This window comes from Leifsonia xyli subsp. cynodontis DSM 46306 (genome assembly GCF_000470775.1).
In the GTDB taxonomy this organism is placed as follows: domain Bacteria; phylum Actinomycetota; class Actinomycetes; order Actinomycetales; family Microbacteriaceae; genus Leifsonia; species Leifsonia cynodontis.
Window position 1 is genome coordinate 2277836 of sequence record NC_022438.1, and the last position, 57671, is coordinate 2335506.

A 57671-nucleotide genomic window follows, 5' to 3' on the forward strand; every position below is an offset into this window, starting at 1 on the left:
TGTAGTGCCGGGCGTATGCCCAGCCGTCGGCGAGGGTGCGGTGGAAGCGTTCGATCTTGCCGTTCGTCTGCGGATGGTAGGGCCGGGTGCGTTTCGGTTGGATGCTGAGCTCGGCGCAAGCGTCGCGCCAGGCGTATGAGCGGTATGCGGAGCCGTTGTCGGAGAGCACCTGTTCGACGGTGACGCCACGGCTGGCGAACCAGCCGACCGCTCGACGCAGAACAGCGATTGCAGTGGCGGCGGTTTCGTCGTCGTGGATCTCGGCGTAAGCGACACGGGAGTGATCGTCGATGACGGTATGAACGAACGCTGTGCCGGTGATCATGTCGCCGGTGATCCCGTGTTTCCCGGTCCGCTTCGCGGTGATGGCCTTGTTCCGCTCTCCCTGGAGACGTCCGACGTAGCGCCAGCCGCCACCGTCGGGGATGTTGCCGAGTTTCTTGATGTCGACGTGGATCATCGATCCGGGATGCTCGTGCTCGTAGCGGCGGGCGGGTTCGCCGGTGCGGACGTCGACGTGGCTGGGCCGATTGATCCGGCACCGGGAGAGGACCGTGTGAACGGTCGAGGCGGGCATGCCGAGCTGGGCGCCGATACCGACTGGTCCCAGCCGCTTCTTCCACCGCAGATGCACGACCTTGCGGACCAGTCTTCGCGGGGTCTTGTTCGGGCTGTGATGCGGCCGTGACGAACGGTCCAGCATTCCCGCCTCGCCCATCTCCACGTAACGACGAGCCCATCGGTCCGCGGTGCGTCAGGACACTCGGAAGTAGGTCGCCGCCGCAGCAACGGACCAGCCGTCGTCGACGACTTGGCGGGCCAGGCGGAGGCATTCGCGAGGAGTCAAAGCAGCATTAGCGTGGGTCACGAGGACCTCCTAAGTCATCGAGTGCAGGGAAACTAGACAGCCCCACTCTCGACCGGGAGGTCCTCACCCATCTATCGCGTCACACCTCAACCAACGTCCCTGAGCAGCACAACCTAGCCCGCACCGACGATCGTCGCCAGCGCGGTCGAGATGAACAGAGCGTTCCCCAGGCCCCAGCCGGAACGGAAACCGATGATCGACTCCACATTCTGCGAGAGACCGGCAGCGAGCGTGAACGCGACGATCAGAGCGAGGCCGATCAGCAGCGTGCGTTTGGCGCCGATGCGGCTGGAGATCCAGCTCGTGAAGAACATGGCGAGGCCCGTGATGAGCAGGTAGCTCGTGAAGAGCATCTCGGTCTCGGTCGGTGTGGCCTTCAGGCTCGCCGCGATGGCGGGGAGGATCGGGTCGACCAGGCCGATGCCCATGAAGGCGATGACCGACGCGAACGCGACGGCCCAGACGGCTGTGGGCTGTTTGAGGATGGTGTCGGGCTTCTCGTGGGACATGAAGGGCAGTGGCTCCTGAGGATTCGGAAAAAAGGGGACGGGGATGCGGCGCCGGGCCGTTAGCGCCCCGAGACGGCCGCGCCGGCCGCCGTCGAGAGCTCGACCCGCGAAACGATGACCTCGACTGTGCGGCGCAGGGCGGCCAGCTCGTCGACGCTGAGGTCGGCGAACATCGGGACCAGCGCGGCGGAGAGGGCGTCCCGCCAGTCCTGCAGCGCATCGGCGCCCTTCGACGTGATCGCGATCTGCCAGGCGCGGGCGTCGTCGGTGTCGGCGATGCGCTTGACCCATTCCGCCTCGACGAGGTTGCGGACGAGTTTGGTCATCGTCGGCTGCGAGACCCGGCTCTGGGCGGCCAGCTCGCCGAGCCGCAGCGGGCCGGTGGTCTGGAGGACGCTGAGCGTGCGCCAGGTCGCGGGGGACTCGGCGCTGCCTGTGGCACGGGCCGCGAGGCGGGTGAGCCGGTGGCTCGCGACGACGAGGTCGCCCAGGGTCTGCCGCAGGGCGGCGTTGTCGGTCTCGGTGATGATCGTCTCGGCCACGACATCCACTATATATAGCTAGTCTATATAAATCAAGCGCTCGGACCGGCGCTGAGCCGCCAGCAAAGCCCGAAGCGCCGGCGACAGTGCGATGCGCGCCCACACACCGAGCACGCGGCAGGCGCGACCGGGCGCTCGGTGGACGAGCGTTCCGCGCTACCCGGGTTAAACACGCGAGGGCGTCGCCCCCGTGACGGGAGCGACGCCCTCTATACCGTGGAACGCCCTCTGGGTGTGAGGAGTCCGCGTCGTGTGGCCATCAGCCTGCGGTAGAAGAGCCCCGGATGGGGCGCCGACTACTTGAGGACGATGGTGGCGCCAGCCTCTTCGAGCTTGGCCTTCGCATTGTCGGCGGTCTCCTTGTTGGCGCCTTCGAGCACGACGGTGCCCGCGCCGCCGTCGACAAGGGCCTTCGCCTCACCGAGGCCGAGGTTGGTGAGAGCGCGGACCTCTTTGATGATCTGGATCTTCTTACCGAGATCGATGGCCTCGAAGACGATGTCGAACGAGTCCTTCTCCTCCGCCTCCTCGGCAGCGGCGCCGGCGCCACCGGCGGCGGGGGCCGCGGCGACGGCGACGGGGGCCGCGGCGGTGACCTCGAAGGTCTCCTCGAACTTCTTCACGAATTCGCTGAGCTCGATCAGGGTGAGGTCCTTGAACGCCTCGAGCAGCTCGTCAGTCGACAGCTTTGCCATGATTTTCTCCTTAGTGTGTGTGGTTACTCACCGCGTGCGGGACCCGAGGGCCCTGATCCTCGAAGGATCTACGCAGCGGACTCCTGCTTCTCGCGCAGCGCGTCGACCGTGCGAACGGCCTGCGACAGCGGCGCGTTGAACAGATATGCGGCTCCGAACAGCGAGGCCTTGAAGGCGCCGGCCAGCTTGGCCAGCAGAACCTCACGGGACTCGAGATCGGCGAGCTTGCCTACCTCTTCGGCAGTCAGCGGGTTACCGTCGAAGTAACCGCTCTTGACCACCAGCAGAGGGTTTGCCTTGGCGAAGTCACGCAGCGACTTCGCGACGGCGACCGGGTCGCCATGCACGAAGGCGATCGCGGACGGACCGACGAGATCCTCGTCGAACGACGAGATGCCCTTCTTGTTGGCCGCGATCTTGGTCAGCGTGTTCTTCACCACGGCGTACGTTGCGTGCTCACTGATGGACGTGCGCAGCGTCTTGAGCTGAGCGACAGTGAGACCGCGGTACTCGGTCAGCAGAACGGCGGTCGAGCTGTCGAACAGGTTCTCCAGCTCGGCGACCGTAGCTTCCTTGTTCGCCATGGCCTACTCCTCTAATCTTCTTCGTCGCACACCGCGGGAGCGATGTGCGCCTCGACCGCGGGCAAAAGAAAAAGCTCCGGCGCAGGGCACGGAGCTGGCGACGCAGAGAACTGCGAGACTTGCTTCTTTACCTGCGCAGGCCCCCACCGAAATGGGTCTTCGGTCGTGCAAGCACGACAACCAGCGGTCTTTGGCTCCGACCAGGGTACGGGATGGGCGGGCGGATGCGCAAATCACCCCGCCTGCTGCGTCCGCCGCAGGAACGCGGCGATGTCGTCGGCGAACCTCGGATGCAGCGGGACGCCGCCGTGCGTCCGGTCCCGGTAGACGATGTGCGTGGCGCGTGGCATCCTCACCGCCGTCTCGCGACCGAGGTCGGCCGGGTAGAACACATCCCGCCCGCCGGAGAGGATGAGCGTCGGGGCACCGACCCGACCCAAACGGTCCCGGACATCGAACCCGTCTTCTGCGCGCAGGATCGTCAAGAGGCTCTCGATGTCATCGGGCGCGGGAAGAAGCCTCGTCGCCGCTCGCACCAGCGGGTCCAGGCGCCGAGACGACATCGTCGCGCTCGCCAGCTCCGCCGCAGCCCGGTGGCCCCCCGCCGCCAGCATCGCCGCGTACCGGCGCTGCACGGCCCGGCCCCGCGGACTGAGGCATCCGGCGCCCGCGGCGACGACCAGGCTGTCCACGAGCTCGGGATGGTCGGCCGCGAGCTGTAGGGCGACGCTCGCGCCCGTCGACATCCCCATCAGGGAGACCGGCCCGTCGAAACGCCTCCGCACGACGTTGGCGTACACCTCGGCGAGCCGCGACATGTCCGCATCCAGCGGCAGCGACATCGGGCGTCCGACCGCGTAGACGGAGCGTTCGCGCGTCGGCCCGCGCAGCACCCACCGCTCGAGCGCCCGTCCGAAACCGCGCGGCTGGCGGCTCTCAGCGGGAAGAGCGCGGATATAGAGGAGAGGTGGAGCGGAGGACGAACCATACTCCGTCGCGACCACGAGCGTCGGTGTCATGGCGCGTCCCCCGCCCCCGGCTCGGTCTCCGGAGCCATCTGGTTTGCGGCTGCGTCTTCTGTTGCGGCTCCGGCATCGGCTCCGTCCGCCGTCGCCTGCTCGGCGGCGCGCGCCAGCGGCAACCGCACCGTGAACACGGTGTCACCCGGCCGGCTCTGCACAGACACCGTCCCGTCGTGCGCCACCACGACGGCCTGGACGATCGCCAGCCCCAGGCCCGTCGAGCCCGTCGTCCGGGCCCGCGAGCTATCGCCGCGTGCGAACCGCTCGAACAGCGTGGATTGCAGCCCCTCCGGGATGCCGGGACCGTCGTCCGCGATGGTCACAACGGCCTGCCCGGCCTCCGCATCCACCGTCAGCGACGCCACGACCTTCGTCCCCTCCGGTGTGTGCAGGCGCGCGTTCGCCAACAGGTTCGCCACGACCTCATGCAGCCGCTGCGCGTCGCCCGGCGCGTCGACGGGCTCCTCCGGCAGGAGGATGCTCCAGGCGTGGCCGGGCCCGGCGGCGTGGGCGTCGCTCAGCGCGTCCACGAGCAGCAGTGAGAGATCGACGGGGTCCCGGTCGAGCTCGCGGCCCTCGTCCAGGCGGGCGAGGAGGAGGAGGTCCTCGACGAGCGAGGTCATCCGGGTTGCCTCCGACTCGATGCGGCCGAGCGAATGGGTGACATCGCGCGGCAGCTCGTGCGGGGAGCGGCGGGTCAGCTCGGCGTACCCGCGGATGGACGCCAGCGGCGTGCGCAGCTCGTGACTCGCGTCGGCGACGAACTGGCGCACCTTCAGCTCGCTCGCCTGCCGGGCGGTCAGGGCCGACGCGACGTGCCCCAGCATCCGGTTGAGGGCCGCGCCGACTTTGCCCACCTCGGTGTGCGCGTCGGTGTCCTCCTCGGGGACACGGACGGAGAGCGCCACATCGCCGCGGTCGAGCGGCATGTGCGCCACCTGCTCGGCCGTCCCCGCGACACGCTCCAGCGGGCGCATGGCCAGGCGGATCACGAAGCTCGCGAGGAGAAAGGCGAAGACGATCCCGGAGAGGGCGACCAGGACGATGACGAACGTCAGCCGGCCCACGGTCGCCTGCACATCGCTGAGCGGCAGGCCGATGATCACGGAGTCGCCGTTCTCGAGCGGGTACGCGGCGACGCGGTAGTCGCCGTAGGCGGAGCCGAAGTCGATCGTGCGCGGATTGGCGTCCGCGGGCAGAGAGCGGAGCTGATCGCCCGGGATGAGCCCGACGACCCGCGGCTCCGCCGGGTGGTTGTCGGAGCTGCCGGCCGGACGGTCGGTGAGGATGACCGGGAAGAGGAACTGGTTCCCGCTGCGAATGGTGCCGAACGTCCCCGTCGGCTGGCCGGGGACGGCGACGATGCGGATGCCCTCGGGCCCGGTCGGCGACACGCCGAACAGGCTGTCGGCGGTGTGCGCACCCCGGGAGAGCGCGCTCGTGAGCTGCCCGTCGAGGCGCTGCATCAGGTAGGTCTTCAGCGCGAGGACGCTGACCGTCCCGATCACCGCGCCGAGAACCGCGAGCATCGCGACGACGACGAGAACCACCCGGCTGCGGAGGGTCCACGAACGGAATGGACGGATGTTCGCGAACCAGCCGCGCACACGGCCGGCTCTCGGGGCGCCTGCCGAGCGGGCAGCGGTCATTGCACGGCCTTCACCATATAACCGGCTCCGCGGACGGTGTGGATCATCGGGGTGCGCCCCGCGTCGATCTTCTTGCGCAGGTACGAGATGTACAGCTCGACCACACTGGAGGACCCCCCGAAGTCGTAGCTCCACACCCGGTCGAGGATCTGCGCCTTGCTGAGCACGCGCCGCGGATTCCGCATGAGGAAGCGCAGCAGTTCGAACTCGGTGGCCGTCAGCTGGATCGGCTCGCCGTCGCGATGCACCTCGTAGCTGTCCTCATCCAGCACGAGGTCGCCCACGACGAGAACAGGGTCGTCCTGATCGGCGACCGCGGCGCGTGACCGGCGCAGCAGGCCGCGGAGGCGGGCGACCAGCTCCTCCAGGCTGAACGGTTTCGTGACGTAGTCGTCTCCTCCGGCGGTGAGACCGGCGATGCGGTCGTCCAGCGAGTCTTTCGCGGTGAGGAAGAGGACGGGAGCCTCATTGCCGTCGGCGCGCATCCGGGAAAGCACCTGCAAGCCGTCGATGTCGGGGAGCATGATGTCCAGAACCACGACATCCGGCCTGAACTCGCGGGAGAGCTGGAGAGCCTGCTGACCGTTCGAGGCGGTCTTCACCTCCCAGTCCTCATAGTGGAGGGCCATGGCGAGCAGATCCGTCAGCGTGGACTCATCATCGACGACCAGGACGCGGATGGAACTGCCGTCCGCGCGGCGCAGAAGGGTTCGGGGCTGAGTGGAGGGGCCGGAGGCGGCTCGGGTATTGGTGGTCACCTTTCTCATTATCAAGAGAGGCCTTGACGGTGTCTCTGAGGAAACCATGGACATCCTGAGAAGCCTCCGCTCGGCAGAACCATAGGTTCGCCACAGCGTTCCGAAAACGCCCCGGCCTACTTTCCCTCCGTAGTCATTCGACCCGAGAGAAGCGGAAACCAATGTTCGGGACCTATCTGCGGCGTGAGCTGCTCAACCGCCGCAAGCAGACAGCCATCATCGCCATCGGCATGGCCCTCGCGATCGCGCTCGTCATCATCGTCAACGCCGTCTTCGCCGGGGTCAAGGAAGCCCAGGCGAGCGTCCTGCAATCCGTCTACGGTGTCGGCACCGACATCACGGTCAGCCAGCCGGCCACCGCGCAGACCGCGAACGCGCAGCGGGGCCCCGGGGGCGGACCGCGCTTCGACTTCGGCGCCGAGGCGGGCACCGACACCGGGAGCGGCCGCCAGGTCGACACCTCCCGTCTAGAGCCCACCCGCGGCGCGACCGTGATGGACGCCAGCACGCTGGCGACCGTGAAGAAAGTCGAGAACGTCTCCGCCGCCGCGTCGGTGCTGTCGCTCACGAACACCAGTTTCAGCGGCACCCTCCCCGACTTCCAGCAGATGCGCGAACAACGGCAGGCCGGAGGGAGCGGGAGCGGCCAGACCGAGACCACGCCGCCGCCGACAGGCGGCGCGGACGGCGCCGGCGGCAGTTCGTTCACCGTGGACTCCTTCTCGGTCATCGGTCTCGACCCGGCCGGCGAATCGGTCGGACCGCTCGCCTCGGTGTCGCTGTCGAGCGGCCGCACCTTCACCGCCGCCGACAAGGGCGCGGATGTGACGATCCTGGACGCCGCATACGCCAAGACCGCGAACAAGGCCGTCGGCGACACGATCGCCATCGGCGGCACCGATGTCAAGGTGATCGGGATCGTCTCCGCCACCGGCGCCGACTCGACGACCGCGGCCAACGCTTATCTCCCCCTGGATGTCGCACAGACCCTCTCGGGCCAGTCCGGCAAGATTTCGTCGGTCTTTGTCACGGCCGCCTCCTCCAGCGACATCGATCAGATCAAAGCCGATCTGACCAAAGCGCTCCCCGACGCGACGGTCAGCACCCAGGCCGACCTGGCGTCCACGGTCTCCGGCTCGCTCGGCAGCGCCGGGCAGCTGATCGCGAACCTCGGCACTTGGCTCTCGGTCATCGTGCTCGCGGCGGCTTTCCTCATCGCCATCCTGTTCACCATCTCCGGCGTCACCCGGCGCACCCGCGAGTTCGGCACCCTGAAGGCGATCGGCTGGTCCAACCGCCGCATCGTCGGGCAGGTCGCGGGAGAGTCGGTCGTGCAGGGGCTCATCGGCAGCGTCATCGGTGTGGCGGTCGGCCTCCTCGGCGTGCTCGTGGTGAACGTGATCTCCCCGACTCTGACCGGCAGCATCGGTGCCGGCTCAGCCGAGGCTGCCGGCCGGGGAGCGGGCGCCACACCCGGCGGCCCCGGCACGGGCACCAGCGCCGAGGGCGGCTTCGGCGGCGGGGGCTTCGAGGGTCTCCGGGCCGCCTCGCGGAGCACCGCCGACATCTCCCTCCACGCCCCGGTGACCGTCTGGATCGTCATCGGTGCCGTCGGCCTCGCCCTCCTCGGCGGTCTGATCGCCGGAGCCATCGGCGGGTGGCGCGCCTCCCGTCTCCGTCCCGCGGCCGCCCTGCGGTCGGTCGCCTGAACCTCTGGAGCATCCCGTGTACACCCTGACGAACGTCACCAAGAAATACACCCGGTCCAAGCGGGAGGTCATCGCCCTCAAGGATGTGACCCTCGACATCCCCGACGGTCAGCTCGTCGCCATCCAGGGCCCGACCGGCGGCGGCAAGTCGACGCTGTTGCAGATGCTGGGAGCGCTCGACCGCCCCAGCTCGGGCGATGTCTCGCTCGGCAAGTCGAGCCTGTCGACGCTCGGGGACCACAAACTGACCGCCCTCCGCGCGAGCGAGATCGGCTTCGTCTTCCAGGGCTTCAACCTCATTCCGACGCTGAGCGCCCAGGAGAATGTCGAGACCGCTCTCGCCCCGCTCCGCATCAGCGCGGGGGAGCGCAAACGCCGCGCGGCCGAGGCACTCGCGTCAGTCGGCCTCGCGGATCGCGGCAACCACCTCCCGTCCGAGCTCTCCGGCGGCCAGCAGCAGCGCGTCGCCATCGCCCGGGCACTGGCGAAGAACCCGGGTGTCCTCCTCGCGGACGAGCCGACCGGAAATCTGGACGAGGAGACCCGGGACGAGATCATGGACCTCCTGGAGGGCCTGTGGCGCGACCGCGGACTGACTGTGGTGATCGTGACCCACGACACCGCCGTCGCCAAACGTGCCCAGCGGCGGCTGAACATCAAGCACGGTGAGGTGAAAGAGATCGCCTAAGCGGGCGGGCACGCGGGCGGCGCGGGTGTGCGAGAACACACCCGCGGCGCTCCCACCCGGATGGCCGTCGCGCGCAGAAGCCGGTCAGCCAGCTCCGGCGCACGGCTCAGTCCTGATTGCTGAACGCCGCGTCGAAGGATGCCGTCGGCAGCTTCCAGAGGAGCGAGCGGATGTAACCCACCGCTTCCCTCGCTCCGTGCAGACGGTCCATCCCGGCGTCCTCCCACTCGATCGAGATCGGGCCGGTGTAACCGATCGACTCGAGGGCACGGAATGATTCCTCCCAGGGCACGTCGCCGTGCCCGGTGGAGACGAAGTCCCAGCCGCGACGGGGGTCCCCCACGGGAGGTGCGAACCGAGCACACCGGCGCGGCCGTTCTTCGGACGGAGGCGAGTGTCTTTGCAATCGACGTGGTAGATCCGGTCCTGGAAGTCGACGATGAAATCGACCGGGTCGATGTCCTGCCACATCATGTGCGACGGGTCCCAGTTGAATCCGAACGTTGGTTGAGGTGTGACGCGATAGATGGGTGAGGACCTCCCGGTCGAGAGTGGGGCTGTCTAGTTTCCCTGCACTCGATGACTTAGGAGGTCCTCGTGACCCACGCTAATGCTGCTTTGACTCCTCGCGAATGCCTCCGCCTGGCCCGCCAAGTCGTCGACGACGGCTGGTCCGTTGCTGCGGCGGCGACCTACTTCCGAGTGTCCTGACGCACCGCGGACCGATGGGCTCGTCGTTACGTGGAGATGGGCGAGGCGGGAATGCTGGACCGTTCGTCACGGCCGCATCACAGCCCGAACAAGACCCCGCGAAGACTGGTCCGCAAGGTCGTGCATCTGCGGTGGAAGAAGCGGCTGGGACCAGTCGGTATCGGCGCCCAGCTCGGCATGCCCGCCTCGACCGTTCACACGGTCCTCTCCCGGTGCCGGATCAATCGGCCCAGCCACGTCGACGTCCGCACCGGCGAACCCGCCCGCCGCTACGAGCACGAGCATCCCGGATCGATGATCCACGTCGACATCAAGAAACTCGGCAACATCCCCGACGGTGGCGGCTGGCGCTACGTCGGACGTCTCCAGGGAGAGCGGAACAAGGCCATCACCGCGAAGCGGACCGGGAAACACGGGATCACCGGCGACATGATCACCGGCACAGCGTTCGTTCATACCGTCATCGACGATCACTCCCGTGTCGCTTACGCCGAGATCCACGACGACGAAACCGCCGCCACTGCAATCGCTGTTCTGCGTCGAGCGGTCGGCTGGTTCGCCAGCCGTGGCGTCACCGTCGAACAGGTGCTCTCCGACAACGGCTCCGCATACCGCTCATACGCCTGGCGCGACGCTTGCGCCGAGCTCAGCATCCAACCGAAACGCACCCGGCCCTACCATCCGCAGACGAACGGCAAGATCGAACGCTTCCACCGCACCCTCGCCGACGGCTGGGCATACGCCCGGCACTACAACTCCGAATCAGCCCGCCGCAACGCACTCCCGGCCTGGCTGCACTCCTACAATCACCACAGGCCCCACACCGCCATCGGCAGCCAGCCACCCATCAGCAGATTGACCAACGTCCCTGAGAAACACACCTAGAGCGCGCCACCGAGCGTGGACCGGTAAAGAATCTCTGGTCTTCCGGGCGTTCCATATCTTTGCTCCCGCACAGCGAGGCTTGCTCCCGCACAGCGAGGCCGTCGTCGCACAGGTGTTCCAGGTAGCGCCTCGCCGTGACCCTCGACAGTCCCAGCAGCTCCGCCGCTTCGGAGGCGGAAAGCGGGCTGGGCGTTCGACGCAGGAGGCCCGTCACCGACTCCAACGTGCTCGACGTAAGACCTTTCGGCAGTCCAGGACGGCCCGACGGGCGAAGGCTCGAGAACACCGCGTCCACTTCCTGCTGGGTGGAATGACCGTGGTCGCCGGCGAGAAGAGCGCGATAGCGCAGATAGCCGCCGAGCTTCTCGCGAAACAACGCGAAGCCGAAGGGTTTGATCAGGTATTGCACAACACCAACGCCAAGAGCTGCCTGCACGGTGTCCATCTGGCGTATCGCGGTGATGGCGATGAAGTCGATCGGCATTCGGGCTGCGCAGAGGGCCCGGGCCAGTTCGAGCCCGCTCGCGTCCGGCAGAGTGATGTCGAGCAGGATCAGATCGACGGGTTCCGATCGGGCTTGGGCACGAGCGATCTGAGCCTGGGCTTGCCGAGCGGAATGCGCGATCCCCGCCAGTTCGAAACCGTCGAGGCGCGTGAGGTAATCGGCGTGGGCTTCGGCGGCGATCGGCTCGTCGTCGACCACAAGAACGCGGATCACGATGCCCCGGCCGGCAGGGTGACGACCACGGTGGTCGGCTTACGGCGAAAATGAATGGTGCCGCCGTGCTTCTCAACCGTCTGTCGCACGAGGGCCAGTCCGATGCCGTGGGCCGTCGCTGTGTCGGTCTTCGTGGTGGCGCCCATCTCGAAGACGTCGAACTGGTCCGGAACTCCCGCGCCCGTGTCCGTGATCTCGAGCAGCGTGGTTCCGGTGGACCGGGAGAGTGTGAGACCGACCGCTCGCGGGTGCTCTTTCGCCATGACGGCGTCGAAAGCGTTGTCGAGGAGATTGCCCAGGACGGTGACCAGTTCCTTGCCGGAGAGAGGAAGCCGCGCCTTGTCTTCGAGGTCTACGCGAAAAATGATCCCGCGCTCGCTGGCCGTGGCGGATTTCCCCAGGAGCAACGCAGTGAGCACCGGATCGCCGACGCGGTTGCGGAGCGAATCCGTCAGATCCTGACTCGTGTGCGACATCCCGGCGATCAGCGCCTTCGCTTCGCCCGCTCGATTGAGTTCGAGCAGGGAAGCGATGGTGTGGAGGACATTGGCGTGCTCATGAGAGTGCGACCGCAGGGCGTCGGCCAGGGTGCGCACCGACTCAAGCTCGCCCAAAAGGACCTGAAGGGCACTCTTGGTCGCGAATCGTCATCACGGCCCCCTGTCCGGCCTTCGCTATCCGGCCCACGGGCGCCGCGGACTCCTGGTTGACGAGCAGCATGCGCCCCTGGGCGATGTGGGTCTCTTCGACCACGCGACGGCCGGAGTCCAGCAGGACGGCGACATCCTCATCGATGCCCAGCTCCGCCGCGGCACGGGCCGGGGCGTTCTCCGATGCGGGAGGAAGACCCAGGAGGTCCGCCGCTTCGTCGTTGTAGAGGACGACTCTGCGCCGCCCATCGGTGAGGACCACTCCCTCGCGAACAGAGTGGAGCACAGACTGAACTGAACCATCCGAGCCATCTGCTCGGGCAGCATCCGGCCGATCATCCGGCTCAGGGAGCGCCGGGTGACAGCAGCCGCAGCTCCCGGCAACGCCACGACAGCCAAGACGCCGATGAGGAACGGGACCCGGGGCAGCACTTCGCTCCCGAGGCTCGCCGTCCTCACACCCGCGGAGACGATGCCAACGAGCTGCCCGTCTCGAAGGATGGGCACGACGGCGCGCACCGACGGGCCGAGCGTGCCTGTGTAGGTCTCGGTGATGGTCCTGCCGGCTTGAGCCTCGCTGATCGTGCCGAGGAAACGCCGGCCGATCTGATTGGGATGGGGGTGGGTGAAACGGATCCCTTTCGGGCTCATGATCGTGACGAAGTCGACGCTGGCCGAGCCGATCACAGCCAGCGCATACGGCTGCAAAGCCGCAGTGGGATCGTGAGCGAGCAAAGCGTCTCTCACAGACGGATCGGAGGCGATGGTCTGGCTGACGGCGAGGCTCTTCTGGGCCGCGTCTTCGGTGACGGCGTTCTGGGCGTCGAGAACGACGACGACCGTCAGGACCGAGCCGGTGACGAGCAGGGCGATGACCTGCACGCCGAAAACCCGCCCGGCCACGCTCCACGCACGCCTGCGCATCCTCGCACCTCCGGCTCCAAGTATGGGCTGCCGGAGCGGGAAGGGTCGCGAACAGTATGAACACAACAGGGGCTTTCCTCCCGGAGGTCAGCAGGCTGGGGAGATCACACGCGGAGGGTCGCGACGCGGACGTCACGACCAGATCGGAAAGACCTCATGGCAATGGCGCACAAAGCTCCACACAGGATGGATCGGAACCACTACCTCTACCTCGCCGTCATCGTGGCGGTTGTCGCTGGCGCTGTCTTCGGCCTCACTGTCCCCGATCTCGCCAAGAGGCTCGCCCCGATCGGCACAGGGTTCATCGCCCTCATCCGCATGATGATCGCCCCGGTGATCTTCTGCACGATCGTCATCGGGGTCGGGTCCATTGCGAAGGCCGCCACCGTCGGAAAAATCGGAGGGCTGGCGCTCGGGTACTTCCTGGTGATGTCGACGCTCGCGCTCGGCATCGGCGTGCTGGTCGGCAATATCATCCATCCCGGTGAGGGACTCGACATCGCGGGTGCGACGTACACGGCGACCGCAAAGCCCGTCAGCACTCAGGATTTCGTGCTCGGAATCGTGCCGACCAGCCTGTTGTCACCGCTCGCATCCGGCAACGTGCTCCAGGTTCTGCTTGTCGCGCTCCTGACCAGCTTCGCGCTTCAGTCGCTCGGCGAGAGGGGCGCGCCCCTCCTCGCCGGTCTCAAGAACCTGCAAGCGCTCGTGTTCCGCATCCTGTCGATGATCCTCTGGCTGGCCCCGATCGGCGCGTTCGGCGCCATCGCGGGCGTGGTCGGATCGACCGGCTGGGCGGCCATCGTCAGCCTCGCGACCCTCATGGTCGCCTTCTACACAACCTGTGCGGTGTTCATCGTCGTCGTCCTCGGGCTGCTCCTCAAGCTCGTCACGGGAGTGAGCATCTTCAGACTCATGGGCTACCTCGGCCGCGAGTACCTCCTGATCGTCGGCATGTCTTCGTCAGAGGCCGCCCTGCCCCGCCTCATCGCCAAGATGGAGCACGTCGGAGTCTCCAAACCCGTTGTGGGCATCACAGTGCCGGCCGGCTACTCGTTCAACCTCGACGGCACGGCGATCTACCTGACCATGGCGTCGCTCTTCATCGCCAATGGGCTGGGAACGCCGATGTCGATCCCCGAGCAGTTCGGGCTCCTCGCGTTCATGATCATCGCCTCGAAGGGGGCAGCCGGAGTCACCGGCGCCGGCATCGCCACGCTCGCCGCGGGCTTACAGACCTACCGGCCCGATCTGGTGAACGGCGTCGGCATCATCGTCGGCATCGACCGCTTCATGTCAGAGGCCCGCGCCGTGACGAACTTCACAGGCAACGCGGTGGCCCTCTGCTCATCGGCACCTGGACACGACAGGTGGACCATCAGCGCGTCGCTGAGGTGCTCGCGGGCCGCCTGCCCTTCGACGAGGCTCGTTTCACCGGTCGTCAAGAAACCGAGCCGCCCCAGCGACCGGTGAGCAGCGCGATGAACCAGTCGACGCGAACTGACGCCGGGGAAGCCCGCCAGATTCGCTGTTGCGGAATCTCATCTGTGGCCAGTCCAGTGGCGGTGACGGACAGCGATGATTCCTGAGGCGAGGAGCAGGAGCGCGGCGAGAGGGCCGAGGAGTCCGATCGTCGAGCCTGTCGCTGCAAGGTCTCCTGTGGCGACGGCCAGCGGGGCCGGGGACGAGATCGAGGGTGCTGGTGTCGGTGGGGTCGGGGGCGGTGGCGTCGGCGTCGCGATCGTGATGGTGGCCGGTGTCGTTGTCGCGGTGCCGAGGGCGTTGGCGAACACTGCCCGATACGTCTGGCTCGTCCGGATCGGGTTTGTCTTGTACTGGGGCGCTGTCGCGTCCGGGATGTCCGCCCAGTTTCCGTCGGGTGTTCGGCTCTGCCAGCGAACGGTGGGGGTTTCGTCGCCGTCGGCGGCTGCTGTCAGTGTGAGCGAGTCTCCGGGACTCACGGTCTGGGAAGCCGGGTTCTCCGTGACGACCGGGGCCTTGCCGAAGGTGAAGCTCCCAGCGGTGAGGCTCTTCCGCTCTCCGAACTGCGTGTAGGAGACGGAGAGGGAGACGGTGCCGCTCCGATGCGCGGGAGATGTGACCGTCCACGTCTTCCCACCCTGACTGCTCACAGCAGTGCCGGGAAGCGAACCGAAAAGGACGCCGGTCACCTCCACTCCGGCGGCGACCTCGACGGGGGTGCGAGCGTTGGCGGTGTCGCCCCTGCCGAGCTGACCGTAATCGTTGTCGCCCCAGGCATAGGTATCGCCATCCTGACCACGGGCGTAGGCCGACCCGCTTCCTCCAGCGACAGAGGCGAACCTCACCCCGGCCGGGACCGCGACGGTTACCGGGGCGTGAGCGTTGGCGGTGCCACCCGTCCCGAGCTGACCATAGTCGTTGTCGCCCCAGGCATACGTCTTGCCGTCATCCCCCAGCGCATAGGCAGAGAGGCTCCCCGCAGAGACGGTGGTGAACCTCACGCCAGCAGGAAGGGCGACGGCGACCGGAGCATGAGCATCGAGAGTCGTGCCCGTGCCGAGCTGACCGTAGCCGTTGAATCCCCAAGCGTACGTCTTACCGTCATCGCCCACGGCGTAGGCCGACGGGCCGGCGGCGGAGACAGCGGTGAAGCTCACCCCGGCCGGAGCCGTGACTTTGACCGGAGCATGAGCATCGACGGTCGTGCCGGTCCCGAGCTGACCGTATTCGTTGTCGCCCCAGGCGTACACAGCGCCATCGTCGCCCAGCGCATAGACGGACGAGGTTCCCGCGGAGACAGCGGTGAACGTCACCCCCACGGGGCCGATCCGAAGACGGGTGCCGCCAGCGGTCGGACCGGCATCGGGGGTGGGTGTCGCGGCCGCGACGGGGTTCGCGCCGAGGGAGAGAGCAACGGAGACGCCGACAGCGGCGAACAGAGAGATCAGGGTCTTTTTCATAGAGAGAGCTCCGGGGTCACAGCACGCAGATCCGTATCGCGAGTCGAGCGCGATTCGAGGCGGCTCAGTGCAGCTGAACAGTGCCAGCGGAACACCGAAAATCCGAAACGGGTTGGGAGAGAGGGACACAAGCAATCGAAACACTAGAGGACGAACCGCCGGAATGAGTGGTGCGGGACGCATTTAGGTGGCGCCGAAGTTCCCCTAGGCATCGGGGGACATCCGTGCCGGCAGGTCAGGCCGCACCGATGAGCGACGACAGTCCCGGCCCTCTCGAGCGGCTCACGAAGCTCCGACGGGACGGCAGGAGCCCGTCGACCGCTCGAGGAAGTGCTGCGAGGGATTCTCGGCATGACCAAGACGGCCCTCCCCTCCCTGCGCAGCGCAGTCAGGGAGAGGCGCTGTGTCCGCCAGAGCCGGAGCCGACCAGATCGAGGAGGCCGTCGAAACGGTCGTCGTCCATTTGGTGTGCCCAGCTTTCGTGAGTGGTTTCTTCCCCGGGTTCGTCGTCGACAGGAATCCAGTCGTAAGCGTGATCGAGGCGGGTTCCCGCGATGAGGACGATCGCGGCGATAGCGAGGAGCGCGAAGAAGAGGTAATTGTGCTCGGTGAAGGCTTTCACCGGGATGCCGATCCCGGAGACACGGAGCACTCCGACGCCGTGGACCGTGTTCGCGGTGACCTGTGAGGAGTCGGAGCGGGCGTTCGCGTCGCCTTTGGTGGTCAGGGTGTCGCCCTGGATCTTCACCAGCCGATGCAACCGCAACCGGCCGGCATGGTCGGGGTCGTCGAACTGGACCACCTGCCCCGCCCGGAGCTGATCGGCCGACACCGGACGCACGACGGCGAGATCCCCCGCCGCGATCCCCGGCGACATGGAGTCCGACATCACCGTGGTGGCGTGCCAGCCGATCGCGAACGGAGCGATCACCCACACCAGCAAGCCGACCAGGTACCACACGGTTACGTCTGCAGACGTTCGCTGTGATCACACGGGCGACCACCTCACCCCGAGAGACGCGTCTCGCGCCGGGGAGTGCTGAGCGTGGATGTCCTGGGGAGGGCTCGAGCGATACCTGGTGGATCATCTCAGCTCGCCGCCGAAGGCTGGATCTCCCAGGTGAGATCCGCAGAGAGCGTCTTGCCCTGAACAGGGTTGGGAGCGCTCGCACTGAACGTCCAGGTGATCTGGTAAGTCTTCGTCGTCGCGCTGGTCGGCTTCCAGTTTCCGACGCCGGTCGAGTAGGAGGTGTCCTGCGTCAGGAACTTCCCGAGGCTGTCGTTGTAGACGGTCCCGTTCTGATCGGGAGTGAACGTGCCGCCCGTCAGCGACCCCTCCACGATGGTGACCGTGAAGTACTGAGCGATCGACGAGAGATCCGACGCGTTCGTCGCGTAGGCCTTGACCCCTCCGGTGATACCGGCGCCATTGGTGATCGTGATCGTGTTGCTGGCGGATTGACCGGGAACGATGTTGGTCGGCGTGAACAGTGGGGTGGTCACGTTGGACGTGAGGCTCAAACTCGCCGTCTTCCACGAGTTTCCGGTGTTCGAGACCGAAGAGCTGAACGCCGAGTACGACGCCTGGGACACCGAGAAGCCGCTCACCGCGAGCGCGGCCACGACGGCAGCGGCGCGAAAGATGCGTGCGCGCCGCGACAGGCGAACCTTCTTCTGCAGGAGACGACCGTCACGGCGGGTTTTGAAAGCTTTCATTTGTGAATTCCTTAACTATTTGGATGGATGGTTGTTGACGTCGATGGGTCAGAGCTTGTGTTTCGTTCAGGTGGTGTATGCGAATCCTCCGGAATAAGTGAGAGTGGGTCCGGGAGCGCCGGACTTGGTCTGTGTGGTCACGGTGATATCGGTCGCACCGGCGGCATGGGCGGGCGTGGTGAAGATCACAGTGAGTTCGGGGCAATCCGCCATGACGATATCGGCGGCGGCGCTGCCTCCCACGGCGACCCCGGTGGCTTTGCCCACGGTCCTGTCGGCTGCTTTCACCTGCACCGGGGCGAGGGAGTTCACGGTGGTGCCCTCGCCCAGCTGCCCGTAGAGGTTGTATCCCCACGCCCAGACAGCGCCGCGGGAGGCGAGGGCGAGGGTGTGGTCGAAACCGTCGGCGAGAGCGGCGATGGTCTTGCCCTCGAGCCCCTGCACCGGAGTGCCGGAGTCCGCGGCGACGCCATTGCCCAGCTGACCTTGTTTGCCGTACCCCCAGTCCCAGACCGTCCCATCGGAGGCCAACACCGTGCTGCGATTGCCGCCCGCAGCGATCGCCGCGATGGTCTTCCCCTCGAGACCCTTCACCTGCACCGGGACATGGGATTCGGTAGTGGTGCCATCGCCCAGCTGACCGTAAAGGTTGTATCCCCACGCCCAGACCGTGCCCTCCGAGGCCAAGGCGAGGCTGTGGCTATTGCCGCCGTCGACAGCGCTGAAGGCGAGAGGGGCGGTAGCGGGGAGGGTGAGTGCGACGCGGGTTCCGCCATGGGCGTCGCCCGTGGCGGGGAGGGCTGCGGGGGCGGTGCAGAAGGAGCCGATGCTCCAGCTGTCACCGGTGTTGCTGCTGGTTCCGACCCACATGGCCCAGGAGACCGCTACGGGCGACCCGGCGACAGCGACGGCGACGAGCGCGCAGAGGCTGGTGAGCAGCCAGGTGAAGATTCTCCCCCACCGCCGTCGTCGCGGGGGGATGAAAAACTTATGCATGATCTTCCAGGGGAGGGGGAGTGGGAGCGTATGGATCGGGAAGTGCAGTGTTAGAGCGTTGAGCCGAGTTCCTGATACGAGCACTCCGGTCACCCGGAATGAATCGCGACTCCATGCCACCGCGAGCGGAACGCCTGTGCAGTGGCCGCCCTGCGGGACGATGACAACGTCGACACGCCGGGCAATAGAGTAAATAACGTTCTTTTTTGGGATAAAAACCATTTACGACAGAATGCGCCAGTGCCGCTATGCCCGCCATCGAAAACGCCTCGTACGGGGCGGTGAGCGCACCCGCCTCCCGGGCAGCCGAGGCGGAGGACGGTCACCGGGCCTGCGTCGCCCGTTCGGCGCGAACGGCCGGCCGCCCTGCGCGGGGCGACCGGCCGCGGAGTTTCGCGAGGAACGTCAGTGGCTGCCCGCCACCCGCTTGAGCAGGTCGAGCGAGACGCTGCCGAGACCGGTGACGGGGTCGTAGCCCTTCGCTGTCTTCAGCCCCAGGTCCTGATCGAACGTCACGAAGAACGTGTGGCCGGTGAGCGGATTCGTGCGAACCACAGCCTGCGGCGGGTTCTGCTGCGGGAGGATGTCCTGGAAGGCGCCGGGCAGGACACGATTGAGGGCGTAGAGCGCCGGGTTCGCGAACCCGACGGCGGTGCCGGTCGCCTGCTGCGCGAGGGCGATGTGGGCGGCGACGATCGGAGTGGCCAGCGAGGTTCCGCCGGTGACGGAGGTGGTGTAGCCGCCGGTCTCGAGGGTGTCATCGTTGATGATCGGGCGAAGGCCGACCTGGAACCCGATGAACGGATCGGCCAGCGCAGCGATGTCCGAAGAGACGCGGAGGCCCTCGCTCAACGACTGCGGAACGACGCCACGCTGATAGTCCGGCTCGGTGAAAACCGCAGAGGGGCCACCGCCGGCACCGCCGAAAAAGCCTTCCGCCGGCCCGGGCAGCGGCGAGTCGAACTCGAGGCCGCCTTGGGCGTTCTTCACGATCAGGTCTGCCTGGTCACCCCAGCCGGTCTCCCAACTGCGGCGGCCGTTCTTATCGATCGCGAGGCTCGTGCCGCCCACCGCAGTGACCCACGGCGAGGAGTCGGAGAAATTCGCCGACGGGTGGCCGAGGATCAGGCTGTTGTCGCCATCGTCCCCGTTCGCGTAGTACAGGCCAATGCCCTCACCGATCGCCTGCAACTGCAGGTTGACCTCGCGTTTGAAGTCATGACGAGAGTCATATTCTGTGGAGGAGTATGAGTTGCTGACGATGTTCGCGAGCTTGTTGTCCAGAACCTTGGACAACGCAAGGTCTACGCCGCCCAGGCAGTTCGTGGCGCCGACGTAGAGGATGCGCGCTGCCGGTGCGATGGCATGCACCGCCTCGACATCGAGCGTCTGCTCGCCCTGCGTTTTGCGAGGTCGTCCCCACGTAGCAGCCACGCACTGAACCACGCTGGATCTGTGAGCTCACTGTTGTAGCGCACGTTCGCGTTCCACGAGTCGTACCAATCCCTTAGAGCGGCCGTCAGGTCAGCGTCAAGTCCGAGATCGTGGGCGGTAGGCATGTACAACTCGGCATCGTCTTCCCAGAATGGCCACGGGTTCGTTCCATCTTAGAGGTGGTTTCAGTAGTCGGCGTGGCGGTGGTTGTTGTGGCTGGTTAGCGGGGATGCTGGTCGAGTGTCGACGCTTGCTGAGGATCGGTTCATTACGGATATGTTGTGGGAGCGGCTGGAGCCGTTGATTCCGCCTCGGCCGCCTGTGGTCAATGGGCGGGCTGGGCAGCCTCGGGTTCCTGACCGGAAGGTGTTCGCTGGGATCGTGTTCGTGCTGCTGACGGGGATCCCGTGGAGAAGCTCCCGCCCGAGTTGGGGTATGGGTCCGGGGTCACTTGTTGGCGGCGTCTGCGTGAATGGTCCGAAGCGGGCGCGTGGGATGCACTGCGGAAGATCATGCTCGACGAACTCGGCCAGGCTGGCATGATCGACTGGTCAAGAACCTGCCTGGACTCCGTAAGTGTCCGGGCGAAAAGGGGGGCGATCTCACTGGACCTAACCCCACGGATCGTGGGAAACGGGGCACCAAGTACCATGTCCTGACCGACCGCAACGGACTCCCGCTGCATGTGGAGATCTCCGGCGCCAACCGACACGACTCCATGCTCGTGGAACCTGTGTTAGACAACATCACCGCGATCAAGGGCGTCGGCCGCGGTCGGCCCAGACGCCGCCCGGTTATCTTCCACGCCGATAAGGCTTACGACAACCGCCGCGTCCGCTGTTACCTGCGTTGTCGTGGGATCAAGGCACGCATCGCACGAATCGGAGTCGACTCCAAACAGTGACTGGGTAAACACTGTTGGGTAGTCGAACGCACCATGGCCTGGATCCTCGCCTTCCGGAAACTCGCCACTCGCTACGACCGCACCGCCTCAACGATCACGGCGCTCGTCGCTCTAGCAATCGCGATCACCAGCGCCCGCAAACTCACCAAAAACGACTACTGAAACCACCTCTAAGTAGAAGCGAATATGTCGCAGGCCGCCGTCTCGCTCGAGTGCTGCGCGTTTGATTGCGCGCTCGGATGAAGCGAAGGGTGGGATCACAAGCTCAATCTGAGTGATGGGATCGACAACCCAATTGACGTCCGACATGACTGCTACATTATGTCATCGCCCCATATTGTGCTCTCCTGTGCCTGGCCACCCCTGCCCGCCTGGCCACTGCGAGCCCGAGGCTCTAAACTCGGGCCTTCGTGCGCACGGCACCCAATGACGGATTCTCCGCCCAAAGGCCATTCGCGGGCACTTTAGCTGCATAGCTTCGGAGGACTACTAAGGATGCTGCGTGTGGCGCTCGACGGGACCGTGCCGGCCCGCTGGGCATGCTACCGCCGAGAGGCGTAAGCAGACGAACTCTGCAGGATCGAATATTGCACGTTACCGACACGCCGCCGGTATCGCTGTATGCTGGCGGCATGATCGTCCTCGCCACCGTCATGGTCACACTGGCCGCCGCCCTGCACATCGCGATCTTCTTCATGGAGAGCGTCACCTGGACGCGACCGGCGGTGTGGAGGCGGTTCGGTCTGACCGACCAGGCGGCGGCGGAGACGACACGACCGCTGGCCTACAACCAGGGTTTCTACAATCTGTTCCTCGCGATCGGGGCGATCGTCGGGCTGATCCTCTACAGGGTCGGGACGCCGGGAGCCGGGCTCGCGCTCATCCTGTTCACAATGGGGTCCATGCTGGCCGCAGCGGTCGTGCTGGTCACGAGTGGCTCCGGGCATCTGCGCTCGGCGCTGATCCAGGGAACGCTGCCGCTGATCGGCATCGTCCTGATGCTGCTGTCGTAGCGCCGGTCGCGGCCACCGTATGCCGGTCGGTGCGCCGCCGAGAACGAGGACCGGGCAGCATCGCGTGTGCGACGACGCCCGGCCCGATCGCCAATGCGTCCGTCAGCGCATGTTCCGGGCTCGGTGGAGGAAGGCCGCCATGGCCTCCCGCGTAATCTCCGCCTTGGGCAAGTAAGTGCCATCAGCGTTGCCCGTCGACAGCCCGGACTGTTTCATCCACGCGATCTCACCGGCGAACTTGCTAGCGGCGGGCACATCCGTGAAGGGCGCGCGAGCAGGCTTGGCCGCAGCCGCAGCCCCCTTGACAGGGTGGGTTCTAACAGTGGTCGCAACACCGGCTAGTTTCGGGAGTTGTTATGACACTTGTAAGGACGTCGCAGAAGATGACCGGGCCGGCACCGATGTCGGCCGAGCGTGCATGATATATCGAGTTGTGGCGGCAGGGAATGAACACCTCCGAGATCTGCCGGATGCTCGGGATTCGCCGCAAGCTGGGCAACAACTGGCGGAACGGGTGGAAACATCGCGACCTGGTCACGGGCAAAGTGCGTTACTATCCGCCGATCGATGAGGTTCCGGTGGTGACGACGGTCTCGGCCCGGTTCTTATCGGAGGACGAGCGGGTGAGGATCGCCGACCAACTCAGGACGGGCGCGAGCATCCGCAGTATCGCAGCCGACCTGGGACGAGCACCGTCGACAATCAGCCGGGAAGTGCGCCGCAATCGCGGGATCACTGGGGAAGTATCGACCGTTCCATGCGCACCGGCTCGCGAGGAGTCGCCGTGCCCGTGACCGGCCGGGGAAGATCGCCTCCAACCCCCGATTGCAGCAGGAGATCCGTGGGCTGTTGAAGAAGTATTGGAGTCCCGTTCAGATCTGTCAGCACCTGCGTCAGCAGCATCCTGACGATCCGAGCATGCGCGTGGTGCATGAGACGATTTACCGCGACCTCTACGACTACCGCGGCGGCGCACTCCCGCGCGAACTCTGCCGAATGCTGCGCACCAAACGCGACAGACGCAAAGCACCCCGCGTGATCGCCCGGCGCAGGATCCGATTCAACGCTGCGCTCACGATCCATGACCGTCCGTTCGCGCCCACGGACCGCAGCGTCCCCGGAGCCTGGGAAGGCGACCTCATCATGGGGCTCGGCAACCGTTCGGCGATTGCCACACTCGTCGAGCGAACGACCCGGTTCACTCTCCTGTTGCCTGTTGACGCTGTCAACAGATCCGAGAGCCTCCGCGATCAGCTCGTCCCTGCTCTCGCGGCGCTCCCGCCCGAACTACGCCGCTCAATCACCTGGGACCAGGGCTGGGAAATGGCGAGACATGAAGAGATCAGCCGCGCAACAGGAACGAGAATCTACTCCTGCGACCCGCACTCGCCCTGGCAGCGCGGCAGCAACGAGAACACGAATCGGCTCTTGCGGGACTACTTCCCCAAACGCACCGACCTCAGAACACACACCCCGAAAGAGCTCGCCCTCGTCGCCGCCGAACTCAACAACCGACCCCGCAAAATCCTCGGCTGGAAGACCCCGAACACCCTCTTCACTACGCTGCTAGAACAAACACACCATCCATGAGTGTTGCGACCACTGTTAGAACCCACCCCCAATTCCCCTGGACCGTGACAAACGTCGCGTATTGGGTGGCGTTCAGCGCGAGAGCTCAGGCGAACGGCTCCCACGGCGGGACAGCGATGATCACGCCGAGCCCGACCGCGACAGACGCCGGGACCATCGGCCAGCGGCGCGGGCGCCGCTGGCGTGCCGCCGTGGCGGCGTCAGTGCGCGAGTTCGGGAACCGTCCGCGGCCGGACGACGAGCCACAGGGACGCGATCGACACCAGCGCGCACACCGCCATCACCGCGCCCATCGGCACGGCGCTGCCGGTGCCCAGGATGCCGACGATCGGCGAGACGATCCCGGCGATCCCGAAGTTCAGAGCGCCGAGCAGGCTCGCGGCCGTGCCGGCTTCGTGGCCATGGGCGCTCAGCGCGAGGACCTGCACACAGGGGAAGCCGAAACCGCAGGCGGCGATGAAGAACCACAGCGGGACGACGACCCCCCACAGGCCGGCCTGCGCCTGGTCGAGCAAGACGATGAGGAGAGAGGAGACGAGCATGACCACGGTCGAGACAGCGAGTATCCACTGCGGCCCGACATACTTCGTGAGGCGCGAAGCGGACTGCACACCGATGATGATGCCGATCGAGTTCACAGCGAAGAGCAGGCCATACTCCTGCGGGTTGAACGAGTAGATCTGCTGGAAGACGAACGAGCTCGCGGAGAGGTACGAGAAGAGCCCGGTGAAGTTCGCGGCGCCGACGATCGCGATGCCGACGAAGACGCGGTCGCTGAGCACAGACCTGTAGCGCTGGCCGACGGTCGCGTGCCCGGCGTCGTGCCGCCACGCCCGCGGGAGGGTCTCCGCGATCCAGAGCGAGACGCAGACATTGCGGTGCCGCGACCAGAGCTCGCCATAAGCGTTCGCGTCGCCGGCGCGGACCCGCTCCAGCAGACGACGCTCCTGTTCGCCAGCTCCAGCCAGGGAGGAATGGACGATGGATGCGGAGGCCGAGCGGCCCACCAGATCAAGCTGAGGCATTTCGGATCCCTCGACGCTCCATTCGAGTGCGACCCGGGGCCGCACTGTTCGGGTAGTTCACCTAAAATGCCAACGGTGATGTGAGAAATCCCGCGTAGTACTACTACCTGATCGGCTACGCGAGTATGCGTCTCCCGCCACGCTTCGCCGCTCCCTCGCCGACGGCGGCTCGGGGCGCGCAGCTCCTGCGGAAGGGCCTGTGGAGGGAGGGGCGTTCCGCCGCCGGGCATCGTGCGAAGAGACTGCCGGAGGGCGCGCCGCCCCCAGAGCGGGGGCTGAACCGGGCGAGTCCGTTCGCAGCTCGGCTTCCCGGGAGCAAGAATGGTCTCACCTTCACAGGAATGACAGATGAAACAGTTCGGTAACATCTCAGATTTTCTCAGCACGAGCCCGCTCGTCGGAAGACGCTCCGAACTCCGCAGCGCCCTCGCCCTGTCCGAAGCGTCGCGCCTGGTGACCGTCACCGGCCCCGGCGGGGTGGGCAAGACCCGCTTCGCCCTCGAACTGGCCGGCCGGCTCTCGCAACGCTTCGCCCTCCCGGTCTGGGTGCTCCCTCTCGCCCGATCGGTCGACCTCGACGACGGGATCAGCAGCACGCTGCGGCAGATCGGCCAAGACTCCGCCTCGCTGATCGACTACCTGGCGAGCCGGGAGGCCGTCCTCGTCGTGGACAACTGCGAGCATCTCCTCCCGGAGTGCCGCGAGCTCATCGGTCAGATCCGCAAGCGCTGCCCGTCGGTCCGGGTGATCGCGACCTCTCGCGAGCATCTGGGCATCGACGGCGAAGCCATCTTCGCTCTCCCGGTCCTCGGCCTGAAATCCCCGGCCGGCGCCGGAGACGAGCCCTCAGACTCGGCCCGCCTCTTCCTGATGCGGGTCGCCGCCCGGAACCCGGAAGTGGAGTTGGAGTCCGAGCTCCGCACCGTCGAGCGGATCTGCTCGCGCCTGGACGGGCTTCCGCTCGCGATCGAGCTCGCTGCGGCGCGAGCTGCGCTGTTCTCGCCAGCGGAGCTGCTGGAACGGCTGGAATCGCCGCTGAGACTTCTCACGGCGGACCGCGGGCGCTCGGACCGCAACGCCTCGATCCGCCGGTCGATCGGGTGGAGCTACGATCTGTGCGCTCCGGACGAGAAACGGGTCTGGCGGTTCCTCTCGGTCTTCACCGGGCAAATCCCCCTCTCGACCATCGAGTATGTGACCCGGCGAGTCACCCCGGACGTCGAGAACACGCTCGATCTCGCCCACTCGCTCGTGGACAAGTCCGTGCTCAGCACGAGCCGGGATGAGCACGGCGTGTGGTTCTCCCTCCTGGTCCCCCTCCGCGAGTACGGGCGCGAGGCCCTCGAATCCGCCGGCGAAGACACCCTCGCCCGCCGCATCCATCTGGACCGCTGCATCGATCTCGTGAGCGAGGTGGAAGCCGAGTGGGCGAGCGCGCGGCAGCGCTCCCTCCAGGCGCAGATCTCCCACGCGATCCCCGACGTCCGTTCGGCGATCGACTTCGCCTGTGCCGACCTCTCGCTCCACCGGAGCTGCCTCGATCTGCTCGTGCCGCTGTGGCGGCAGCTCTGGGTGGACCGCGACCGGCTGGGAGAGCTCATCGGCTGGCTGGACACGGTTCTCTCTGGAATGGCGGAGACCGACGAGACTGTGGTCGAGGCCCTCATCATGCGGGCCTACTTCGCCGGGATCGCCCAGGGCATGCCGGCCGCCGAACCCCGCTTCGCCGCAGCGCTCCAGCGGGCGGACGAGATCGGGTACGCGGACGCGCACCTCATCTACGACATCGGGATGGCGACTCTCCTGCCCGACGGGGACGAGGCCATCGAACTCTACGAGCGGTCTCTGCCCGCAGCGATGAAGAATCCCCACATCCTCCTGGGGACCAGAATCCAGCCGCTGCTGACGCTGATGCACGACCGGCTGGGGCACCGCGAGCGCGCGGATGAGCTGACGAGGACGTTCGTCGAGCGCTCGACGTTCACCGGAGAGGTCCTCGACCGTTCCTATCTGATGTTCGGACGCGGTGTGAACGCCCTCACCCGCGGCGAGGCGCAGACGGCGATCGACTTCGCCGAGGAGTGCGTCCGCCTCACCCAGACGACACTGACCCACGACACCGGCGCCAGTCTGGAGACTGGTCGCCGGCGGCCTCGTGGAGCTCGGCGACCCCGTCGGCGCCGCCCGTGCGCTCGGGACCGCCGATGCGGTCTGGGACACGATCGGCCGGCACTCCGTGAACTTCCTCCAGCAACCCGCCGACCGCGCACCGATCGAAGCCGCCGTCCGGGAGGTTCTCGGTGACGAGGCTTACGCCGCCGAGGCCTCCGCGGCGCGAGCGGGAGATCCGCCGCCTGGTGCGGGCAGGGCTCAGCAATCGCGAGATCGCCCTCCGCCTGACGCTTTCGGTCCGCACGGTCGAGGGGCATGTGCAGAACACGCTCGTTCAAACTCGGCTACGAGTCGCGGAAGCACCTCATAGCCAACGAGTCGCGCCGCCTGACGGAGTGACCAAAGGACACCCCGCGGTCGCGGTCCACGCGTGCGACAGCCGATGCACAAGGACCAGGCTCGGCATGAGTGGCACAGCACGCTTCCACCCAGTCGATCGCGCATTCCGCCCACACTGCGCAGAGCAGTCAAGAGGGCTGTGCGGTCAGGCGCTCCGCCGGAATCCGGTCTCCTTATCCGTGTACTTATCGGTGTACTTAGACAGGGCTATCGCCTGTCATCGTCATGGTCGAACCCCCGTTTTGCACAAGGGGAAACCTCCCTGACTCACCGGTGATGAAGGAAGCACCATGACAACGATCGACCTCTCTCTCGAATGGCTCTCAGCTACAAGAAGAAGAGCCTCGCTTGGCTCGTCCCCACCGTCTGCGCCGTCGCCCTGGTCGTGGGATCGGCAAGCAGCGCCTCCGCCGCCGCCCACACGGTGGCCGGTGGCGGCCACAGCAGCGCGCTGGCATCCCACGACACCGCCCGCGGTGACAACGGGAACGGCCGGATCGGCGACGACAACGCGACGATTCTGACCCAGGTCGTCTCGGCGGTGCGCGGGCCGGACGGAATCACGATCACGGGCTGGGCGCCGCCCGGCGCTCGGCTGAAGACGACGAACGATCCGGACTACGGATGGTTCGACCCGGAAGGCGGGATCACCTACGCCACTGCGGACGGCTCCTTCACTCTGGTCACGAAGCGGACCATTGCCGGGGTGGCCGTCGTCGAGTCCTTCGACCCGAAAACGGGCGAAGTGATCAGCGGGTCCCCCCTTCCCGTCATCCCTCAGGCGCATATCGACTCCGCGGTTCGGGGAAGCGACGGCACGGTCACGATCACGGGCTGGGCGCTGCCCGGAGCCCGCATGAAGACGACGAACGATCCGCAGATCGGATGGTACGACCCGGAAGGCAGGATCACGTACGCCAAAAGGGACGGCTCCTTCACCCTGGTCACGAGCCGGAGCATCGACGGACAGGCTGAGGTCAAGTCCTACGACCCGAACACGGGCGAAGGGATCAGCGACTCCAACCGCATTCCCGTGACCTCCCCCTGACGGAAATCCACTGCTCACCGACTCGCCCCGGCGTTTCGTGAGACAGGTCCTGCCAAGGAACCCTGTCTCCGGACACGCCGGGGCGAGATCCGTTAAGCGCTCAGCCCCCGCCACGGCGCGCTCCGGGGGCAGCCACACCCCCGGACAACAGAGAAAACACGTACTATGCTGACCTCGAATCCACCGGGCCGGCGCCTGCCGGAGGAGCAGCCGAAAGGAACGAGACCCAGGCCAATTCGCCGAAGAGAAAAGACGAAATCCATGTGTGGAATCGTCGGCTGGGTCTCCTTCGATCGGGACCTGACAGAGCACCGCGAAAGCGTGGACGCGATGACGGCGACCATGGCTTGCCGTGGACCCGACGCCGAAGGGTGTGGCTCGACAGACACGGCGCGCTCGGCCACCGTCGCCTGGCCATCATCGATGTCGAGGGGGAAGCCAGCCCATGTCTGCTCACACGGACGATGGCGCGGTCACCCTCACCTACAGCGGCGAGGTCTACAACTTCTCCGAGCTGCGGGGGGAGCTGATGCGTCGCGGGCACCGGTTCCAGACGCGCAGCGACACCGAAGTGGTGCTGCACGGCTACTTGGAGTGGGATGAGGCTTGTCGCCGAGCATCTCAACGGAATGTACGCCTTCGCGATCTGGGATGCGCGAGCGGAGAAGCTCGTCATGATCCGGGACCGAATGGGCGTCAAGCCGCTCTACTTCTTCGAAACCGATGACGGAGCGCTGTTCGGCTCCGAGCCGAAAGCGATTCTGGCCCATCCGCTGGCAGACCGCGCCGTCGACCTCGACGGTTTGCGTGAGGCGGTCAGCTTCGCGCAGACGCCGGGAAGCGCGGTGTGGTGCGGAATGCGTGAGGTCGTCCCCGGCGGAGTGGTCACTGTCCGTCGTTCCGGCCTCCGGGAGTATCGCTACTGGACGCTGGCCACCCGGCCTCACACCGATGACCTGCCGACGACCATCGCGACGGTGCGCTCGCTGCTCGAGGACATCGTCGGCCGCCAGCTGGTCTCCGACGTTCCTCGCTGCACTCTGCTCTCCGGGGGATTGGACTCGAGCGCGATCACCGCGCTCTCCGCAGCCCAGCTTGCCCGCCACGGGGAGAAGGTGCGGAGCTTCGCTGTCGACTTCGTCGGGCGGGAAGACGATTTCGTCGCGGACGAGCTGCGCTCCACGCCGGACGCGCCCTACGCACAGGCCGTCGCTTCGCACGTCCAATCGCAGCACGAGACGATCGTGCTCGACCACGATGCGATCGCCGACCCCGCCGTGCGACGGGCGGTGATCACGGCGCGCGACAGCCCCCTGAGCCTGGGGGACCTGGACGCTTCGCTCTCCCTGCTGTTCCAGGCCATCCGCGCACACTCGACGGTCGCGCTCTCCGGAGAATCCGCCGACGAAGTGTTCAGCGGATATCGGTGGTTCCATCAGCCCGAGGTTCAGGCCGCGCCGACTTTTCCGTGGATGGCGCTCCCTGTCAGCGGTTCGCCGACCCGAGTCCGAGACCGTTTCAACGCCACGATCACCGCCGCCCTCGACCTGCCCGCTTACATCCATGAGCGGTACGCCAGCGCGATCGCCGAGGTCCAGCCGCCCGAGGACGAGTCCGCCCACGAGAGACGAATGCGGGAGATCTGCTACCTGCACTTGACTCGGCTCGTCCGGATGCTGCTGGATCGCAAAGATCGGATCAGCATGGCTGTCGGGCTCGAAGTCCGCGTCCCCTTCTGCGACCACCGGCTGGTGGAGTACGTCTACAACGTTCCCTGGGCGATGAAGACCTTCGACGGCCGGGAGAAAAGCCTGCTCCGCGCCGCCGCCGCCGATCTGCTGCCGGAGTCGGTGCTGCAGCGCACGAAAGCTCCTCCCTACCCCGCCACCTCCGATCCCGGCTATGCCCGCGCCCTGGTTCAGCAGTCCCGAGATCTCCTCGGCGCCGACGATCGGGTCTTCGATCTCATCGACCGCGGGTGGCTCGAGGCGATCACGCGACAAGACCCGGCGACGATGACCTTGGATGTGCGCAACAGCGACCTTGGATGTGCGCAACAGCATGGAAACGGCGCTCGACCTCAGCACGTGGCTGGACATCTACCGGCCCGAACTCCGGCTGTGAACGAGCGCAGCCGACGCCAGGAGCGCCGTTCCCAAACCGTCTCGGCCGTCGAGGAGGTCAGCGCCCGACCGCGATGCGCAGCATCGCGGCGATGCGCTTCCTGTCCGCGGCGTCCATTGCGACCACCGCGAAGCCGACTGGCCAGACAGCGCCATCGTCGAGCTCGGCCGCCTGCTGGAACTCGATGGTCGCGTACCGGGTCTTGAACTTCGCGCTCGGCTTGAAGGCCACAACGGTCTTGCCGCCGGCGTCAGCGTAGGCGGGCATCCCGTACCAGGTCTTCGCGGTCAGAGCGGTGTTCTCCCGGACCAGCTGGTGGAAGGCCTCGGCAAGCTATCTGTCGGAACCGGTCATCGCGGCGATGGCGGCATCGCACGCCGCGGCAGCGTCTGCGCCCTGTTCAACGGCCTTCTTCTCCGCGACGGCGGCCTTGAGCGCCGCCTTCTCCTCTTTGCTGAATGCCGCAGCCATGATGTCTCCCTGTCCATGCGAGCTACGACCACTCTAGGAGTCCGGGCCGAACCCCTCCAGCCCAAGCCGAACAGCTCGAAAGCAGATCGGGCAGTGCGCGCGAGCCCCCTGTGCCGCATACTTTCGAGTATGAGCACGTCAGTCCCGCAGAGCGGTGAGAACGCCTTCGTCCGATTCCTGAAGCGCAAATGGCTGGCGATCGTGCTGGTCGTGCTCCTCATCGTAGTGGCCCTCCAGAACGCCGTCGGGAACGACCAGGCCACCCTGTTCCTGCTCTGGGCGCAACTGGCGATGCCGACCTGGGCGCTGGTGCTGATCGTGTTCGCGATCGGAGCGATCGCCGGCTGGGTGTTCGCGCGCAACCGCGCTGCCCGCAAAAACCAGCGTTGACTCACGCCCCGCGACAAGGTTGGCTGTGAGCATGGTTGCTCTCATCGTGATTCTCCTCGTCCTGTGGGCCGTGCTCGCCATCCTCGGCTTCGCCGTCAAGGGGCTGCTCTGGCTCGCCATCCTCGGGCTCGTCTTCTTCGTGATCACCGCGATCGTCGGCTGGCTGCGCCGCAGCGCGAGCGGCTCCTGAGCGGCGCAGGTCCGGCCAGCGGCGCGGGTCCGGCGGAGTCCGGCACGGACCCCGCCGCTCGGATCGCGGCGCGCTGGTGGACTTCCTCGCGCAGACCCGCGAGCCTAGTGGCTGAGCTACGACCCCTCCCCCACGCGCTACGACCGGATGCTGTACCGCCGCGCCGGGCGCAGCGGCCTCGACCTGCCCGCGCTCTCCCTCGGCCTGTGGCACAACTTCGGTGACGACCGGCCCCTCGAGACGCAGCGCGCCATCGTGCGCCGGGCGTTCGACCTCGGCATCACCCACTTCGACCTGGCGAACAACTACGGACCGCCATACGGTGCGGCGGAGACCGCCTTCGGCCGCATCCTGAGAGAGGACCTCCGGCCGTACCGCGACGAGATCGTCCTCTCCTCGAAGGCCGGCTGGGACATGTGGCCGGGGCCGTACGAGAAGGGCGGCGGGCGGAAGCACCTGCTCGGCAGCCTCGACCAGTCGCTGAGGCGGCTCGGGGTCGAGGCTGTGGACATCTTCTACTCGCACCGGCCCGACCCGGGCACGCCGCTGGAGGAGACGATGGGCGCGCTCGACACTGCGGTGTGCAGCGGCAAAGCACTGTACGTGGGCATCTCGTCCTACGGCCCGGAGGAGACCCGGCGGGCGGCGGAGATCCTGAGCGACCTCGGGACGCCGCTGCTCATCCACCAGCCGTCGTACTCTCTGCTCAACCGGTGGGTCGAGACGGAGGGGCTGCTGGACACCCTCGGGGAGCTGGGGGTCGGTATGATCGGCTTCACGGCGCTGGCGCAGGGGATGCTGACGGACAAGTACCTGGACGGCATCCCCGAGGACTCCCGGGTCACCTCTCTCGTGATCGGCGCGAGCAGCGTCAGCCAGCTGGAGGAGAACATCGCCGCCCTCGGAAACCGGTCGTTCACGCCCGAGGAGCTGGCCGCGATCGACCGGCACGTGATCGACGCGGGCGTCGACCTGTGGGCCCGTGCCCGACGCGGGGAATTGTAGAGGCACCGGCTCGCGACGGCGGTCCAGCCCTCGTGTCGGGGGACAGCGCTGGCAGCGGCCGGTGTGCCCGCGGACGCCGGTCTCCCCGAACCGGGGGAGCGACACAAAAGGAGTAGCCTGGGCTTGCCGGGTCAGTCCGGCTGCTGTGTCCGTCCGGCTCCGTCCCGGACGTGTGAGTCTCCGAAGCGCTTCCCCCGGGGTCACCCAGAGGACTTGGCTGCCTGGGGTCGTTGTCTCGGCCGGGTGAGAAATGATGGTTATGAGCACTGTCGTCGATCGCAGCAAAAACGTCATACCCGGACCGCCGACCGCGCTCCCGCCCCAGACCCGCGCGATCGCGGTCGCTTTCGGCCTGATCGCGACCGCCGTCAGCGCAGCCGGAAGCGGGGTCCCTTCGCTCTGGGGCGACGAGGCCGCCTCCCTCCTCTCCGCCCAGCGCCCGCTGCCGAGTCTGCTCCGGATGCTGACGCACGTCGACGCGGTTCACGGCCTCTACTACCTCGGTCTGCACGGCTGGATTCGCCTGGTGGGCGACAGCCCGTTCGCCATCCGGTTCCCCAACGCGGTCGCGATCGGGCTGGCGGTGGCCGCCATCACCGTGCTCGCCAGCCGCCACGGCGGTCCGGTGGCGGCGATCGCGGCGAGCATCGCCGGGACCGTGCTCCCCCGGCTCACCTACGCCGGGGAGGAGGCGCGATCGTTCGCGTTCACGGCCGCCGCCGCGGGCTGGCTGACGCTGCTGCTGGTCTGGCTGATCGACGGCCGGGGCCGGGACGCTCCGGCGCGGGCGCAGCGCTGGCGCTGGGCGCTGTACGCGGCCGGGATGACCGTGGCGTCGTACCTCTTCCTCTACTTCGCGTCGATGCTCGTGGCGCACCTCGGCATCCTGGTCTTCGCGCGGGCCTCCCGGCCGGTGCTGCGGGCGTGGGCGATCAGTGCCGGGGCGGTGCTGCTCGTGCTCTCCCCACTGGCGCTGCTGGCGTTCTTCGAGCGGCGGCAGATCGCCTACCTCGGCAGAGAGACGCTGAATCCGCAGCAGCTCCTCGCCGAGCCCTGGTTCGGCAGCGTGTGGGACACGATGGCGGCGTGGGCGGCCATTCTGCTGGCGCTGGGCGGCGGTCTGCTCCTCTGGCGGCGGGCGGGCGGGCGGTTCCGGCCCGGGCGGGCGGCGGCGAGGACGGGGACCGAACCGCCACAGACGGCCACGCTCTCGACGACGGTCGTGGCCGGATGCTGGCTCGTGCTGCCGACCGCGGTCCTGTTCCTGGCGAACCTCGTCTTCCCGCTGTACACGCCGCGCTACTCCACATTCACGGCTCCCGCGGCGGCGCTGCTGGTGGCCGAGGGCGTTCTGCTCGCCGCGCGTCTGCTGGCGTCGCGCTCGCGCGTTCCGATGGCTGCTGCCGCGGGGGCCGGGCTGCTGGCGTTCGCCGCGATCTGCCTGCCGGCCTACCTCTCGCAGCGCGGACCGTACTCGAAGGCCAACTCGGACTGGTCGGAGGTGAGCGCGGCCATCGGCGAATATGCTCGCCCGGGAGATGCCGTCGTGTTCGACGAGTCCACGCGGCCATCGCGCCGCCCGCGGCTCGCCGCTCGCACCTACCCGGCTGGCTTCGCTGCGGTGAAGGACGTGACGTTGCGGACCCCGTTCGCGGAGAACATCGGCTGGGAGGACAAGGCGTACTCGGTGCCGGAGGCCGCGGCGCTCGGCCGCTTCGACGGGGTGCGCCGGGTGTGGCTGATCGAGGACGACGAGGACGGGAACCTGAGCGACTACGGGCTGGCCGACCTGGAGACGCTGGGCTTCGAGGAGACCGGCCTGCGCGTCCCGACCCATCGGACCCTGCTGATCGAACTCTCCCGGTAGTCTGTATGTAAGCTGTTCGAAACAGGTATACAAATACGCAGTGTAGTATTCTTTTGGGGTGGAAACCCGAACCCCCGAAACCTGGCCGATCATCCGCACGCCCGCGATGACGATCGATCTGCTCGACCGTGACGGCGCGCTCGCCCTCATTCACGACCGCGCCCAGGACAGCGGCCGCGCTCCGCTCGCGGTCGTCTCGGCGAACCTCGACCACGTCCACCACTTCGGGCGCAAGGGCCGCTGGGCCGGAACGATCGGCGGCTCCGACGACCTCGGCGGCGAGGACGCCGTGGAGTGGGTCACCCTCATCGACGGGGCCCCGATCGCCCAGCAGGCCCGGCGGCTGACCGGGCGCGACTGGCCGCGGCTCGCCGGCAGCGATCTCGTCGGCCCCCTCCTGGACGCCGCGGAGCGCGACGGCCTCTCGGTGGCCTTCATCGGCGGCAGCCAGGAGACGCACGCCCAGCTCGCCGCGCAATTCCGCGCCGAGCGCCCCGGCCTGCGCGTCGCCGGCTTCTGGGCGCCGCAGCGAACCGAACTGGCCGACCCTCCGGCCTCGCGCGCCATCGCCGCGGAGATCCGTTCGGCCGGCGCCGACATCCTGGTGGTCGGCATCGGAAAGCCCCGGCAGGAGCTCTGGATCGCCGAATACGGCGCTCTGACCGGCGCGCGGGTGCTGCTCGCTTTCGGCGCGGTGGTGGACTTCCTCGCGGGACGCGTCCAGCGCGCTCCGGGCTGGATCGCGAAGATCGGCATGGAGTGGGCGTGGCGGCTGATGCTCGAACCGCGCCGCCTCGCCCGCCGCTATCTCGGACAGGGACCGGCCGCCTACCGGGAGGTGCGCAGCTGGGTGGACGAGGAGACCGCCACGACGACCGCGCTCTCCCCCTCCGACGGCACTGGCCGGCTCGCCGTCGCAATCGTGACCGACGGAGAAAGCGATGCCGATGGGCTGGCGGACGCTCTGCGCGACCGGGAGGGCATCGCGCCCGAGCGGGTGCGCGTGATCGACGGGACGCACGGGTTCGCCGCGGCCGTCGGGCACGCCGTCGCATCCGCCGGCGACGCCGAGCAACTGCTGGTGATCCGTCACGACCTCCGGCTGGACAGGGAGGCCGTGGCCGCCCTGAACCGCCGCATGCGCGCGAGCGGCGCGGGCATCGTCGTCCCCCGCGTCGAGACGGCGGAAGGCCGGACAGCGCAGTCGCTGCTGCGCGATCCGACGCCCTGGCGCGCTCTGGGCGATGCGATGCTCGGCGAGCGCTTCCCGAACCGGCCCCGGTCGCTGAGCGGTGTGGACCGGGACGCTGAGAGCTACGCCTTCGCGCACCCCGTCGAGGCCGCAGACGAGGCCGCGCTGCTCATCCACGTGCCGACAGCGAACGCCGCGGGCCGCTGGGACGGGACGTTCCGCGGCATCCGCGAGCAGGGCGCGACGGTCTGGTACGAGCCCGCCGCGACCGCGCGACCCGTCTGACGATCGCTTTCGCGCCGGGGCGGCGGCAGGGGAGCTCGTGCGGACGATTCGCGCTCGACGCGGAAGGGGTGCGCAGGAGTCCGCGACGACGGCCGGTGCCGCGCGTCGGCCGTCCGTCCGCCGCGCTCGGCCACGATGTCTGCCTCTCCCAGGAGGTGCTGCTGTGTACGGGCAGCCACGACCGGCGCTCGCCCACCTTCGAGTTCGACAACGCGCCCATCACCGTCGACGACGGCGCGTGGGTCGCCACCCGGGCGACCGTGCTGCGCGGCTGCCGGATCGGCCGGAACGCCGTGGTGGGCGCGAGACCGCGCTGGTCACCTCCGACGTCCCCGATGACGCGCTCGTCACCGCTGCGGCCGGGGCGCCGCCCCCGGGACAGCCAGAGCGCACCCCGTCGTCCGGAGACTGACCGTGCGCGTCGTCTCCCTGGTCACCCTGGTCACCCCCACCGGCAAGTACGGCGGACCGGTCCGGGTCGCCGTCAACCAGGCGCGGGCCCTCCGCGACCGGGGGCACGAGGTGACCATCGCCGGAGCCCAGCGCGGCTACGGCGGGAGCCCGCCCACCGACCTGGACGGCGTGCCGGCGCGGCTCTTCCCCGCGCGGACGGTCCTCCCCGGAACGGGGTTCGCCGGGCTCGCCGCGCCCGGCCTGCATTCCTGGCTCAGGGAGGCGGTGGCGGAGTCGGATATCGTCCACCTCCACCTGGCCCGCGATCTCGTGACTCTTCCGGCTGCTGTACACGCGCGACGGGCCGGCGTCCCCGTCGTCCTGCAGACGCACGGGATGATCGACCCCTCGACCCACCCGCTCGCCCGTCCGCTCGACGCCTTCTGGACGCGCAGCGTGCTGCGGGACGCGGCGGCCGTCCTATATCTGACGCCACGGGAGCGCGAGGGTCTGATCGCCGTCGCCGGCGACAGGCTCCGGCTCGTCCCGCTCGGCAACGGGGTCCCGCACTCCCGCGCCCGGCAGAGCCGGAACGGTGTCGAGGTGCTGTATCTGGCCCGGCTCGCGCCGCGCAAACGCCCCGAGGTCTTCGTCGAGGCCGCCGCACGCCTGGCGGCCGAGTTCCCCGCTGTGCGCTTCCGGCTCGTCGGACCGGACGAGGGCCGGGCCGGGGAGGTCGTCCAGCTGGCCGCGGAATCCGGCGCGGACATCGTCTGGGAGGGACCGATCGGCCCGGAGGCCACCGACGCGCGAATGTCCGAGGCGTCGATCTACGTCCTGCCCGCTGTCGATGAGCCCTACCCCATGAGCGTTCTGGAGGCGATGGCGGCCGGCCTCCCCGTGATCGTCACGGACAGCTGCGGGCTGGCCCCCGCCGTGGAGGAGAGCGGCGCCGGGATCGTCGTCGGCGACTCGGCGGACGCGCTCACCGCGGCGCTCAGACGCCTCCTGGCGGATCAGGAGCTTCGCCGGGCGATGGGCGAGGCGGGACGGCAGGCCGCGACCGGGCGCTTCTCGATGGCGTCGATCGCCCGGGAGCTTCTGACGGTCTACCGGCGAGCCGCGGCCGGGCCGCGGGAAGACGATCCGCGAGACGGAGATCGCCGGCTGAGGGTCTGAGGCGGGCCTCATCCGGCCGTTCCGGTCGCTGCGCGACGAAGAGGAGGCAGGCGATGGCGACAGCGACGGTGCCCGAGGCTTGCAGCAGCGATCCCCGGAGCAGGATGAGCAGGTAGATGGGGAAGATGGCTCCGGCGATGGCCCAGAGACCGTTCTGGCCGAACGCGGGGACCAACCGGGTGTCGAATCGGCGCAGAAGGGCTCCCAGACCGGCGAACGCCGCCACCACCACGATCAGCCCGCCGTTGACGAGCGCCTCCGCCCAGAGCGGCGCGGAGAGGTTGGCGAACGGGTACCCGCTGTAGTCCGCCAGCAGGATGCCCGTGTCGACGGGTTTGTCCGCCCAGAGAGCGCGCGGGACCCAGAAGAACAGCGTCCCGAGCGCCTGCCGACCAGGAACGACGAGTCCGTCGTGGACGAACGAGAGGGCGTTCGCGATCTGCCAGAACGCGTCGTAGTCCGGGCTGCTTTTGTACTCCCCGAAGAACCCGTCCCAGCTGACGTCGACCGTCACCCGGCGGAAGGCGTCGGCGAGCGGGAAGACGAAGATCAGACCGGCGATGGCCGCTCCCAGGAGCGTCCGCCTCCGGCGGACGGTCAGCATCGCACCGGCGTACACCACGAGGGCGAACCACACGGTCCCGAGACTGTAGCGCACGCTGCTGACCGGGTTGACCACCACGAGCAGGAGCGCGGTCGCGCCGAGGAGGACGGCGAGGGGGAACCCGCGACTCCGGTCCGAACCACGACGCAAGACCGCCAGCGCACCGATCCCGATGAGCAGTGGATAGATCGCGAGTGCGTACATGACGGAGCGGACAGCCGGATCGGGCCACGCGGCCTGGCGGGCAGCGAACACGGTGTCCCTGCTGCTCAGCAGGGTGCCGACGCCGATCCTCTGCACGAAGTAGGCCGAGAAGACGACGCCGATCGCGAGCAAGAGCAGGGTGCGCCCCCTGTTCACCCCCAGCACCCGCTGACCCGCCCGCTCGTTCGGCAGGGCTCCGTTCTGGCGCGCCCGGAGGCTCCGCTCCCGCAGGATCGCCAGCGCCCGGCCGGCCTCGTAGCACAGCAGCCCCGCGCACACGACGAGCGCGGCCGGGACATCGAGGTCGGGGCTCATGCCGGGAGTGGTCGTCGAGAGCAGGCCACTGCGGATCTGCACGGTGGGGGCGAGCCCCATGAAAATGTAGGCGAACAGCCAGAAGAAGAAGTCGAACAGGCGCGCCTGGCCGCTCACGATCGCGAAGGACAGCCGGGCTCCCGCCCAGACGGCGACGCCGATGGTCAGCGTCCACGCCAAACTCCGCCCGATGTCGGGAACGTCCACGACGAGCAGCAGCGGAACCGCGGCGGAGAAGAACGCAAGGAGAAGGACTGCGCTGAGGGTCCCCCGGGGGAGCGGACGCGATCCCGGGCGCTGAGCGCGGTCGCCGTCCGCGCGGAGGGGGAAGCCGGCGGTCACGGCGGTGTCACTTGATCGCGCTGGCGACGCGCGCAGCGATGGCATCCAGGTTTGGGACGACCGTGAAGCCCCGCTTCGCTGAGGCCGCGGCCTGCATGAGACGGACCGCGGTGTCCCAGTTCTGTCCGGACCAGCTCATCAGATCGAGCGTGAACCCGTCGATTCCCGCGTCCGCCGCCTGGTCCACCTCCGTGCGCAGATCGGTCGAGCGCCAGTCTCCGCCGAGCGGCTCGCGGCCGATCGGGCGGTCCCGGAGCAGACCGCCGTAGGCCAGGTGCTTGCCGCCCTCTCCGTTCGGATCGAGGTAGTTGCGCGCGTAGTAGTCCGAGGCCGGATCGGCGTTGTCGATCGAGATCGGGTACGGCGGAAAGTAGTGCGCGAACACTTTCCTGGCCGACGATCCGGGTGCGGGGATGGGGAACGAACCGCCGATTCCGGTCGCGCTGGGGGCGCTCACCGGCGGGACGGCCGGCGCGGGAGCGCTCGTGGCCGGCGCGGCCGGCGGCGCGGCCGCGTAGACGATGGACAGCCGCGGTGCAGTGAAGGTGGTCCCGACGTAGCGCTGGGAGTAGGCGATCTCGAAGGCCCCGTGTCCCTCCCGGTGGCGATCGCGGAGGGCCGCACGGGGATGCTGACGCTGCTTTCGGCCGTCGCTTTGACGAGCGCGGTGTTCGCGGGCGTCGCACTGGAGACCGGGCGGTTGAGCGCGGTCAGGCTCGCGGCCTTCCAATTCGCGGAGGTCGGATAGACCTGGAATCCGCCGGTGGTGGCCGCGGTCGAGCCGACGCGGAGCGTGAGAGTGGCCGAAGCGATCGTCTTGCCCGCGGCGAGCTGGGCCGTCGGGAAGGCGAGGAAAGCGCGATCGGCGCTCGCGGTCGCGCTGAGGAAGGGAGAGCGGTCGTGCGCTGCGGCGGGCTCTCGGCTCGTGATCCAGGTCGCCTGCGAGGCCGCGAGTGTCACAGAGTCCCCCACGGGGGCGCCGCTCGTGGCGGCAGCGGCGGGAACGGCGGTCGCGACCGCGAGGGCGACGGCCGTTCCCAGGGCGGTCAGCGTACGCCAGAGGCGGGGGAAGCGGCCGCTCTTCGGTTCGGGACCGCGGGCAGGGGAAGCGGGTCCGAACGGGGTCATGGCGGGGGTTCCAATGCGGTCGTCAGGCCGAGCTGGCGCGAGGGGAGGCGGGCTTCGGGATGGACACCGGGAGCATAACCGGCATCGCCGGACAGTGGCGACACTCATACGGGGCACAGTGAGTCGCCGACCCGTTACTCGCCCCTCGCCGGATCACCCCCGAAGAGGGCGTGCGCCGGACATGAAAATGATGTAACCTCACCTTTGTGAATAATTGAGAAACAGTCAGTTTATTAGTGATCTTCTCAGCGATTCCGCACAATGCAATCCGAATGCAGAGGCGCTCACAGTGTGGGGAGGGCACGGCGATGACGGTCATCAAGTCCAGGATCGGTGCGCTGGAGCTGCGCCGCGAACAGACCGGCACCGTCTTCTCGGAACGCGCCTGGGCCCGGCACTACCCGGACACTGCTTCTGGTGTCGGACACGGCGATCGTCCTGGCGGTCACGGTCGGTGCGATGCTCCTCCGATTCGGCTTCGACGAATCCGGCGAGCCGGTCGCGGAGTTCCTCGCCCATTCCCTCACGATCTCGCTCGTCATCGCGCTCGCCTGGCTGAGCATGCTGACCCTGTACCACACCCACGACCTCCGCGTCGTCGGCGTCGACGTCTCCGAGTACAAGCGCGTCGTCAACGCCACAGCCCTCACCTTCAGCCTCCTCGCCATCCTGTTCCTCCTGGCGAAAGCCGACATCGGGCAAGGCTCCTTCATCGTGGCGCTCCCCGCCGGGACGGTGTGCGTCCTGCTGTCGCGGTGGCTGTGGCGTCGCTGGCTCATCCGGCACCGGGTCTTCGGCCATTACCTCTCGCGGGCGCTCGTGGTCGGCGGTCTCCGCGACGTCGACTACGTGGTCGACCGCATCGAGAAAGCCTCGGGCGCCACCTACAAAGTCGTGGGCGTCGCGCTCGACACCGGCAAACGGACGGGCAGCAGGAAGCGCGAAGCGCTGAGCCGGACCATCTCGACGAAGACACAGGAGGTGCCGATCGTCTCCGACCTCGACGGGGTCGCTCCGGCCGCCGCGCGGCTGGGCGCCGACACGGTGATCGTCGCCGGCCGGGCCCGCGGCGACGGCGACTTCGTCCGCGAGCTGTCCTGGAAGCTGGAGGGGACCGCGACCAGTCTGGTCCTGGCCTCTCCCCTGACGGATGTCGCCGGGCCGCGCATCCGCTTCCGTCCTGTCGAGGGCCTCCCGCTGATCCAGGTCGAGATCCCGCAATTCGAGGGGGGCAAGCATCTCCTGAAGCGCGCCTTCGACATCGTCAGCGCCGCATTCGGCCTTCTGCTGCTCACGCCCCTGTTCGCCGTCATCGCCCTGCTCGTCAAACTGGAGGACGGCGGCCCGGTCTTCTTCAGCCAGGAACGGGTCGGGCGCGGCGGCGAGTCCTTCCGGATGTTCAAGTTCCGCTCGATGGCGGTGGACGCCGAGGCCGAGCTGGCGGGGCTCCGCACACAAGACGAGGGGAACGGCGTGCTGTTCAAGATGAAGCACGACCCTCGCGTCACCCGCCTCGGAGCGGTGCTGCGCCGATTCTCCCTGGACGAACTGCCGCAGCTTCTCAACGTCTTCCTCGGCGACATGAGCCTGGTCGGACCGCGGCCCCCGCTCCCGTCCGAAGCGCAGGGATACGAGAACCATGTCCACCGCCGCCTGTTCATCAAGCCGGGGCTGACCGGGATGTGGCAGATCAACGGGCGCTCCGATCTCTCCTGGGAGGAGAGCGTGCGGCTGGACCTCTACTACGTCGAGAACTGGTCGCTGCTCGGCGACCTCGTCATCGTCTGGCGGACGCTGCGAGTGCTCCTGCACCCCGCCGGAGCCTATTGAGACACGACCGCACGGCAGAAGGAGGGGCCATGACCCGCAGGGTCGGCTACGCAGCAGGGGCTTTCGACCTCTTCCACATCGGGCACCTCAACATCCTCAAGCACGCGCGATCGGCCTGCGACCATCTGATCGCCGGGGTGGTCTCGGATGACATGCTGCGGCTGACCAAAGGGATCGAGCCGGTCGTGCCGCTGGCCGAGCGGCTCGAGATCGTCCGGCAGATCCGCTATGTTGACGAGGTGTGCGCGGAGACGGTTCCGGACAAGCTCGACGTGTGGTGGGAGCTCCGGTTCGACGTATTCTTCAAAGGGGACGACTGGCGGGGCACGGAGAAGGGGATGCGCCTGGAACGCGAGTTCGCCGCTGTCGGCGTCGAGGTCGTGTACTTCCCTTACACCGTCACCACGTCCTCGTCGCAGCTGCGGCGCGCGCTGGACGCGCTGGCCGGCTGACCGCGGCCGTCACGGCCCCGCGAACCGGTCGGTCGCCTCGATCAGCGCGTCCAGGATGCCCGGCTCATCGAAGGCGTGCCCCGCATCCGGGATCATCCGGAACTCGGCCTGCGGCCAGGCCCGGTGCAGCGCCCACGCCGTCATCGGCGGCGTACACGCATCGTACCGGCCCTGAACGATGACACCCGGGATGTCCGCCAGCCGGTGGGCCTCCCGCAGCAGCTGATCCTCCCCGAACCAGCCGGCATGGGTGAAGTAGTGGTTCTCGATCCGCGCGAAGGCGACCGCGTGCTTCTCCTCCGTGAAGCTGGCGACCAGCTCCGGCCGCGGCAGCAGAGTGATCGTGGACGACTCCCACCGGGACCACGCGACGGCGGCCGGCCCATGCACCGCCGGGTCCGGGTCGGCGAGCAGCCGGCTGTACGCCTGAATCAGGTCGCCGCGCTCCTCCACGGGAACGGGCTCCAGGAATCCCTCCCACAGATCGGGGAACAGCGCCGACGCGCCGCCCTCGTAGAACCAGTCCAGCTCCTCCGGCCGCAGGGTGAAGATCCCGCGCAGCACCAGCTCCGTCACCCGTTCGGGATGCGTCTGCGCGTACGCCAGGGCCAGCGCGCTCCCCCACGAGCCGCCGAACACCTGCCAGCGCTCCACCCCCAGGCGCTCCCGCAGCCCCTCCATATCGGCGACGAGGTGCCAGGTGGTGTTCGCCGCGAGGTCGGCCTCCGGCTCGCTCGCGTGCGGCAGGCTCCTGCCGCAGTTCCGCTGGTCGAACAGGACGATGCGGTACTTCGCCGGATCGAACAGCCGCCGGTGCGCCGGGGTCGTCCCGCCGCCGGGGCCGCCGTGGAGGAACACCACGGGCTTCCCCTCCGGGGAGCCGCTCGTCTCCCAGTACACCTGCTGTCCGTCGCCGACATCCAGCATCCCGCTGTCGTACGGCTCGATCTCGGGGTAGAGGCTGCGCATGCACCGACCGTACCGGACAGCCGGCCCCAGCGGGCTGTGAGACACCGCGCACAGCAGCCAGCGCGACCGCTGCGCCGCACCATCGAGCGATGTCCTCGGCGCGTGGTTCCCGGGAGCGCCCGGAGAAGGACCGGTTCACCCGTGAGCGACTTGTGCGGCGGCTGGGCAACAAACATCAAAAATTGCATGATGAGAAATCACAGGAGTTCGTTCGGTCGCAAGACGGGCGGAACCGGCTCGCGAACGGCCGGACCCCGGCTATTGCGTCGAAACAAGCCGCACCTCGGCAGCCAGACAACAACCGCCGCACTGAGAAAGCCCGATGACTGAAGCATCACTGACGAACGTTCTCGTTTCGCCGCAGGAGAGCGGTGACCTGGATGGCTGGAAAGCCGGGGTGTTCGAGGAGTTCCACGCCCGGATGACTGACAAGGACAACGAATTCCCGTGCATCTTCGGCGTCGAGGCCGTCACGAGAGGCACTCTGCGCTACGGCTTCGTGAGCGACGAAGCCGGGGACCAGGCGACCCAGCTCTCCCGGATTCTCCGCCAGTTCACCGAGGTATGCCACGACCTCGGAAAGCGCACATCGCTGGTGTGCTTCTTCGAATCGTGGAATGCCGACAGCACCCATGCGGGCTACTGGCGACGCTTTTGGCAGCTGCTTGGAGAAGTCTCCGAGCAGGACAGCGCTCCGTGGCCCCCAGACATCTCGCAGAGCCTGGACGATCCGCAGTTCGAGTTCGCCTTCAACGGTCAGCCGATGTTCGTCGTCGTCAACACCGAACTCCACGAGCACCGCCTCAGCCGGCGCTTGTCTCGCGTGGCCGTCACGTTCCAACCGCGTTTCGTCTTCGACGACATCGCGGAGGGCACCCCCCGAGGCGATGCCGCCCGCGCGATCATCCGTGGACGCTTCGCGAGCTACGACACAGCGCCTCTCCCGGAGAACCTGGGCAGTTTCGGCGACGTCAGCAACCGGGAATGGAATCAGTACTACCTCGACGACGGGACCTCTGCGGACATCCCAGCGTCCTGCCCGTTCGATCGCTTCTGATTCGAACACCGACGAGACTCACCCTGAAAGCGAGAAGACCATGACCGCTCCCCGCATCAAACTCGGCGCCCGGCTGAGCGTCACCGAGGCCCTCGACACCTTCGCTCCCGAACAGGGCGGCATCGAATTCCAGACGGATCAGGCCGGCAAAGTTCACTCCTGGCACAGCCACTCCGTGACGGAGACGCTCGTCGTCCTCGAGGGGACCATGACACTCGAATGGGCCGAAGGATCTCCCGAGAACATCGCCGGCCGCCACGATGTCGGGCCGGGCGCCGTGATCAGCCTCCCGGCGAACACCATCCACCAGTCCATCAATCACGACAGCGTGTGCCGCTACCTCATCCTCCCGGAGGGAGGCAAAGCCGCCGAGACGCGCGTCTTCCCGTCATGACAGGGTCCCGGCGCATCGGCCGCGACGTCTGGGCGCTGTCCTTCGCGACCTTCGTCAACCGCGCCACCGGCTTCCTCGGACTCTTCGCCGCCATCTTCTTCTCCGAGACGGGGATGACGGCGGGGACCGTCGTCATCGCGCTGCTGATCGTCGGCATCGCCGGGGTCGGCGGGTCGCTCCTCGGCGGGCAGCTCGCGGACAGATTCGGCCGGCTCGCGATTCTGCTCGGGAGCACCCTGATCAATGTGGCGCTCTTCGCCGCCCTCGCCGTCATCGACTACTCGATGACCTGGTGGGTCGTCGGCATCTCGGCGGCGAGCGTGCTGGTCTCACAAGCGTTCGTGGGGCCGGCCTCAGCGCTCATCGCGGCGTCCGCGGACGGACCGGACCGGGTCACCCGGTTCGCGTTCTACCGGATCTTCATCAACGTCGGCAGCATCGTCGCGCCCGCTATCGTGGGGCTGATCGGACGTGAGCACTTCGACCTGCTCTTCTGGTTCTCGGCGGCCGGTTCGAGACTCGTCCCCGTCGTCCTGCTCGGGGGCCTCGGGCGGCGAAAAGCGGATCGTGCTCAGCCCGAGACGCGGGACGAGGCCGCCAAACCCGCGACCGAGGCGGCTGTCCCGAAGCCGAACGCGATCCCGCGGCTGGCCCTTCCGTTCGTGTACGTGGCGATGGCTCTGGCCATGGTGGTCTACGCCCAGCACCAGAGCGCCGTGCCGCTGCGACTCGATACCGAGCCGAACGGGGTGCAGCTCTACTCGCTGCTCCTCATCATCAATCCCGTCATCGTGATCGCCATCGAGTACCCGCTCAGCCATGTGACCAAGAGAATGCCCGCGCATGCCGCTCTCGCCATCGGCGTGGTCGTCATGGGCGTCGGCGTCACCGTGACGGGCAGTTTCGCGAACGTCACAGCAGTCGCCGTGATCAGCTGGGTGCTGTTCTCCGTCGGAGAGTGCGTCTTCGCTCCGATGTCCAACAGTTACGTGGCAGAGCTGTCCTCCGCCGCCGCTCAATCGCGCGCTCAGGGACGTCTGGCCGCATTCCAGTCCGTCGGGGCGGCGCTGGGACCGGGGATCGGCAGCTGGATGGCTGCTCGTCCTCGCGGGCGGCGCCTGGACGGGCTTCCTCATTCTGACGCTCGTGTCCGCCGCCCTCACTCTCGCCGCATGCACTGCGGTGTCGCGCACCGCCAGGAGGCCCCGTGTCCGTGCTTCTCATTGATCCCTTCAGCTCGGGCGTTCACTATCACGGCCTCTTGCGCGCCGCCGGTGTCGAATATCACGTCGTCCGGACCCGCCGCGCCCTCGACAGCGGGCTCTCCGAAGGGAGCACTGTTCCGCACCTCGCGATCGATGAGTCCTCGGACGACCAGCTGGCAGAGATCGTGCGCTTTCTGCCGTGACCGCGATGTCGAAACAGTGATCACGGGAGCCGAATCCGGGGTCCCCCTGGCCGAAGCGGTCAAGATCGAGCTCGGGCTCGCCTCCACCGCGTTCGAGGACGGCGGGCGACGATTCTGGGACAAGCCCGCCCTCTACGCCGCAGTGCGCCGGGCAGGACTGCGCGCACCCCGGCAGATCGGCGTGCTCACCACCGAGGAGGTCAGAGCGGGAGCCCACCGTTCCCTGCTGGCGGAGGCGGCCTTCCCCCTGGTCGTCAAAAACCCGATGTCGGGACGGGCAGCGTCGGCGTGCGGGTCGCGAACGACCGCTGGCAGGGCATCGACGCCATCGAAGAGATCGCGTCCGCTCCCGGATTCTTCGGCGGCGTGCCGCCGCAGGCGCTCATTCAAGAGTTCGTCAGCGGTCGCGAATACGTGGTGGACACGGTCTCGCACGCGGGCGAGCATCGCGTTCTGGCGGTCTGCGCCTACGACAAGCACCCCTCCTCGACCGGAGCGATGGTCTACGACCGTCTGCGCTGGCTGGAGTGGGGTTCCCCAGAGACGGCCCTGCTCACCGCGTACGCCTTCGAAGTCCTCCAGGCTCTCGATCACCGGGAAGGCTCCGTCCACATGGAGATCATCCTCGATGCGGAAGGTCCGTGCCTGATCGACCTCGGCGCCCGGCCACACGGCGCCGGCCACCCGCTGAAAACCCACCGGCTGACGGGAACCTCGCAGATGCACGCCGAAACCGACACCGCAGCCGGCCGGGACATTCCCCGACCGCCCGGATACCGGCTGGACGCTCACGCCGCCATCGAGTTCCTCAGCCTCGTCCGCCCGGCCACCCTCCGGGCGGACGCCGACCCGGGCAGGATTCTCCGGCTGGGCTTCGTCCTGTCCGGCGACATTCAAGCCTGGTCCGGCACGACCTATCCGGAAACACACTCGCTGCTGGACTCGGAAGCGTTGGGATTGGTGTTCGTCTCCGGTGCGGACGAGGCGGAGGTGGCCGGGAACGCTCACGAGGTGCGCGACGTCTTCGCCAGCATGCTCGAGGAGACCAGCGGTGCGCAGTGACCCCTGGATGACGGCCCGGCTCCTTCGGCGCACGCGGCTCACATCGTCAAGCCTGCTCGTCCGGGTGAAGCCGGACGAAGCTTCGCCCGCTGTCTCCGCCGGACAAACGGTGAATGTGAGCCTGCAATCCCCTCGCGAGCAGCGGCGAGTCTCCTCTTTCACCGTGTTCACGACTCACCCGGACGGTGAGTTGAGCCTGCTGATCCGCTCCACCGGCGGCGGTGGCGTTTCGGACGGCCTCATGTCCGCCGTCGAGCTCGGCGGCCGGATCTGGGTGAGCGAGTCGATACCGACCACGATTCTGCCGTAGTCCCTCGGCGACGACGGCATTCTCTGCCTGGTCGCCGGATCGGGGATCTCGATCCTGGGAGGGCTGGCCGAGCAGCGCACTCTGAGCAGCGCCGATGTCGTCTTCGTCGGGCAGAAAGAGGACTGCGCCGCTCTCCCCTCCGCCGTGCTCCGCGCTCTGACGAAGGATGTCCCCGCGAGCGCACCGCGAAGATGGACCACCTGGAACTCGACCGAACTCGGGCGACCGAGTGCGAAGGACATCGAACAGTTGGCCGGGAACGGGGAACGGTACTCCGCCGCCGTCGTCTGCGGCCCCGGCGGGTTCTGCGATCTCGTTCAGTCCGTCTGCTCCGAGCAGGGCATCGCCGATGAGCGTCTCGTCCTTGAATCCTTCGGCTCCTCGGACTCCTCAGAGAACGCTCCGCCAGCGGCAATGGCGACCGCTGTCGTCGATCTCTTCGGACAGACGCATGCGGTGCGGTGGCCGGAGAACGAGAACCTGCTGTCGGCAATGCTCGATGCCGGACTCGACGTGCCCTACTCGTGCCGGGCAGGCATCTGCTCCACCTGTCAATGCTCCGTGTTGATGGGGGACGCGCAGATGCGGCTGGATCTGGGGCTGTCGGACGAGGAGAAGGCAGCCGGACTCGCCCTCGCCTGCCAGCTCAAGCCCGTTTCAAACGCCCTCGCTGTACGATTCGCCTCCGCTCCGGGTACCGCGCCTCGCTGACCCCTGAGCCGCTCGCGCCGGGAAGAAGGGGCGATGACCACGTCTCCGGGCCTCAGCGGTTCTCCTTGGCCGCCTTCTCCTCCACCGGCAGCGTCCCGTCTTCGCGGCGCGAAGCGTAATACGCGCGCGCCTCCGCCTGACGCTCCGCCTCCGTACCCGTCGCGATGTCCGCGCGGACCAGCTCGGGGCCGTAGCCGAAAGCGTCCACCAGATCGACGGCGTGCGGGCGCAAGCGCGTCAGCAGCCGTTCGATGTAGGCGCTGACAGCCTGCGCGCGCTGCGGGGAGAGCCGGCCGTTCATGAGATACCAAGCGAGGTTCCTCTCGATGAGACCGAAACCAAACAGATCGCGGAGCCAAAGGAGGACCTGTTTGGTGCCGGCGTCTCGCGTCTGCTCGAGAGCATCCGTGAAAGACTCCCACTGGAGCAGCTCGCCGTGAGCCCGCGCCGCCTCGATGAGCTGGTTCTGCTGTGAGTTGAACAGGGCGGCCGCGGCTTTCTTGTCCCGTTTGGCGGCGGGGCGCAGGTGCCCGGCGATCTGGGAGATCATCGTCTCCACCCGGTCCGTCAGCAGTTCGCGCTGGGTCGCCGGCTCTTGCAGCCAGGTGACCGAGCGCGCGGTGGAGCCGGCGTCGCGAACCATCTGGGCCACGCTCCGGAGGCCGCTGCCGTGGTAGGCCCGGTCGGCCGCGTGGGTGACGACGTAGCGGGCCAGGGCTCCCGCGTCCGCCTGGGCGAACTTGCGGCTGAAATCGGTGAGCAGGCGCTTCGCGACGAGCTGGAGGAGGACGTTGTTGTCGCCTTCGAAGGTGACCCAGATGTCCAGGTCCTGACGCAGCGAGGTGATCCGGTTGGCGGTGAGGAAGCCCGCGCCGCCGCAAGCTTCGCGGGCCTCCTGCAGCGTGTCGAGCGCATGCCAGGTGCTCAGCGGTTTGAGCGCCGCGGCGATGGTCTCGAGATCCTGGCGGTCGGCGTCGGTCGCCGCCCGTCCGCTGAAGACGTCGTCGAACGTGCGGAGGAACATCTCGTGCGCGAAACTCGCGGCGTAGGTGGTCGCGAGCAGCGGGAGCAGCCGGCGCTGGTGACGCTGGTAGTCGAGGATGACCTCTTCATCGGTGTCGCTCCCCGCGGTGAACTGGCGACGCTCGTTCGCGTAGGTGAGAGCGATCTTGAGGCCGAGCTTCGCGGCGATGGTCGCGGAGCCGTCGAGCGAGACGCGGCCCTGGACGAGCGTCCCGAGCATGGTGAAGAAACGGCGGCCGGGGCTCTGGATGGGCGAGACGTAGGAGCCGTCCTCCGCGACATCGCCGTAGCGGTTCAGCAGATCGGTGCGCGGGATGCGGACACCGGTGAAGTGCAGCCGGCCGTTGTCGATGCCGTTGAGTCCGCCCTTCTGGCCGTCGTCCTCGCCGCCGACACCGGGCAGGAAAGCGCCGTCGGCGTCCCGGATCGGCACGTAGAACGCGTGGACGCCGTGGTTGACGTTCCGGGTGACGAGCTGAGCGAACACGACAGCGGCCGTCGCATCCACGGCGGCATTGCCGAGGTAGTCTTTCCACGCCCCGCGGAACGGAGTGTCGATGACGAACTCCTGCGTCTCCGGCTCGTAGGTCGCGGTGGTCGCGACGCTGGCGACATCCGAGCCGTGCCCGGTCTCGGTCATGGCGAAAGCGCCGGGGACGGCGAGCGACATGATGCCTGGCAGGTACTTCTCGTGGTGGCGCGCGGTGCCGAGATGCAGAACGGCCGCGCCGAAGAGGCCCCACTGGACGCCGGATTTGATTTGCAGCGACGGGTCGGCCGCGACCAGCTCCTCGAACGCGGCGATGTTGCCGCCGTGGTCGTCGGCGCCGCCGACGGATTTCGGGAACGCGCGATGCACCTGGCCGTTCTCGACGAGCAGCTTCAGCTGGGCGGACACCCGCTTGCGGTGCTCCGCGACAGACAGCCCCTCGACCTTCTGCAGCTCAGGACGCTTCGCCAGCTCGCGCGAGGCGAGCCGGATCTCGACCCACTCGCCCAGCAGCTGACGGCCCAGCGCCTCGACGTCGACGCGGGGCTCTGCTGCGGGGGCCGGGATGGAGTCGGACGACTTCGTGGCGGCACGCTCGGCAGTATCGACCATGAGTTTCCTTTATCGCTGTCTCTGGGGTCAGGGTCACAGTACGTCGGTCGGACCGCGGAGCGGAACCCATCGGCGCTCCGCTACAAACCTCACCCGCGGCGGTCACCCTACCGTTGCGGGAAGCTCCAAACGGGGCATCCGCACCCGCTGAATGCCGCTTCCCGGCGTCTGTGAACAGCAGCCTGCCCCGAGTGCGGTTGACGTCCGGCCTGTGAGGGTTCGTCCTCGCTGGAAGGAGATCCCTAACGGCCAGGCGACCACCATCGACCTCGGCAATCTTCACCCACCGCTGCACACACGACACGGAAATCCCGAAGTCCTTCGCGATCTGCGCGAACGACGACTCCCGCCTCAACGCGATCGCGACAACATCGTCCCGGAACTCCTTCGGAAACGCTTTCGGCATGATGAACATCCTTCCAACAGCGGCACGCACCACCACAGACCAGGAGCCACCAAAACCCTCAGCAGTCCCGGTCGACCGAGAGGAACCCGCGGGTGGCGGGGTCGTAGGCGCGGGCGCCTAACCATTCCAGACCAGCGACGGTGACGGCGCCGTCGGTGGTGAGAGACACCCCGGCAGGGAGCGCCGAGGAGGCGGGAAGACCAGCCAGCGCCGCCCATTCCTCTTTCGTTGGCGTAACGGCAGAGCGATTGCGGCGGCCCTGGCGTGGGAACACCGCCGCGGATCAGGGCGCACCGAAGGCGCTGGTCAGCACATTGTAGACGCTTGAGCGGAGCTCGTTCAACGTCTGATTCACTACGGACACGGGCGCCAAAACCACGAGCCAGATCAGGTGCCACCGATTCGTTCCACACGCCCGATCCATGCCGTACGCGCTGTGACTTACCGGTGAGCGTTTTCAAGGAGTGTGACCGTCAACCTCGGGATTGTCCACGTAGTTCCCCGTGTAGTACTCCACCCATGTCGCGAGGTCACCAGTCTTATTGAGGTGTTGCGCGCCATCGAGGCAGAAGTAGAAATCGACTCTCGATCCATCGACCTCGAGCCACTGAGCAAGATCATCGAAACCGATCGTTCTGGTGGCCCCATCGGATTCCAAGATCAGATACGCACTCGGCTGCCGACGAAGCGAGAATCCCCGCTTCGGAGGGCTGACATCCCTGAAATATTTCCTGTGTTGCCCAGGGACGTTGGTCAATCTGCTGATGGGTGGCTGGCTGCCGATGGCGGTGTGGGGCCTGTGGTGATTGTAGGAGTGCAGCCAGGCCGGGAGTGCGTTGCGGCGGGCTGATTCGGAGTTGTAGTGCCGGGCGTATGCCCAGCCGTCGGCGAGGGTGCGGTGGAAGCGTTCGATCTTGCCGTTCGTCTGCGGATGGTAGGGCCGGGTGCGTTTCGGTTGGATGCTGAGCTCGGCGCAAGCGTCGCGCCAGGCGTATGAGCGGTATGCGGAGCCGTTGTCGGAGAGCACCTGTTCGACGGTGACGCCACGGCTGGCGAACCAGCCGACCGCTCGACGCAGAACAGCGATTGCAGTGGCGGCGGTTTCGTCGTCGTGGATCTCGGCGTAAGCGACACGGGAGTGATCGTCGATGACGGTATGAACGAACGCTGTGCCGGTGATCATGTCGCCGGTGATCCCGTGTTTCCCGGTCCGCTTCGCGGTGATGGCCTTGTTCCGCTCTCCCTGGAGACGTCCGACGTAGCGCCAGCCGCCACCGTCGGGGATGTTGCCGAGTTTCTTGATGTCGACGTGGATCATCGATCCGGGATGCTCGTGCTCGTAGCGGCGGGCGGGTTCGCCGGTGCGGACGTCGACGTGGCTGGGCCGATTGATCCGGCACCGGGAGAGGACCGTGTGAACGGTCGAGGCGGGCATGCCGAGCTGGGCGCCGATACCGACTGGTCCCAGCCGCTTCTTCCACCGCAGATGCACGACCTTGCGGACCAGTCTTCGCGGGGTCTTGTTCGGGCTGTGATGCGGCCGTGACGAACGGTCCAGCATTCCCGCCTCGCCCATCTCCACGTAACGACGAGCCCATCGGTCCGCGGTGCGTCAGGACACTCGGAAGTAGGTCGCCGCCGCAGCAACGGACCAGCCGTCGTCGACGACTTGGCGGGCCAGGCGGAGGCATTCGCGAGGAGTCAAAGCAGCATTAGCGTGGGTCACGAGGACCTCCTAAGTCATCGAGTGCAGGGAAACTAGACAGCCCCACTCTCGACCGGGAGGTCCTCACCCATCTATCGCGTCACACCTCAACCAACGTCCCTGAGCAGCACAAGCCGACACGACCGAGAGGTTGGACGACGCGACGATCGCACGGCCCTCACTCGCTACTCGCCCGCGGCCACCACGTCCAGCAGAGCCTGCCCGTAGGCTTCCCGCTTCTTCGCGCCGATTCCGGTAATGCCGTCCAGGTCGCCGAGGCTTCCGGGACGGGCCGCGGCGACGGCGCGGAGGGTGGCGTCTCCGAAGACGATGTAGGCCGGGACCCCCTGCGCCTTCGCCTCCCCCGTCCGCCACGCCCGGAGCGCCTCGAACAGGGGCTGATCCGCGGGCGGCAGCTCGCTCGGCGCAGCGGCGCGCGGACCGCGGACCGCGCGCTCCGGCCGGTCCGGCTCACGTCGCAGCACCACCTCGCGGCCGCCCGCCAGCACGGCGGCGCTCTCCGGGGTGATCGCCAGCACACCGTACTCGCCCTCGGGCTTCAGCAGTTCGAGCGCGATCAGCTGCCGTACCACACCGCGCCACTGGCCTTCGCTCAGGTCTGCGCCGATGCCCCAGGTGGCCAGGCGGTCATGGCCGTACTGATCGACACGCGCCGTCCGCTTGCCGCGCAGGATGTCGATCAGGTGCCCGGCGCCGAAGCGCTGATTGCGCTCCCGCTGCAGCCGGACGACCGTGGAGAGCAGCTTCTGGGCGGGAACCGTGCCGTCCCAGGTCTCCGGAGGAACGAGGCAGGTGTCGCAGTTGCCGCAGGGATCGGAGCGCTGGCCGAAGTAGCCGAGCAGGTTCACGCGGCGGCACTGCACGGTCTCGCAGAGCGCGAGCATGGCGTCCAGGTGCTGCGTGAGGCGGCGACGGTGGGCGAGGTCGCCCGGGGAGTCGTCGATCATGCGGCGCTGCTGCACGACATCCTGCAGGCCGTAGGCGAGCCACGCGGTCGAGGGCTGGCCGTCCCTCCCGGCGCGGCCGGTCTCCTGGTAGTAGCCCTCGACGGATTTGGGGAGGTCGATGTGCGCAACGAAGCGGACATCGGGCTTGTCGATGCCCATCCCGAACGCGATGGTCGCCACGACGATCACGCCGTCCTCGCGGAGGAAGCGCGCCTGGGTCCGCGCGCGGGTCCGCGCATCGAGCCCCGCGTGATAGGGCAGCGCCGTCAGCCCGCGGGCGGCGAGGAACTCGGCGGTGCGCTCGACGGAGGTGCGCGAGAGCGCGTAGACGATGCCCGCCTCGCCCGGGTACACCGCCGAAATGAAGTCGAGCAGCTGCTTGCGCACCTCGGCCTTCGGGACGATGCGGTACTGGATGTTGGGCCGGTCGAAGTCGGAGACGAAGTGCTCGGCCCGCTCCAGACCGAGCCGCTGCGTGATCTCCCGATGCGTCGCCTCGGTCGCCGTGGCGGTGAGGGCGATGCGCGGGACTCCCGGCCAGCGCTCGGCCAGCTCGGAGAGCGCGAGGTAGTCGGGACGGAAATCGTGTCCCCACTGCGAGACGCAGTGCGCCTCGTCGATCGCGAACAGGGCGATGCGACCACGTTCGAGGAACCGCTTCGTCGGCTCCGAGGAGAGCCGTTCGGGGGCGATGTACAGGATGTCGAGTTCGCCCGCCAGGTACGCGCGCTCGACCGCCGAGCGCTGGGCGGAGTCCTGCGTCGAGTTGAGGAACGCGGCCCGGACGCCGACCGCGGTCAGCGCATCCACCTGATCCTGCATCAGGGCGATGAGCGGGGAGACGACGATGCCGGTGCCCTCGCGCACGAGAGACGGGATCTGGTAGCAGAGCGACTTCCCGCCGCCGGTCGGCATGAGCACGACGGCATCGCCGCCCGCCGCCACGCGGTCGATGATCGCCGCCTGGTCGCCGCGGAAGGAGTCGTAGCCGAAAACACGCCGCAGCGCCTCGGCCGGGGTCGCGAAACGGGCGGGCGCGGGGACGGCAGCGGTCCGGGCGGCGGGCGCGGCGGGCGCGGCGTTTCCGAAGGGAATCCCGTCGTACGGGTCCTCACGGGCGTACGGGTCCTCGCCTGCGTACGGGTCCTGGGCGGCGGGGAGAGGCGGCTCCTCGTCCAGCGGGGGCGCGTCCCGGTCGTCCGGGACCCAGGTGTTCCAGCTCATCCCCCGATCGTAGCGATGCGCAGACGCGCGAGCCCAGCTCCCGCGGCGACGCCCTGTCCGCCCACCGCTCGGCCGGAAGCCGATGACGTCGGCGCGGCGCTCGGTCCGGGATCTTTCGCGGAGCCGGTGGAGCGGATGCGGCCCCTGGCCGCAGGTGGCGACAGCGGGGCGCTGAGTACCGTTTGAGTGTGGCGGGACGGTGTTCCCTCAGGAGAGGATGAGGACCCATGACGACATCGCACGATCCGGCCGACGAGTTGGAGAACCGGCTCGAACACCTCGGCGACGTGAGCCAGGCCGTCCAGAGCTTCGCCAGCGAGCAGGAGGGCTACCGCAAATCCCTCTCCGCCCGGCAGGTTCAGATGATCGCGATCGGCGGCGCGATCGGCACCGGCCTGTTCCTCGGCGCCGGCGGCCGGTTACAGCAGAGCGGCCCCCTCCTCGTGTTCGTGTACGCGGTGTGCGGATTCTTCGCCTTCCTCGTGCTGCGCGCTCTGGGCGAGCTGGTGCTGCACCGGCCGTCCTCCGGATCGTTCGTCTCCTACGCACGCGAGTTCTTCGGGGAGAAGATGGCGTACGTCGCGGGCTGGATGTACTTCCTCAACTGGGCGATGACCGCGATCGTCGACTCGACCGCCATCGCCCTCTATGTGAAGTACTGGAGCCTGTTCTCGAGCGTCCCCCAGTGGCTGCTCGCCCTCATCGCCCTGGTCATCGTGGTCAGCCTCAATCTCATCTCGGTGAAAGTGTTCGGCGAGATGGAGTTCTGGTTTGCGCTCATCAAGGTCGGCGCGCTCGTGACCTTCCTCGTCGTGGGCATCGTGGTGCTGGCGGCGGGATGGCCGACCGACCTCGGCCCGACCGGCATCCCGATGCTCGCGGAGAACGGCTGGCTGCTGCCGAACGGCGTGGCCACGATCGCGATGGCCATCGTGCTGGTGCAGGGCGTGGTGTTCGCCTACGCGGCCGTCGAACTCGTCGGCATCGCGGCCGGCGAGACAGAGCACCCCGAGAAGATCATGCCGCGGGCCATCAACAGCGTCGTCTTCCGCATCGTGGTCTTCTACTGCGGCTCGGTCCTGCTGCTCGCGTTGCTGCTGCCCGCGAGCGCGTACAGCGGAAGCGAGAGCCCGTTCGTCACCTTCTTCAGCCACCTCGGCGGTCCCCAGCTCAGCGCCGTGGTCGGCTCTATCATGAACTTCGTCGTGCTGACGGCGGCTCTGTCCAGCCTGAACGCCGGGATGTACTCCACGGGCCGCATCCTGCACTCGATGGCCCAGACCGGGGCGGCGCCGCGCTTCACCTCGCGGATGAGCAAGCAGGGCGTCCCGTACGGCGGCATCCTGCTCACGGCGGTCATCGGCGTCTTCGGCGTCTTCCTGAACCTGGTGGTGCCGGCGCAGGCGTTCAACATCGTGCTCAACGTCGCGGCGCTCGGCATCATTACCAGCTGGGCGATGATCGTCCTGTGCCAGATGCAGCTGCGCCGCTGGTCGCTGCGGGGCACGATGAAGCGGCCGGCGTTCCGCCTGATCGGCGCGCCGTTCACGGCCTACCTCACACTCGCCTTCCTGCTGGCGGTCCTGGTGCTCATGACGTTCGACTACCCCACCGGCACCTGGACCATCGCCTCGCTCGTGGTGATCGCGCCGCTGCTGGCGATCGGCTGGTTCGCGCAGCGGGGGCGCATCCTCGCGATCGCCGCCAAGCGCGAAGGCTACACGGGGGCGTACCCGGTGATCGCGGCGCGCCCACTGCGGCGGGAACACGAATGATCCGCCGGCACGGCCTCCCCCCTTTGTGAGGCAAGGCTCACCTCTCTAGGCTGGAACCGACATGTCCACCACCAGCACCCGCCTCCTGCTGACCTGCGCCGCCATCGGCGTCGCAGGTCATCGTGTTCTCCGTCTCCGCCTACATCTCCGGCACGGGCGCGGCGGTCGCTCCGCTGTTCTACGGCGCTGTGATCGGCGTCTACTTCCTGCCGGGGGTCGTCGCGCAGGCACTGCTGAGGCGGGGCGGTGTGGCGCTGATCACCGCGGTGATCACGGGGCTGGTGTCGGTGCCGTTCCAGCCGATCGGGTTCATGGCGGTGATGGCGGCCGGGTCGATCGGGGCGTTGCAGGAGGTCCCGTTCCTGATCGCGCTCTACCGGTACTGGAGAGCCTGGCTGTTCTATGTCACGGCGACGATCGCGGGCGTGGCGTTCGGGCTCGGTGTCTTCTTCGCGCAAGGGGCGGAGACCGCACAGCCGTGGGCGCAAGCGCTGCACATCGGGCTGTTCGCGGTGTCCCCCGTCGTGTTCACCGGGATCGGCCGTGCCGTGGCGAAGGCGCTCGAGCGCACCGGCGCCGGCCGCGGTCTGCAAGGACCGGTCGTGCGCTCACGGCGCGAACGCGGCACCGGCACGCTGCCGATGACGGCCGCCTGAGCCGTGGACGGGTCTCCCACGCCGCTCCGGGCGAGCGGGGTGCGCATCCGGCACGATGGTGCGGACGCCTGGACGCCCGATGGGGTGGACGCCCTGGTCGCGCCCGGCGAGACGCTGCTCGTCCTGGGGCCGAGCGGCTGCGGCAAATCGACCTTCGCCCTGGCTCTGAACGGTCTCATCCCGCACGCCATCCCCGCCCGGCTCGAGGGGACAGTGCTCGTCAGCGGCGTGGACACGGGCCGCTCCTGGGTCGCGGACCTGAGCGAGCGGGTCGGGATGGTGTTCCAGGACCCGGACGCACAGATCGTCACCGGGACCGTCCTGGACGACGTGTGCTTCGGGCCCGAGAACCGGCTGCTGCCCGTGGCCGAGGTGCTCGAGCGCGCCGAGCGCGCGCTGCGGGCGGTCGGCCTGTGGGAGCGCCGCGCCGACGACCCGGAGACGCTCTCCGGCGGCGGCAAGCAGCGCCTCGCGATCGCGTGCGCGCTCGCCCTGGACGCCCCGCTGCTCGTCCTCGACGAACCCACCGCGAACCTCGACCCGGCCGGGACGGAGGAGCTGTACCGCCTCCTGGCCGGACTCGACCGGGCGGTGGTGCTGGTCGAACACAATCTGGATGCGGCAATGTCGATCGTGGACTCGGTGCTGGTGCTGGTGCTGGACGCCGGGGGCCGCGTCGTCGCCCGCGGACCGGCGGCGGAGGTGCTGCGGGAGCGGGCCGAAGAGCTGCTGGAACTGGGTGTCTGGCTGCCGACCGCGACGCTGGCGGCGCTGCGGTTGCGGCAGTCGGGAGTGGCTCTGGACCCCCTGCCGGTGACGCCGGAGGAGCTGGCGACGGG

44 protein-coding genes and 11 pseudogenes (2 of these 55 running past the window's edge) are annotated in these 57671 nt (G+C 67.9%); 29 read left to right on the forward strand and 26 right to left on the reverse strand.

What is annotated here, in order from left to right; translation table 11 throughout:
- From O159_RS10965 to O159_RS11000, 8 genes and pseudogenes are all read right to left on the reverse strand, one after another.
- Positions 1 to 868: pseudogene (locus O159_RS10965) on the reverse strand (IS481 family transposase) (it extends 131 nt beyond the left edge of the window).
- 119 nt (positions 869 to 987) lie between these two features.
- A pseudogene (locus O159_RS10970) lies at positions 988 to 1377 on the reverse strand (MFS transporter); the annotation flags it as partial.
- Between the two features lie 59 nt (positions 1378 to 1436).
- Positions 1437 to 1919 carry a MarR family winged helix-turn-helix transcriptional regulator gene (locus tag O159_RS10975; protein ID WP_236609476.1) on the reverse strand — a complete coding sequence of 161 codons (483 nt, stop codon included), beginning with the start codon at positions 1917 to 1919 and terminating at the stop codon, positions 1437 to 1439.
- A 296-nt stretch (positions 1920 to 2215) separates the two neighbouring features.
- Positions 2216 to 2614, reverse strand: a complete 399-nt coding sequence (gene rplL, locus O159_RS10980) for a 50S ribosomal protein L7/L12 (RefSeq protein WP_021755856.1) — start codon at positions 2612 to 2614, stop codon at positions 2216 to 2218.
- 68 nt (positions 2615 to 2682) lie between these two features.
- Positions 2683 to 3198: a 50S ribosomal protein L10 gene (gene rplJ, locus O159_RS10985; protein WP_021755857.1), complete on the reverse strand. Its 516-nt coding sequence runs from the start codon at positions 3196 to 3198 to the stop codon at positions 2683 to 2685.
- A 233-nt stretch (positions 3199 to 3431) separates the two neighbouring features.
- Positions 3432 to 4217, reverse strand: a complete 786-nt coding sequence (locus O159_RS10990) for an alpha/beta fold hydrolase (protein ID WP_021755859.1) — start codon at positions 4215 to 4217, stop codon at positions 3432 to 3434.
- Complete coding sequence (locus tag O159_RS10995; RefSeq protein ID WP_021755860.1) at positions 4214 to 5869, reverse strand: sensor histidine kinase; 1656 nt, start codon at positions 5867 to 5869, stop codon at positions 4214 to 4216. Before O159_RS10995 ends, O159_RS10990 begins: the two co-directional genes overlap by 4 nt.
- A complete protein-coding gene (locus O159_RS11000) occupies positions 5866 to 6636 on the reverse strand; it encodes a response regulator transcription factor (RefSeq protein WP_043993719.1) in 771 nt (256 codons plus the stop codon). The genes O159_RS10995 and O159_RS11000 overlap by 4 nt, the downstream gene beginning before the upstream one ends.
- A 152-nt stretch (positions 6637 to 6788) precedes the next feature.
- Between O159_RS11000 and O159_RS11005 the strand changes: the two genes are divergently transcribed.
- Together O159_RS11005 and O159_RS11010 are read left to right on the forward strand one after the other, a co-directional pair.
- Positions 6789 to 8336, forward strand: a complete 1548-nt coding sequence (locus O159_RS11005; protein WP_021755862.1) for an ABC transporter permease — start codon at positions 6789 to 6791, stop codon at positions 8334 to 8336.
- A 16-nt stretch (positions 8337 to 8352) separates the two neighbouring features.
- Entirely contained in the window at positions 8353 to 9024 is a 672-nt protein-coding gene (locus O159_RS11010) for an ABC transporter ATP-binding protein (protein ID WP_021755863.1), read from the forward strand.
- Positions 9025 to 9130: 106 nt separating this feature from the next.
- Here the strand turns inward: O159_RS11010 and O159_RS11015 are convergent.
- A pseudogene (locus tag O159_RS11015) lies at positions 9131 to 9525 on the reverse strand (sugar phosphate isomerase/epimerase family protein); the annotation flags it as partial.
- A gap of 96 nt (positions 9526 to 9621) precedes the next feature.
- Here O159_RS11015 and O159_RS11020 point away from each other — a divergent pair.
- Positions 9622 to 10620, forward strand: a pseudogene (locus O159_RS11020) (IS481 family transposase).
- Here the strand turns inward: O159_RS11020 and O159_RS11025 are convergent.
- The 3 genes from O159_RS11025 to O159_RS13420 are packed head-to-tail and all read right to left on the reverse strand — an operon-like array spanning position 10583 to position 12912.
- On the reverse strand, positions 10583 to 11338 hold the full coding sequence (locus O159_RS11025) for a response regulator (RefSeq protein ID WP_021755865.1): 756 nt from the start codon (positions 11336 to 11338) through the stop codon (positions 10583 to 10585). The pseudogene O159_RS11020 and the gene O159_RS11025 overlap by 38 nt on opposite strands.
- Positions 11335 to 11952, reverse strand: a complete 618-nt coding sequence (locus O159_RS13415; RefSeq protein ID WP_052323534.1) for a sensor histidine kinase — start codon at positions 11950 to 11952, stop codon at positions 11335 to 11337. The genes O159_RS11025 and O159_RS13415 overlap by 4 nt, the downstream gene beginning before the upstream one ends.
- A 60-nt stretch (positions 11953 to 12012) precedes the next feature.
- On the reverse strand, positions 12013 to 12912 hold the full coding sequence (locus O159_RS13420) for a sensor histidine kinase (protein WP_081689876.1): 900 nt from the start codon (positions 12910 to 12912) through the stop codon (positions 12013 to 12015).
- Between the two features lie 156 nt (positions 12913 to 13068).
- Here O159_RS13420 and O159_RS11035 point away from each other — a divergent pair.
- Positions 13069 to 14501: pseudogene (locus O159_RS11035) on the forward strand (cation:dicarboxylate symporter family transporter).
- On the opposite strand, the gene O159_RS13425 reads toward O159_RS11035, so the two are convergent.
- The 5 genes from O159_RS13425 to O159_RS11060 all read right to left on the reverse strand — a co-directional run bounded on the left by O159_RS13425 (position 14454) and on the right by O159_RS11060 (position 20000).
- A complete protein-coding gene (locus O159_RS13425) occupies positions 14454 to 15854 on the reverse strand; it encodes an RCC1 domain-containing protein (RefSeq protein ID WP_021755867.1) in 1401 nt (466 codons plus the stop codon). The pseudogene O159_RS11035 and the gene O159_RS13425 sit on opposite strands and share 48 nt — an antisense overlap.
- A gap of 388 nt (positions 15855 to 16242) precedes the next feature.
- The gene (locus tag O159_RS11045) at positions 16243 to 16815 is read right to left on the reverse strand and encodes a signal peptidase I (RefSeq protein ID WP_021755868.1); all 573 of its coding nucleotides are present in this window, start codon (positions 16813 to 16815) and stop codon (positions 16243 to 16245) included.
- 128 nt (positions 16816 to 16943) lie between these two features.
- A complete protein-coding gene (locus O159_RS11050; protein WP_021755869.1) occupies positions 16944 to 17570 on the reverse strand; it encodes a hypothetical protein in 627 nt (208 codons plus the stop codon).
- Positions 17571 to 17636: 66 nt separating this feature from the next.
- Positions 17637 to 18566, reverse strand: a complete 930-nt coding sequence (locus O159_RS13430) for an RCC1 domain-containing protein (RefSeq protein WP_021755870.1) — start codon at positions 18564 to 18566, stop codon at positions 17637 to 17639.
- 405 nt (positions 18567 to 18971) lie between these two features.
- Complete coding sequence (locus O159_RS11060) at positions 18972 to 20000, reverse strand: S53 family peptidase (protein WP_021755871.1); 1029 nt, start codon at positions 19998 to 20000, stop codon at positions 18972 to 18974.
- Positions 20001 to 20207: 207 nt separating this feature from the next.
- On the opposite strand from O159_RS11060, the pseudogene O159_RS14200 reads away from it, so the two are divergent.
- Both O159_RS14200 and O159_RS11070 read left to right on the forward strand, forming a co-directional pair.
- Positions 20208 to 21066 (forward strand): annotated as a pseudogene (locus O159_RS14200) (IS5 family transposase).
- A gap of 470 nt (positions 21067 to 21536) precedes the next feature.
- Positions 21537 to 21917, forward strand: a complete 381-nt coding sequence (locus tag O159_RS11070; RefSeq protein WP_021755872.1) for a DUF1304 domain-containing protein — start codon at positions 21537 to 21539, stop codon at positions 21915 to 21917.
- Between the two features lie 102 nt (positions 21918 to 22019).
- On the opposite strand, the gene O159_RS14205 is transcribed toward O159_RS11070, so the two are convergent.
- Positions 22020 to 22172 carry an S-layer homology domain-containing protein gene (locus O159_RS14205; RefSeq protein WP_081689878.1) on the reverse strand — a complete coding sequence of 51 codons (153 nt, stop codon included), beginning with the start codon at positions 22170 to 22172 and terminating at the stop codon, positions 22020 to 22022.
- A gap of 191 nt (positions 22173 to 22363) precedes the next feature.
- On the opposite strand from O159_RS14205, the pseudogene O159_RS11075 reads away from it, so the two are divergent.
- Positions 22364 to 23507: pseudogene (locus O159_RS11075) on the forward strand (IS30 family transposase).
- A 200-nt stretch (positions 23508 to 23707) separates the two neighbouring features.
- Here O159_RS11075 and O159_RS11080 read toward each other — a convergent pair.
- Positions 23708 to 24379: pseudogene (locus O159_RS11080) on the reverse strand (MFS transporter); the annotation flags it as partial.
- Between the two features lie 501 nt (positions 24380 to 24880).
- Between O159_RS11080 and O159_RS13435 the strand changes: the two are divergent.
- The 4 genes and pseudogenes from O159_RS13435 to asnB all read left to right on the forward strand — a co-directional run.
- Positions 24881 to 26836: an ATP-binding protein gene (locus O159_RS13435; RefSeq protein ID WP_021755874.1), complete on the forward strand. Its 1956-nt coding sequence runs from the start codon at positions 24881 to 24883 to the stop codon at positions 26834 to 26836.
- Complete coding sequence (locus O159_RS14210) at positions 26833 to 27309, forward strand: LuxR C-terminal-related transcriptional regulator (protein WP_081689879.1); 477 nt, start codon at positions 26833 to 26835, stop codon at positions 27307 to 27309. The genes O159_RS13435 and O159_RS14210 overlap by 4 nt, the downstream gene beginning before the upstream one ends.
- Before the next feature lie 50 nt (positions 27310 to 27359).
- On the forward strand, positions 27360 to 28091 hold the full coding sequence (locus O159_RS11090; RefSeq protein WP_021755875.1) for a hypothetical protein: 732 nt from the start codon (positions 27360 to 27362) through the stop codon (positions 28089 to 28091).
- Between the two features lie 464 nt (positions 28092 to 28555).
- Positions 28556 to 30421: pseudogene (gene asnB / locus O159_RS11095) on the forward strand (asparagine synthase (glutamine-hydrolyzing)); the annotation flags it as partial.
- 127 nt (positions 30422 to 30548) lie between these two features.
- Here the strand turns inward: asnB and O159_RS15945 are convergent.
- The gene (locus O159_RS15945) at positions 30549 to 30686 is read right to left on the reverse strand and encodes a hypothetical protein (protein WP_169725695.1); all 138 of its coding nucleotides are present in this window, start codon (positions 30684 to 30686) and stop codon (positions 30549 to 30551) included.
- 129 nt (positions 30687 to 30815) lie between these two features.
- Between O159_RS15945 and O159_RS11105 the strand changes: the two genes are divergently transcribed.
- From O159_RS11105 to O159_RS11130, 7 genes are all read left to right on the forward strand, one after another.
- Positions 30816 to 31076 carry a LapA family protein gene (locus O159_RS11105; protein ID WP_021755877.1) on the forward strand — a complete coding sequence of 87 codons (261 nt, stop codon included), beginning with the start codon at positions 30816 to 30818 and terminating at the stop codon, positions 31074 to 31076.
- Between the two features lie 31 nt (positions 31077 to 31107).
- The gene (locus tag O159_RS15085; protein WP_043994290.1) at positions 31108 to 31266 is read left to right on the forward strand and encodes a hypothetical protein; all 159 of its coding nucleotides are present in this window, start codon (positions 31108 to 31110) and stop codon (positions 31264 to 31266) included.
- Positions 31267 to 31413: 147 nt separating this feature from the next.
- Positions 31414 to 32271 (forward strand): aldo/keto reductase, encoded by an 858-nt coding sequence (locus tag O159_RS11115; RefSeq protein ID WP_021755879.1) that lies wholly within the window; start codon positions 31414 to 31416, stop codon positions 32269 to 32271.
- A gap of 259 nt (positions 32272 to 32530) precedes the next feature.
- Positions 32531 to 34138, forward strand: coding sequence for a glycosyltransferase family 39 protein (locus O159_RS11120; protein WP_021755880.1), 1608 nt, complete (start codon positions 32531 to 32533; stop codon positions 34136 to 34138).
- Positions 34139 to 34196: 58 nt separating this feature from the next.
- Entirely contained in the window at positions 34197 to 35615 is a 1419-nt protein-coding gene (locus tag O159_RS13440) for a WecB/TagA/CpsF family glycosyltransferase (RefSeq protein WP_021755881.1), read from the forward strand.
- A gap of 238 nt (positions 35616 to 35853) precedes the next feature.
- Positions 35854 to 36027 carry a hypothetical protein gene (locus O159_RS15090; protein WP_169725696.1) on the forward strand — a complete coding sequence of 58 codons (174 nt, stop codon included), beginning with the start codon at positions 35854 to 35856 and terminating at the stop codon, positions 36025 to 36027.
- Between the two features lie 2 nt (positions 36028 to 36029).
- On the forward strand, positions 36030 to 37187 hold the full coding sequence (locus O159_RS11130; protein WP_021755882.1) for a glycosyltransferase: 1158 nt from the start codon (positions 36030 to 36032) through the stop codon (positions 37185 to 37187).
- A 1472-nt stretch (positions 37188 to 38659) separates the two neighbouring features.
- Here O159_RS11130 and O159_RS11135 read toward each other — a convergent pair.
- Positions 38660 to 39109, reverse strand: a complete 450-nt coding sequence (locus O159_RS11135; RefSeq protein WP_021755884.1) for a glycoside hydrolase family 71/99 protein — start codon at positions 39107 to 39109, stop codon at positions 38660 to 38662.
- The gene (locus tag O159_RS14665; protein WP_021755885.1) at positions 39106 to 39780 is read right to left on the reverse strand and encodes a DNRLRE domain-containing protein; all 675 of its coding nucleotides are present in this window, start codon (positions 39778 to 39780) and stop codon (positions 39106 to 39108) included. Before O159_RS14665 ends, O159_RS11135 begins: the two co-directional genes overlap by 4 nt.
- Before the next feature lie 417 nt (positions 39781 to 40197).
- Between O159_RS14665 and O159_RS11140 the strand changes: the two genes are divergently transcribed.
- A complete protein-coding gene (locus O159_RS11140; RefSeq protein WP_021755886.1) occupies positions 40198 to 41610 on the forward strand; it encodes a sugar transferase in 1413 nt (470 codons plus the stop codon).
- Positions 41611 to 41639: 29 nt separating this feature from the next.
- On the forward strand, positions 41640 to 42062 hold the full coding sequence (locus O159_RS11145) for an adenylyltransferase/cytidyltransferase family protein (protein WP_021755887.1): 423 nt from the start codon (positions 41640 to 41642) through the stop codon (positions 42060 to 42062).
- Between the two features lie 9 nt (positions 42063 to 42071).
- On the opposite strand, the gene pip is transcribed toward O159_RS11145, so the two are convergent.
- A complete protein-coding gene (pip, locus tag O159_RS11150) occupies positions 42072 to 43031 on the reverse strand; it encodes a prolyl aminopeptidase (protein WP_021755888.1) in 960 nt (319 codons plus the stop codon).
- Positions 43032 to 43353: 322 nt separating this feature from the next.
- On the opposite strand from pip, the gene O159_RS11155 reads away from it, so the two are divergent.
- The 6 genes and pseudogenes from O159_RS11155 (at position 43354) to O159_RS11180 (ending at position 47973) form a co-directional block, all read left to right on the forward strand.
- Positions 43354 to 44088 (forward strand): YqcI/YcgG family protein, encoded by a 735-nt coding sequence (locus O159_RS11155; protein WP_021755889.1) that lies wholly within the window; start codon positions 43354 to 43356, stop codon positions 44086 to 44088.
- 40 nt (positions 44089 to 44128) lie between these two features.
- Positions 44129 to 44482: a cupin domain-containing protein gene (locus O159_RS11160; RefSeq protein ID WP_021755890.1), complete on the forward strand. Its 354-nt coding sequence runs from the start codon at positions 44129 to 44131 to the stop codon at positions 44480 to 44482.
- Positions 44479 to 45570 (forward strand): annotated as a pseudogene (locus O159_RS15950) (MFS transporter); the annotation flags it as partial. The gene O159_RS11160 and the pseudogene O159_RS15950, both read left to right, overlap by 4 nt.
- Before the next feature lie 608 nt (positions 45571 to 46178).
- Positions 46179 to 46952, forward strand: a complete 774-nt coding sequence (locus O159_RS15955; protein ID WP_236609478.1) for a hypothetical protein — start codon at positions 46179 to 46181, stop codon at positions 46950 to 46952.
- Positions 46942 to 47262 carry an FAD-binding oxidoreductase gene (locus tag O159_RS11175; RefSeq protein ID WP_081689881.1) on the forward strand — a complete coding sequence of 107 codons (321 nt, stop codon included), beginning with the start codon at positions 46942 to 46944 and terminating at the stop codon, positions 47260 to 47262. Before O159_RS15955 ends, O159_RS11175 begins: the two co-directional genes overlap by 11 nt.
- A 144-nt stretch (positions 47263 to 47406) precedes the next feature.
- The gene (locus tag O159_RS11180; RefSeq protein WP_021755894.1) at positions 47407 to 47973 is read left to right on the forward strand and encodes a flavin reductase family protein; all 567 of its coding nucleotides are present in this window, start codon (positions 47407 to 47409) and stop codon (positions 47971 to 47973) included.
- Between the two features lie 52 nt (positions 47974 to 48025).
- Here O159_RS11180 and O159_RS11185 read toward each other — a convergent pair whose 3' ends face one another.
- The 3 genes and pseudogenes from O159_RS11185 to recQ form a co-directional block, all read right to left on the reverse strand.
- Positions 48026 to 50098 carry an acyl-CoA dehydrogenase family protein gene (locus O159_RS11185; protein WP_021755895.1) on the reverse strand — a complete coding sequence of 691 codons (2073 nt, stop codon included), beginning with the start codon at positions 50096 to 50098 and terminating at the stop codon, positions 48026 to 48028.
- A 1139-nt stretch (positions 50099 to 51237) separates the two neighbouring features.
- A pseudogene (locus O159_RS11195) lies at positions 51238 to 52230 on the reverse strand (IS481 family transposase); the annotation flags it as partial.
- Between the two features lie 164 nt (positions 52231 to 52394).
- The gene (gene recQ, locus O159_RS11200; RefSeq protein WP_021755897.1) at positions 52395 to 54401 is read right to left on the reverse strand and encodes a DNA helicase RecQ; all 2007 of its coding nucleotides are present in this window, start codon (positions 54399 to 54401) and stop codon (positions 52395 to 52397) included.
- Positions 54402 to 54628: 227 nt separating this feature from the next.
- Between recQ and O159_RS11205 the strand changes: the two genes are divergently transcribed.
- The 3 genes from O159_RS11205 to O159_RS11215 all read left to right on the forward strand — a co-directional run.
- A complete protein-coding gene (locus O159_RS11205; protein ID WP_021755898.1) occupies positions 54629 to 56176 on the forward strand; it encodes an amino acid permease in 1548 nt (515 codons plus the stop codon).
- A gap of 122 nt (positions 56177 to 56298) precedes the next feature.
- Positions 56299 to 56832 (forward strand): ECF transporter S component, encoded by a 534-nt coding sequence (locus O159_RS11210; RefSeq protein WP_021755899.1) that lies wholly within the window; start codon positions 56299 to 56301, stop codon positions 56830 to 56832.
- A 3-nt stretch (positions 56833 to 56835) separates the two neighbouring features.
- Positions 56836 to 57671: the 5' portion of an ABC transporter ATP-binding protein gene (locus O159_RS11215; protein ID WP_043993731.1), read on the forward strand. Its footprint extends 832 nt past the window's final position; the window shows 836 of its 1668 coding nt (coding positions 1-836); its start codon is at positions 56836 to 56838; the stop codon falls past the right edge of the window.

Coding starts and splice junctions, on each gene's coding strand:
- O159_RS10995 (WP_021755860.1), bottom strand. CDS start 5,869: ATGACCGCTGCCCGCTCGGCAGGCGCCCCGAGAGCCGGCCGTGTGCGC.
- O159_RS11120 (WP_021755880.1), top strand. CDS start 32,531: ATGAGCACTGTCGTCGATCGCAGCAAAAACGTCATACCCGGACCGCCG.
- O159_RS13430 (WP_021755870.1), bottom strand. CDS start 18,566: ATGCATAAGTTTTTCATCCCCCCGCGACGACGGCGGTGGGGGAGAATC.
- O159_RS10990 (WP_021755859.1), bottom strand. CDS start 4,217: ATGACACCGACGCTCGTGGTCGCGACGGAGTATGGTTCGTCCTCCGCT.
- O159_RS13435 (WP_021755874.1), top strand. CDS start 24,881: ATGAAACAGTTCGGTAACATCTCAGATTTTCTCAGCACGAGCCCGCTC.
- O159_RS15085 (WP_043994290.1), top strand. CDS start 31,108: ATGGTTGCTCTCATCGTGATTCTCCTCGTCCTGTGGGCCGTGCTCGCC.
- O159_RS11115 (WP_021755879.1), top strand. CDS start 31,414: ATGCTGTACCGCCGCGCCGGGCGCAGCGGCCTCGACCTGCCCGCGCTC.
- O159_RS11105 (WP_021755877.1), top strand. CDS start 30,816: ATGAGCACGTCAGTCCCGCAGAGCGGTGAGAACGCCTTCGTCCGATTC.
- O159_RS11000 (WP_043993719.1), bottom strand. CDS start 6,636: ATGAGAAAGGTGACCACCAATACCCGAGCCGCCTCCGGCCCCTCCACT.
- O159_RS13425 (WP_021755867.1), bottom strand. CDS start 15,854: ATGAAAAAGACCCTGATCTCTCTGTTCGCCGCTGTCGGCGTCTCCGTT.
- O159_RS11005 (WP_021755862.1), top strand. CDS start 6,789: ATGTTCGGGACCTATCTGCGGCGTGAGCTGCTCAACCGCCGCAAGCAG.
- O159_RS11160 (WP_021755890.1), top strand. CDS start 44,129: ATGACCGCTCCCCGCATCAAACTCGGCGCCCGGCTGAGCGTCACCGAG.
- recQ (WP_021755897.1), bottom strand. CDS start 54,401: ATGAGCTGGAACACCTGGGTCCCGGACGACCGGGACGCGCCCCCGCTG.
- O159_RS11070 (WP_021755872.1), top strand. CDS start 21,537: ATGATCGTCCTCGCCACCGTCATGGTCACACTGGCCGCCGCCCTGCAC.
- O159_RS11205 (WP_021755898.1), top strand. CDS start 54,629: ATGACGACATCGCACGATCCGGCCGACGAGTTGGAGAACCGGCTCGAA.
- O159_RS14665 (WP_021755885.1), bottom strand. CDS start 39,780: ATGACCCCGTTCGGACCCGCTTCCCCTGCCCGCGGTCCCGAACCGAAG.
- O159_RS15945 (WP_169725695.1), bottom strand. CDS start 30,686: ATGGCTGCGGCATTCAGCAAAGAGGAGAAGGCGGCGCTCAAGGCCGCC.
- O159_RS11050 (WP_021755869.1), bottom strand. CDS start 17,570: ATGAAAGCTTTCAAAACCCGCCGTGACGGTCGTCTCCTGCAGAAGAAG.
- pip (WP_021755888.1), bottom strand. CDS start 43,031: ATGCGCAGCCTCTACCCCGAGATCGAGCCGTACGACAGCGGGATGCTG.
- O159_RS13420 (WP_081689876.1), bottom strand. CDS start 12,912: ATGCGCAGGCGTGCGTGGAGCGTGGCCGGGCGGGTTTTCGGCGTGCAG.
- rplJ (WP_021755857.1), bottom strand. CDS start 3,198: ATGGCGAACAAGGAAGCTACGGTCGCCGAGCTGGAGAACCTGTTCGAC.
- rplL (WP_021755856.1), bottom strand. CDS start 2,614: ATGGCAAAGCTGTCGACTGACGAGCTGCTCGAGGCGTTCAAGGACCTC.
- O159_RS11155 (WP_021755889.1), top strand. CDS start 43,354: ATGACTGAAGCATCACTGACGAACGTTCTCGTTTCGCCGCAGGAGAGC.
- O159_RS11090 (WP_021755875.1), top strand. CDS start 27,360: ATGGCTCTCAGCTACAAGAAGAAGAGCCTCGCTTGGCTCGTCCCCACC.
- O159_RS11145 (WP_021755887.1), top strand. CDS start 41,640: ATGACCCGCAGGGTCGGCTACGCAGCAGGGGCTTTCGACCTCTTCCAC.
- O159_RS11185 (WP_021755895.1), bottom strand. CDS start 50,098: ATGGTCGATACTGCCGAGCGTGCCGCCACGAAGTCGTCCGACTCCATC.